Raw genomic sequence first — 57,671 nt, 5'->3', positions numbered from 1 at the left:
AACGCTGTATTGGCAAATTATTACACATTTGTAGTTTTTTTTACATATGTAATATAACTATTTCAAAACCTCTAAGTGTTTACCCTAACACCCCCAAGGAATCCACTAAATCATGTCAAAAGCTTGGCCTTCAATTTGAAAAAAAGAACGGGTTAAGTAGCTCACTTGACGGTAAATATGAATATTCGGATGGCTTTCAATCGCATCAAATAATTGTTCAATCCACGGCCTGATGTGGTCATTAAAAAATTGCTTTTGAGAGCTCAAGTTACAGATACCCAAATCTTCTCCAGCAATCAAATACCGCATGACTTCGCACAAACAAGCAATGTGATCCTCGGTTTCAACCACCAACTCTGAAGACTCTAGACCAAGAGCATTCAAATCTTTACGTAACTTGACTAAAGGACGCTCATGCAAAAATCCACTTAAATAATAGGAGCCATATAAGAATATTTCTTGTTTACCTACCCCAATGAAATTCGACTCATACTCATCTTCCCAAGCCTTTAAAGGGGTGTTTTTAGCTAGGACTGCCAAAGGATTCCAAACTTCTTCCAAAATGGTGAGTTCATTAGAATTGATTTGATCTTCAGAAAGTGAATTAGCGATCATTTCTAAGAGTGCTTGATCCGGAGCTTTATAAAAAAGTAAAGCTAATACCCCATATAAATCAGCACGCGCTAAATCTTCTTCGGATAAATCGGTTTCTAAGCGAATGGGTTCTTTAGGCTCTGTATTACTCATCATTTTCCTATTTAAAGTCTTGATGTTCCATCATGTCAATCACGCGACAATCAGAACACATTTTTAACCGCTTTTGCGCTGCCCCCTGGAAAGCTGGATGGCTACCAATCTTTAGCAACATCGCATCCATCATTTTTTCAGTCGTAAACGGTTTTGCGCACTTGGTACAGTGAAAGGGCTTCGCCTCATGAATAATTTTCTTTTGTTTTCGAAGATCCGTTGGAATTAACCTTGGGTTCAGTTGTAAGGCATTTTCAGGGCAAGTTGCTACACACAATCCACATTGAACACAATTTTTTTCAATGAAATTTAACTGAGGTGCTTGCAAGTGATCTAGCAAAGCACTTTCTGGACAAGCTCCAACGCAAGACATACAAAGCGTGCAACGGTCAGAGTCAATCGTTACTGCTCCAATTGGTGAGTAACTTGGCAAATCAATTTGTTGATCTTCATGCAGCGCCTTCGGAGCATGTCGCATGAGATGGTCGAGAGCGAATTCTAAATTTTGACGTTTATCTGAAGTAATTGCATAAGTAGCAATTGGCGTCAAAGCAGTTTTCTTTTGACTCTTGGCAAGATCGATATCAAATTGTTCGATGCTTGTGTAACGAATGAACTGCACTCTTGCCTCATAGCCAAGTTGACCTAATATCTGATTCGCTAACTCACTCTGCTCCTGAATCATCTGAATATAGCCGCTTGACTCCTCAGAACTAGCAAACAAAATGATTTCACTAATTCCCTGAGATAGAGCAGTTAACCAAAACTCGAGGCCAATTGAAGCAATATGATGCAAAGGGAGAGGTAGCACATGCGCTGGTATGCCATTAAATTTCTTAGATTGTGTTCTACTGCTCTGCCCTAATTGATCGATAATTTTTTCACCGCCAGCACTACCAGAATGAAACAGGATGCTAGGGGCAAAAGAATCTTCTTTCGATACCGTCTGAAATGCTTTAACAATCGTGGAAATTTGACGACCCAAATAGTCTACGGTTGGATTTGCGTAAGTCATCGCGCCTGAGGGGCAGGCTGTAGCGCATGCGCCGCACCCCATACACAAATGAGGATTTACCTGAACCTTGCCTTTGCCGGCTTCAAAAACAGATGAAATTGCTTGAGTAGAACAAATATCGATACAAGCTGAACAGCCAGTTTGACCATTACGACCATGGGCACACAACTTTTCTTGATATTTAAAAAATTTTGGTTTTTCAAATTCACCAACCGACTGCTGCAATTTCTGAATGGCTTTCTGCACTGCGACCTGATCCTGACCCGGTGCGAAGTAGCCTTGAGGTAACTCAGGCACCTTGAAAAAAGGCTTTTGATGTAAATCCAATACTAAATCAAATTCTTCTTCAACCACCTCACCTAATTGATGGAATTGAATTGCGCCAATCTCGCCACAGGCACTTACACAGCTACGGTGGGATTGGCATTTACTCAGTTGAACCTGAAACTTCTGATCTATAGCGCCCTCAGGACATGCTTCAATACAGGCGCCACATCCTGTACACAAATCTAATTGAATAGGATTGTTGATTTTCCAACTTGCTTTGAAATCACCTAAATAACCTTGAATTTTGTGAATCTGACCACTGACCCAAACGAATGATTTTTGAAGAGGAAGTTCAGTGGCCTGATTGAGTAACACCGTCACGTTAAAGTCAGCACTTAAACTTTGGGCAATCTCTAAAGCGTTTTCATTGCCACCAATAATTAAAACGCGTCCACGAGAACTATCATAAGTAACCGTTGGTAAAGGTTCCGGAGCTGGCAATTGAGAGAGCGCTAGAAGAGCATTGATTTTGGCCGCAGATTGGTTGCCCTGCTTGCCCCAACCAGCCGTTTCGCGAATATTGACAAAACGAATGGGAGCGATCAAAGGTTTATTCGCTTGATGAGCAATCTCTTGAAAGAGTGCTCGCTCTTGCGTACAAGCCACAATGATTTCATCAGTACCATCTAAAGTACGCATAAAGTTACCAATTTCATGACGACATAAGCCTTCATGAATTTCAACTTCTTCTCCTAAAACCTTTGCAAGATTTTTTGAATCAAGGGGAATCGTTTTGTTGCAATTACAAACGAGTGTGGTCATCTTTATTCTTTACCTCAGTATTAATTAAATCTGTTGCTTTTTGCGCAACTAACTCTGTTGGCTCGATGGAATTATCCATCGTAAATTCAAACGATTCTTGATGAGATATCAAGGGGGTGGTTGTCGAACTACTGTCAGAGGTGATGCCCTCACTGTCAGCAGTATCTGTTGATAAATTGCTCGATGAGTCATCCGTTGGTGGCGACTCACTGGAATTTGCTTCAGGTGTTTCAACCAGAGGCTTAAATAATCCTAAAGCATTGGATTGATACATTTTTTCTAGCATGCCGACTGGCAATGGATCCTCAATAGAATAATCATCAATATAAATATCTAGGCCATCCATCATATTAAAATGCGGGTCTGTGAATAACTTTTTCATGGCCGCGTGATGAACTTCTCCAGCAACATCTTTATTCATAAATACTGAAAAATCAGACTCAGTAGTTAATTTTTCAACGTCCACCAATTGTGGTCCAGTTGTCGGTGTCGTTGAAGTATCTGCCAGCTTTGGCAAACTCGCATCGCTTTGCGTTGAAGCACCTTCTAATGGGGTTGGTATCGTATTTGGGTTTGCCCCTGGAGGGATTAACTCCTCTATGACTGGTGCTTTTTGAACTGCACTTTCAGTTTTTAAAGTAGACCATCTTTTAAAAAAACCACTCATTTTGAATCACCCGAAAGTTTCTCCTTGGGTCGGTAAGCTCCCTCAAATGAAGCCGGCCGAATTCTTCTCTTTGGCTCTGGTCGATAGTACTCTGCTACATAATCTTCGATTGACTTTAAGATTTCTCCGGAAAGGACAAAGCGGTCCACTTGCTCACCGCCGTCAAGCAACCTGCCAGCTTCGTTATAACTCAACATCACACGATATGGAATTGCTATTTCATGGCTAGGATGAAACTCAGACTCTTCAATACGCCACATTACAAACCAACTAGGTTCAGGCGAACTCACATTCAGATAATACCCTTCCGCCTCGTCCACAAACAGGTCAATATGAAAGCCTCGATAGACCCATTCGTCCGCACTCGTCTGATCAAGTTGATGCGCCGTAATCATTTCACGACCAATTGGCACTTCAAATTTTTTGGGCTGATCATATTGCCCAAGATCAGCTTCCACACTCTTCAATACCCATCTATGCGATTGCCAAGGATTATCCAAGGCCTCGCAACGCATAGAGATAGCTAAGGAAAGTCCCATTAGGTATTCTGGATCACAATGTTCGGAAATTTACTAGACATGTCTTTGGACATCACTGCAATCTGGATCGCGATTTTTCTAGCAATCGCTTTATACATCTCGCTAATCGCACTATCTGGCTCGGCCACTAAAGTTGGCGTACCAGAGTCTGCTTGCTCGCGAATCGACAAATTAAGAGGCAGACTACCCAAGAATGACACGTCGTAATCATCACACATTTTTTGACCGCCGCCAGAACCAAAAATATGTTCTGAGTGACCACAAGATGGGCATACATAAACGCTCATGTTCTCAACAATACCCAAAATTGGAATACCTACTTTTTCAAACATTTTTAGACCTTTTCTAGCATCTAACAAGGCGATGTCTTGAGGCGTGGTAACGATTACGGCACCAGTAACTGGTACTTTTTGTGAAAGAGTGAGTTGAATGTCACCGGTACCTGGTGGCATATCAACAATTAAATAATCGAGGCCTTGCCAATTCGTTTGACGCAATAACTGCTCAAGAGCGGAGGTAACCATTGGTCCGCGCCACACCATTGGGCTATCGGCTTCAATCAAAAAGCCAATCGAACTAGCTTGCAAACCATGACCATGCATTGGCTCAATCGAGTTTTCCGCATAGGAATCAGGTCGACCAGTAATACCTAACATGGTTGGTAGGCTGGGGCCGTATATATCCGCATCTAAAATCCCAACGTTAGCTCCTTCAGCTGCTAAAGCGAGTGCCAAATTTACTGCTGTCGTAGATTTTCCAACTCCGCCCTTACCGCTGGCAATAGCAATCACATTTTTCACTTCAGAGATTAGTTTTACACCACGTTGCACGGCGTGAGCCGCAATCTCCATGCGAACTGTTACGCTCACATTTGCCACACCGGGAATTTGCCTCACGGCAGCAATACAAGCTTTTCTAATTAAATCAAACTGACTTTTTGACGGATAGCCTAGAACCACCTCAAAAAGTACTTCATCTGAATCAATTTTTAAGTTTTTAATGGATTTTGCAGTGACTAAATCGACCCCTGTGTTTGGATCAATCACTGTTTTTAACTGATTAACTACCTGACTTTCTGATAATTGCAAAATTTTCTCCCTAAAAACCTAAATCAAAATAATGTATAACTTTACTGTGAATAGAGAGTTTTTGCTTTAAATAGAAGTATTTTTAAGCTACTTTGCTAAAATCTACTTATGAAACCACTCTCAAATCAAATTTTAGTTACTTCCGCGCTACCTTATGCCAACGGCCAAATTCACATTGGTCATTTAGTTGAATACATTCAAACAGATATTTGGGTCAGATTTCTGAGAATGCAACACAAAGAAATCTACTATATCGGTGCTGATGATACACACGGCACGCCAATTATGCTCAGAGCGCAAGCAGAAAACATTACACCAAAAGAATTAATTGATCGCGTTTGGTTAGAGCACAAGAGAGATTTTGATGACTTTCATATTTCCTTTGATCACTATGGCTCAACCGACAGTCCTGAAAACAAAGAGCTCGCTTCACAAATTTATTTAGCATTACAAAACAATGATTTAATTGAAAAAAAAGCCATTGAACAGGCCTATGACCCAGTCAAGGAAATGTTTTTACCGGACCGCTTTATTAAAGGCGAGTGTCCAAAGTGTCATGCTAAGGATCAATATGGTGACTCTTGTGAGAAATGCGGTGCAACCTATAGTCCTACCGATTTACTGAATCCGTACTCTGCAGTAAGCGGTGCCACCCCTATTCGAAAAGTATCGGAACATTATTTTTTCAAATTATCCGATCCGAGGTGTGAAGCATTTTTACGAGATTGGACACAAGTTAGTACCCCACTACAAACTGAAGCAAAAAACAAGATGAAGGAATGGGTTGGGGAACCTGGAGAGTCAAAACTTGGCGACTGGGATATCTCTAGGGATGCTCCTTACTTTGGCTTTGAAATACCAGGCGCTCCAGGTAAATATTTTTACGTTTGGTTAGACGCACCTGTAGGTTATTTTGGAAGTTTCAAAGCGTTTTGTGAAAAAAATAATTTAAATTTCCAGGAATGGATTGGGCCCAACACCACCACGGATATGTATCATTTTATTGGTAAAGATATCCTGTATTTCCACACCCTCTTTTGGCCAGCAATGTTGAAGTTTGCCGACCTCCGAACGCCTACAAATGTCTTCGCACATGGTTTTTTAACAGTCGATGGCGAAAAAATGAGTAAATCGAGAGGTACCTTCATCACTGCACATAGTTTTATTGAGTCGGGCTTATCTCCAGAGTGGCTACGTTATTACTTTGCAGCCAAACTAAATAACTCCCTAGAAGATTTAGATTTGAATTTGAACGATTTCATTGCTAGGGTGAATAGTGATTTACTCGGTAAATACATCAATATTGCGAGTCGAAGCGCTGGCTTTTTAGTAAAAAACTTCGGTGGCAAGGTTCTAGCGAGTGCATTGAACAATCCATTACTAGTCAATTTACGTGAACGAAGTAAAGAAGTGGCGGCACTTTATGAGCAAAGGGAATTTGCAAAAACTATTCGCCTTATTATGGAAATGGCAGACTCCGTCAACATTTTTGTGGATTCCAATAAACCTTGGGATATTGCCAAACAACTCAAAGCTTCAGACTCTAGCGAACTAAGACATGAACTTCAGTCAGTTTGCACAGTTACTTTAGAAGCCTTCCGTATACTCTCTATTTATTTAAAGCCTGTTTTACCAACTTTAGCCAAAGGGGTAGAAGCGTTTTTAAATATTCCAGAAATGCACTGGGAGAGCGTACATGTCCCACTCTCCGAAGATCGTCCAATCAACCCATATAAGCACCTGATGTCAAGGGTTGAAACCGAGATGATTGATCGATTGCTTGAGGCTAATAAGTCTAGTATGTAGACCGTTTTCAACTACAATTAGGAAACTTCCACGTATCAATGGCATTATTGCTTAATTTTTTGATATTTAACTCTTTGAATTGAATTTATGGCTCACTATCAATCACAAATTACACAGTTTTTGAATGACCTAAAAAAAAGTAACCCAGAAATAGAGAAGGGCCAATCTTTAGGTCGTGCCCTCCTTTGGGATAAGTCACCAATTCGATTGGATGAACAAAAGCGGATTAAGCTTGCAAAAGTAGCGCAAAAACCTTACGTATATTCGAATGACTGACTCTACTCCATCTTTAATGGATGGAATGTCTGAATCTTTTGCCAAATTGTATGGCGAACCGCTGTTTTCTTTACCGAATGATTTATATATTCCTCCCGATGCACTAGAAATTTTTCTAGAAGCCTTTGAAGGTCCTTTGGATCTTCTGCTCTACCTCATTCGTAAACAAAACTTCAATGTGCTTGATATTCCGATGGCACAAGTTACTCATCAATATTTAACTTATGTCGATCAAATTCGACATCACAACTTAGAGTTAGCGGCAGACTATTTACTAATGGCTGCGATGTTAATTGAAATTAAATCTCGCATGTTGTTGCCGATGAAAAAAGCGGATAGTGATGAGATTGTTGAAGATCCACGCGCAGAACTCGTTAGAAGATTGTTGGAATACGAAAAAATGAAGTTAGCCGCCCAGGAACTAGATCAAATTCCTCAGATGGGCCGTGACTTTCTGAAAGCCAATGCATTTATTGATCGCACAGTGAATGTTGTGCCACCAACCGTCGAATTAGTAGATTTACAACAGGCTTGGCGCGACCTAGTTTCACGTGCAAAGCTAACGCAACATCACACAATCACGCGCGAGACATTATCCGTTCGTGACTTTATGACAAAAATTTTACGTCGCTTACAAAATCATAAATTCGTCGAATTTTATGATTTATTTGCCGATGCTATCGAATCTGGCGAAGGCATTTCGTTACTGGTAGTCAACTTTATTGCACTCCTAGAGCTTTCTAGAGAATCGCTAGTTGAGATTACCCAAGCAGAGCCTTTTGCACCTATTTATGTTCGTTTAACTTATACACCTTCCGAATGAAAATCATTAGTGATATCCACGAATTACGAAACCATTTAAGAGGGCAAAACCGCGCCTCATTTGTACCAACGATGGGAAACTTACATGAGGGTCATCTATCCTTGATGCGCCAAGCTCGCCTACATGGTGATCCTGTAGTTGCTAGTATTTTCGTGAATCGATTACAGTTTGGCCCCAATGAAGATTTCGAAGCATACCCCCGAACGTTTGAAGCGGATATCGAAAAATTAGAAAAAGAAGGTGTTTATATCTTATTCGCTCCAACTGAGAAAGATTTATATCCCGAACCTCAGGACTATCAAATTGATCCGCCAAAAGATTTAGGAAATATGCTAGAGGGTGAGTTTAGACCAGGATTTTTTAAAGGCGTTTGTACTGTTGTACTTAAATTATTTTCTTGTGTTCAACCCAGTGCGGCCATTTTTGGAAAAAAAGACTATCAGCAGTTGATGATTATTCGCCGTATGGCACATCAACTAGCACTCCCTGTAACGATTGTTCCAGCTGAAACGATACGTGCTGAAGATGGCTTAGCCCTATCATCTAGAAACGGTTACTTAAATACGGAAGAACGCGCTGAGGCGCCATATTTGTATCAACTGTTAGGCCAAATTCAGAAGCAAATTCACAACACGCAAGATCTTTCTCAAGCAACCGTAATGGCCTTTGAGCAACAAGCGATGGCAGCCCTCAAGCAACGTGGCTGGATGCCGGATTACACCGCTATTAGATTACAAAACAATCTTCAGGTACCGACCCAAGAGAACCTCCTCAACAGAGATCCCTTGGTCATGTTGGCAGCAGCAAAACTTGGTAAAACTCGCTTAATTGATAATTTAGAAATTTAGCTAGGTAGGTATCTTAAGGTTAAAAATGCGCCAAATTTTGGGGTGTTATACCCATATGCATTTTGATAATCACGATTCAATAGATTATCAATGCGCAGGCGTGCCGACCAATTTTTATCGAATTGATACCCCCCATAGAGATTCATCAGGGCATAACCTCCTGAAGTAATCTGATTTCCAGCATCATCTGGATAGGTTCTCGAACTCACAGCAATCCATTGACTACCAACTGTCCAGTGCTCAATTTTCCTACTGATATCAATCGAGCCAAAGTTTTTCGAACGTCCAATCAACTGAGTGCCATCATCATCGTTAGTCGGATTTTGCAGGGTTAAGCCAAGTTGTAGATAGTTCCCCATCCATTTAGACTTCAAAGACGCTTCCACGCCTTTACTGGAAGCCTGATTAACGTTCATATATTGATAGTTATTATTGGGATCCGTGGTAATTAACTCTTGATACTTCGTCTGAAATGCAACGACTTTAAATAAAGTCTCATCAACTAGATATTGCAGGCCCATTTCAATCGAATTAGCTCTTTCAGGTTTTAAATGAGGATTGCCATAATTGGAGCTATACAACTGATAAACCGTCGGAGCATTAAATGCGTTTGAAACAGAGCTCGTCCATTTCCAGGTGGATGAAAGATCGTAACTGACTCCGAGTAATCCTGTATTGGCGGATTGCTTCTGATCCTGATTACTTAACTCATCTCGACGCACATTCACTTGAACCCCAATTCGGTCATATTTTGCTGTGTAGCCACTAAAGATACTAAATAATTTCCGATCACCAATCGAGGTGTCATACAAAGATTGATAGTTATATTGAATCGTATTTAACTCCACCCCAGCAATTACTTGTTGAGTCTGACCTAAATGAAATTCATTTTTCCAGAGATAATCATTTTGTTCCGTTTGCCCTTTGAGGTAAGGATTTTGAAAAGGAGATACGCCATAATAATTCAGCGCAAAGTCATTGTCTTTTGCCAAATAATTGGTAGTCGAACTCATCTTCGAATTTGCAATCGAAAATTTTGAGAGCCAATAATTGGTAATTTCATTTTGACTGTAACCTAAAAGTGTTTGCGTTCGATTTTCCACACTGTACAAACCAGTATCTGGCCCACCAAAATTGACACTTACAGGGTTGTTGTACTGATAATTATTTTGAATATAAAAGATCTTCGCACCAACTTCATGTCCGGGAGTTAGTTGTTTAGCGATATTGGCTTGCAGACTATCAGCTTGATAATTATTTTTCTCAGCATTCGTTCCTGGATATTGATTCAAGTTCACCGACGAATAACCATCTCCTTGTTGATGACTCAAGAAAATACTGGTCTTCCAACCATCCGCACTCACTCCATAACCGGCTGAAGTACTCATCGAATTTCTACTACCATAACTGACTTCAGCACTAGGTCCGGTCAGCCCCTGCCCCCCTCTGGTAAAGACCTGGATAACGCCCCCAGATGCTTTAGAACCATACAATGCTGAAGCGTTGCCTCTTAAAATTTCAATATGATCTATTTGACTCATTGGAATATTTTCGATTCCTGAAATTCCAGTTCCCTCATCTCCCATTTTTACACCATCAACGAGGAGTAAAAATTGTGAACTGGCACTCCCGCGCATAAAAACAGAAATAGGAGAACCAATCGAACCATTACGAAAGACATCAAGTCCAGGTTCGCCTTGTAAAATTGACATCATATCTGGTGGATTTAGTCGCGCAATATCAGCTCTTGAAATAACACTCACCGATGGCATTACCTCGGACAAGGGTTGATCGGACGAATTGCCAGTCACCACGATGGGATTAATCTGCGTTACTTGCGCTTGAATGGGTGGTAGCGCGACTAAAAATGGCATTGCGGCGCAAAGGCGGAATGGCAACCGACGCGTTTGCAAGCGAGCTGCCAAGAGTTGACTCTTGTTAATAATTGATTTCATTGGTATTTCCAGGTAAAGCAATCTCTGACCTGTTCCCCCGCAGGCACTGGATTTTTCATGGCCAAGTTACTTACCCCGTAACTTCGTCATACTTCGCTAGGCCGGTATCCGGGCTGGCATTCACTCTATTTACCTTCCCAGTTTTCACCAGTGGTTTTTGAATAAAGTTGCCATTATAAAAATGGCGAATGTTGACCGTTGCGGGGGCAGCTCAGTTCGTTTTTATCCTGCGAATAACAAGTTATTGCTGATATCTACTCCTGATTCCCGTTTAACTACGAATGATTGGATCAATTCGTGAGCACCTTGCTCAAACAATTATATACAATATGTAATATGTCAGAAATTAATTCAAAACTTATCTCTCAAACTCCAGGGGAACTGATTGCCCGTATGGAGATATTGCAACGCAAACTTTCTCAGTTGAATGTGCAACTAGGTGGCTTAATGACTGAGCGCCGAACCATGGAAAATAAGATTGCTGATGCACAAACCCGAATTCAGAAAATTTTAAATAAGTTGCCGCAAACAACGGATACTCGACAATTGGATCTGCTAGATAACGGTACCGTGGAGACCTCCTTAGATGAGTAATGACTCTGTCAGAATTGAAGTAGAAATAGCCAGTCAAAGGATGATCTTAGCAACTACGCCCCAAGACGAGGCCAAGTTAAGATCTGCTAGTCAAATGGTCAATGAACAAATTGGTTTAATTACCTCTGGAGGTAATCGAAGTATTGAAAGAGCAGCCATCATGACAGCTTTAAAATTAGCTGGGCAGGTCCAAGAACTTCAAGAGCAACTTTCAAGGACAGTAGATCCAGAAATTGACTCTATCGTTTTACAACAATTAACCTCACAAATTAGTGCAATTGAACAAGAAGTGAATATTGCACTAGAATATCTATCTCTGCCTGGTTCGCCAAGGTCAATAGTTCCTTGAACCGATGCTAACGCATATGGTGCCAAGTATATCTAGTGGGCGTGCGCGCCTTGTTTCTATAGAGGTCACTTCGAGTGATTCTCTCCCTGGGAATATTGATGTGCCCAAAACTATGTTACCGCACCGCCTTGAACTCTCTGGGTTCAGGATGACGACCTAGCGGCCAAGGCGGAGACCCACCATTTGACATCCCACTCGTGACTACTCTTCAAATCATTTCTTTGCTGTTTTTAGGCATGGCGACAGGCGTCATTGCTGGTTTGCTTGGCATTGGTGGAGGCATGATTATGGTGCCTTTCTTAAGTTTTATTTTTACCCAGGCCAATTTTTCAGAAGAACATCTTTTTCATATGGCCATTGCTACTTCAATGACCACAATTACTTTTACGTCTCTTTCGAGCGTCCGTGCGCAAATGAAAAAGAAAATGATTCGTTGGGAAATTGTGAAGGTCTTAGTGCCAGGTATTTTGTTTGGTGGGATTATAGGCGGAAGTGAAATTTTTAATTTACTCAAGACCCCTTGGCTCACACTACTATTTGCAAGTTTTCAAATTTTTTCTGCCTATCAAATGCTACGCAATAAAAAGCCAAAACCCAGTAGAGAGTTACCTGGTTTTTTAGGTTTGTTTGGCGTTGGTTCCTTAATTGGCATGATGTCTAGTTTGGTTGGAGCTGGCGGAGCATTTATTTCTGTGCCGTTTATGCTGTGGTGTAACGTCACAATCCATAGTGCGCTGGCCACCTCATCGGCCCTTGGCTTTCCGATTGCTATTGCTAGCGCCATTGGCTATATCTACGGCGCCCACAACTTGCCAGGCTTACCAGAGTACTCTTTGGGATACATTTATCTCCCAGCATTAATTTGTATCTCGATGACGAGCGTTCTTTTTGCACCCATCGGTGTAAAGTTAGCTCATTCCATGAATACGATGCAACTCAGGAAAACTTTTGCTTTTCTCTTATTAGTCATCGCTAGTTTTATGATTTACAAAAGCTTACAACTGTTCGGCTACCTCTAAATAAAAAACCTTGAGATAGCTATTTAAAAAAGCCATCTCAAGGTTTGATTTCAAACGCACGGTTGAGTAAAAGTTTAGGCAGTTGTATATTCTTGACGTAAGATATTTTTTTGCACTTTCCCCATGGCATTGCGTGGTAGCTCACTCACGATAATGACCCGCTTCGGTACTTTAAAGTTCGCAATTTTACCTTTTAACTCAGCAATAATTCCTGCAGGATCAAGCTCAGCGCCCTTTTTAGGAACTACTACCGCCAACACCGCCTCCCCAAAATCAGGATGAGGAATACCAATCACTGCACTCTCTTCAACCCCTGTCATTTCATCAATGAAACTCTCAATTTCTTTAGGATAAATGTTATATCCTCCAGATATGATCAAATCCTTACTTCTGCCGACAATGCAGAGATACTCATCAGGCACTGGACCAGCTGTAGTGCTACCGCCCCACCTGCCTACGTCGCCAGTTTTAAACCAACCATCGGCTGTGAACTCTTCCTTGGTTTTTTCTGGCATCTGCCAATACCCTGAGAAAACGTTAGGGCCTTGCACCTGAACATTACCCACTTCATTAACCCCACAGAGCTTCGAATCATCACCCACGACTCTTACTTTTACACCAGGCAATGGCACACCAACTGCGCCTGCAACGCGTTTACCAGAATAAGAGTTAGAAGTTAACATGGCTGTTTCGCTCATACCGTATCGCTCTAAGATCGTATGGCCAGTTCGAGCAATAAAATCATTAAAAGTTTCAGTTAACAAAGGTGCAGAGCCAGCAATAAATAAACGCATGTTTGCGCATACTTTTGCATCAAATTTTGGTTCTGCTAACAGTCTGGTATAGAAAGTTGGAACGCCCATCATGACCGTACTTTGTGGCAAGTACTTGAGCAACTGTGCAATATCTAACTTAGGTAACCAAATCATTTTGCTACCGTTAATTAAAGCGCCATGAGATGCCACAAAAAGTCCATGCACATGGAAAATCGGTAAGGCATGCAGTAATACATCACCTTTTTGCCAATGCCAAAAATCTTTTAAAACCTTTGCATTGCTACTCAGGTTTTTATGGGACAACATAGCTCCCTTACTTCTGCCAGTCGTACCTGATGTATATAGAATCGCTGCAAGATCGTCATCCTGTCTTGCAACCGTCTTAAATTGATCGGAGTGGGCAGCTGCTCTTTCAAGCAAGGTGCCGTCACGTTGCTCACCAAGTGTAAATACAAACTCGGTATTGGCTTTAAAGGCTAATTGAGAAAACCATGCAAAGTTTTTTGGACTACAAATCACCGCCCCTGGTTTAGCATTATCTAAAAAATATTCAATTTCAGCGGACTGGTATGCAGTATTCAAAGGGAGATACACAAGCCCAGCTTTAATCGTAGCCAAATATAAAAACAAGGCCTCTGGCGATTTTTCAACTTGAACTGCAATCCGAGAACCTTTTGGTAGTTCTAATGAACTTAAAAGGTTCGCCAACTTTGAAGTAGCTTTTTCTAAGTCATCCCAAGAGTAATATTTTCCCTCTGGGGTTTCGATAGCGCATGCTGTTTTATCTTTAGGAAAGCCTGTTTCCAATACAGAATATAGGTTCATATTTATTTTTTAGTCTAATTTAGCACCAGATGCTTTTACTACTGATGCCCATCTTTTAATATCCTCAGACACAAATTTAGCGAAATTATCGCCAATTAAATTAGGAGTCTCTGAGCCGTTATTTAACCAAATTTCCTTTAACTCTGGAGAGTTAAGAGCCTTAGTTACTTCAGCTGTCATTTTATCAACTATTTCTTTTGGTGTATCTTTTGGTGCCCAAAGTCCGTACCAAGTACTCACGACATAACCTGGTACACCGGCTTCGGCAGCCGTAGGTAAATTAGGAAAGGCTGCAACTCGCTTCTCAGATGCAACCGCTAAAGCTTTAATCTTGCCACTCTTGATGTGCTGAGCGGAGGAACCTAAACCATCAAACATCAAATCAACTTGACCAGCCATTAAATCAGCTAGTGCAGGGCCTGCACCACGATAAGGAATATGGGTAATGAAAGTTTTGGTTTGCATCTTAAAGAGTTCACCAGCTAAATGGTGCGAACTACCATTACCAGCACTACCGTAATTCAGTTTTCCTGGGTTACTCTTCATATAGGTGATTAAACCCTTTAAGTCATTGACTGGCAATTTAGTAGTAACGACGATAACTTGAGGAGGAGCTGCAATCAGCATCATCGGAATAAAACTCTTCTCAATATCGTAATCCAACTTGGGATAAACCGATGGGGCAATAGCGTGATGAGCCGCACCAAGGAAAAAGTTATAACCATCCGGATTCGCTTTCGCGGCAATGCTAGCACCGAGTGTGCCACCAGCACCACCACGGTTATCAATCACAATTTGTTTACCAAGTTGTTTAGTCAATTGAGCAGAGAGAGGTCTTGCAAATGCATCGGTTCCACCACCAGCTGGAAATGGCACAATGACATTAATTGGTTTGGATGGCCATGGATCATTCGCCCAACAAGCTTGATTCAAAATGGTAAAGATACCGAATATAAATAAAGCGATAAATGGAATTTTATTCTTGTTTTTAATCATGATTTTCCTTTGAGTTTTTTGATTTACAGCAACTGACTGACTGGTTTAGAGTAAATGACTTCGCCGTGAGTAAAGCGCTCATGATACTCTTCGATTTTTTCCAAATCATAGAGATAGTTCACCATCAGGCTAGCCGATTGTTTCAATCCTTTTTTAGAAACATCGCCAGCCCAATTAATCCTATGCAGTTTAGCACCATTACCTAAGTGAAATTTAGCGACTGGGTTCCCCCCTTTTCGCACGGTAAAAGTTGTTAGATAATACGCGCACAATTGCATAAGGGCATTTTTTTCTTCTTCCGAGGCGGTCGTTGGATGCCAACCGGAAGAAATTCTTTCAGGCCACGATTTTTCCTTTAAATTAAGAATATTTAGCGCTTTATTGATTTTTTCGGTTGCTTGAGAAGAGATTGCCGGCTCCCCTAAGTTTGCACCGCCAATCACCCAATCCATAAACCCAGGCAAAGGTGACAGGGTAACAAAGGTTTTTAAACTGGGGAATTCTTCTTTTAAATAACTCGCAACCCGTTTAATTAAGAAATTTCCTAAGGAAACGCCTTTAAGTCCTGGCTCACAGTTACTAATCGAGTAAAAAACGGCCGTTTTAAATTGCGAAGGATTCACCGTCTCTGATTTTTTATCGACTAAAGGACCAATCGCACCAGAAATCTCTGGCACCAAGGCTACTTCCACAAAAATTAAAGGCTCGTCTTTTAATTGCGGATGAAAAAAAGCAAAACAACGGCGATCAGGTTGTAAACGTCTTCTTAAATCATCCCACCCATCAATTTCATGAACCGCTTCATGTTGGATAATTTTTTCAAGTATGTGGGCAGGAGACTCCCAATCCACCCGGTGCATTTTTAAAAACCCAGGATTAAACCATGACACAAATAAATGATGCATGTCAAAATCGAGCGGGTATAACTCAGGTTTTTTGGCTAACACTTTAATCAAGTGGCGTCGCATCGCGACAATTTCCTTGGTACCACCCTCAACACGATTGATTCGACGCAGCAACTCTTGCCGAGGGGGTTCAGTAACCTTTGTTAGCTGTATTAAATTTTTAGCATTTGGCTCGCGGGCATAGTCTTGGGCAACCTGGAGAACGAGGGCAGGATCTGGGTTGAACTTCGTTGCTAAAGCCTGATAAAAACTAAGTTTTTGCTCCTCATTGAGTAATTTATATTGACTTAGAATCTCATTCGCCATGCTGACAGAGTTCGCCTCACCTCTTTCGGTAAGTAATTTGGTTGCAGCGTTAATTGCCCTAGAAAGAGACCTTACTTGCGCTAATTTTTTCAAAATTGCCATATTATTTTTCTAAGTAAAGTTTTAATGGATAGTGGATTCATTTAATTACATAATTCCGCTTATCTTACCTAAAAATTTGATTAGACTACGATTTTTTTCTATTGCAGAGGTAAATCCCTAAAAGAATCATCGGAATTGACAACCACTGTCCCATCGATAATCCTAGTGAGAGTGTGCCTAAAAACCGATCTGGTTCTCGAGAATACTCGACTACGAAGCGAAAAATTCCATAACCTAAGGCAAAAACACCTGATGTCTGGCCAATTTCTCTAGGTTGTCTCGCATACAGCCACAAAATGATCCCGAGGAAAACACCTTCACCACCAAACTGATATAACTGAGACGGATGCCTTAACAATTGGTCGCCAGCTTGGGGGAATATCATTCCCCAGGTAGCATTGGTTGGACGCCCCCATAACTCCCCATTAATAAAATTACCAATCCTACCAAATGCCAAGCCAAAAGGTACTAAGGGCGCAATCAGATCTGCCACAGTAAAAAAATGCAAACCACGTTTTTTGGCAAACCAAGCAATTGCTACGACTACTCCCAAAAAACCACCATGGAATGCCATACCACCTTGCCATACTTTGAAAATATCCAGTGGATTGGCCAAATAATAACTTGGCATATAAAAAAAGCAATACCCTAAACGCCCGCCAAGAATTACGCCAAGCACCGCATAAAACAGAAGATCTTCAATATCTTGCCCAACAAAACCTTTTGCTCGCATCTGTGGCTGTTGAACTCGGAGGTGTCCAAGTGCTAAATATTGCATAAACGCCATCAAATACATAAGTCCATACCAATGAACTGCGAGTGGCCCTATTTGAATAGCAATAGGGTCAAATTGTGGGTGCATCATGAAGCACCTTTTTGGTCAAAGTTTTGTAACTCAAGGCCAAGTGTTCGGTATTTTTTGTATCGCTCACGACCAGCTAGTAAATCTGCGCTTTCCATTGAAACGACCTCAACAACGCGTTGATAGCGCTGCACCAACTCTTCGATATTGATCAATGCATCTTGACCCAAATGAATTAACACATCTTGATGAGATAGTGCATCTAGTCGATGTTGATTCCCTAATTCAACCAACAGAATTGGACACAACTCAAAAGCATCTTCATCAATAAAACAATGGGGTAAAAAATCATCTGAACTAAAAGTCCACAGTTTCTCATTCAATTCCGTCAAAACCTCTTGACTACCTAAGACTACAATCGTCTGAAAAGGATCCTCTTCTTTTGATAGCGAAATAATCTTACGAATTAAACGACAAGCATAGTGAACCTTGTCTTTTACCTGACTATGAAAATCAACCTTAGCCACAGTTGCTCTTAATGACGGAGTAAGTATTCAGTGAGCAAAGGCACTGGCCGACCAGTCGCCCCTTTATTCGCTCCCGACTTCCATGCTGTTCCAGCAATATCCAAGTGAGCCCAAGTGTAAGCGCCTGTAAACCTTGATAAGAAGCAGGCTGCCGTAACACTACCAGCAGGACGTCCCCCAATATTGGCCATATCAGCGAAATTAGATTTGAGTTGATCTTGGTAGGCATCATCGAGCGGCATTGGCCACACTGTATCTAAGGTGAGTTTGCCAACTTCAACTAAATCATGACTAACTTTTTCATCCTTTGTGAAAAGGCCAGAATGAACCGCCCCTAATGCAATCACACAAGCTCCAGTTAGGGTAGCGATATCAATCACTGTGCGTGGTTTAAATCTTTCGACGTAAGTTAGTGCATCACACAAGATCAAACGACCTTCGGCATCGGTATTTAAAATTTCTACGGTTTTACCAGACATCGTTTTGACAATATCCCCGGGTCTAGTAGCCATACCAGACGGCATATTTTCACAAGTTGGGATAACTCCAATCACATTCTTTTTAAGCTTCATCTCTGAAATAGCTAACATCGTGCCAAAGACAGAAGCGGCACCGCACATATCGTATTTCATTTCATCCATCCCCTCACCAGGCTTTAGGGAGATGCCACCCGTATCAAAAGTGATGCCTTTACCGACGAGGACGACAGGCGCTTCTTTCGCTATTCCGCCGAGATGTTGCATGATAATAAACTTTGGCGGTGTCACTGAGCCTTGGCTAACGGCTAGAAATGCCCCCATACCCAGTTTTTCTAGATCCTTTTTTTCCAATACTTGTACTTTTAAGGTCGAATCTTTCCCTAAATTCGTCGCAATATCCGCTAAATAAGTTGGATTACAAATATTTGGTGGTAAATTCCCCAAATCTTTTGTTAACCCCATACCTAAAGCAATCGCAGTACTCACTTTAATCGCTTCCTTGGTTTGCTTTTCATCTTTGCTGGAAGTCGCAAAAGTAACTGTTTTCAAAATTGGCGAATGACTATCCGGCTGATAGGATTTGAGATGGTCAAAACGCTGACTAAAGCGATAGTAGCCTTCCTCAAAGAGTAGGACTGAGTGGCGAATGAAATCTACGCTCGAACTTGGATAGGCAGCAGCAAAACCGCTATCTAATAACCATAAACAAGTTTGGCTTTGGGTAGTCTGTAAGGCTTTAATCGCAGCCCGCGTGGTTTTCACAAAGTCCTGCAATATTTTTGCTTCGGAAACTTCTGAGGATTCGGAAATGTCCCCAGCACCAACCAAGATAATTCTTGGCACTTTGATTCCTTCGGCAATCCATGACTGCTGTTGGTTCAAAATTAAAGTTTCACCTAACTTACCTGAAAAGTCCCTACGTTCCATTGCAAAAGAAATGGCGCCATCCAGAGACTCATCTAAATGTTTAAAATGGGGGCCTAGGTTATTGTTTTTTGTTAAATCAACTAATGCAAATGGAATTACAATGCAATCTGAAGTTGTTTGTAATTGCAAGTGCAAGCGATTGGGGCCATCTGCGAAAACCTTAGTATTGAATTTTGTTTGCATTCTCATTTGCCGTTCATTAAAAGTCATTTAATTAAAATTATATTATCTACTCTACAGCATCATGATTTATGAAAAAGCCTTAAGAAGAGAACTCTCCTACACGACTGGCGGAGTCTTCTTGGTTTTAATCACCATCATGATGACCACCCTAGTGATTCGCATCTTAGGTTACGCCGCAACTGGTTCGGTAAGTCCTAAAGATGTCATCATACTCATTATGTTAGCAATGATTGGTTATATTGCTGTAATTTTGTCAGTTTCAATTTTTATTGCTATTATTTTTGTTCTAATCCGGTGGCATAAAGATTCGGAAATGGTCGTTTGGTATGCCAGTGGTTTAAATTTAAAAATGCTGTACTACCCCGTTTTACGCTTTGCACTCCCTTGGTTAATTGTTATTTCCGCCATGTCGATCTTTATTTGGCCTTGGTCAAATGCAAAAACGACTGAAATTAGTCAAAAGTTTAAAGGTCGAGATGAGGCTTCGATGATTGTGCCAGGGCAGTTTTTTGAATCGGCCAATTCGGGGCGAGTATTTTTTGTTGAAAGAATCAATAGTATTTCCAATGAAATTCAGAATGTTTTTGTTACTGACTTTCGAAATCAACGTCTCACTGTGGCTATGTCCGAGTCTGGATACATTGAAAACCTACCGAATGGCACGAAAGTTGTAAAAATATTTAATGGGCGCCGGTATGAGGGAAAGCCCTCTGAAGGTGACTTTAAAATATTAGAATTCAAACAATACACCGTTGATATTGAAAAAAAAGCGCAATCTCCGATTCATTTAAGCTCTAAAGAATCCCCTACTTTAGAATTAATCGAAAATCCGTCACCTATCGCTAAAGGCGAGTTATTGTGGCGTATTGGCCTGCCTTTAATGGCGCTTGGACTGATGTTAATTGCCGTTCCGCTTGCTTATGTCAATCCAAGAAGAGGCAATTACATTGCCTTGCTTTATGCCGTATTTATTTATCTGATCTACAGTAATCTACTGAATATTTCTCAAACCTTAGTCTCTGATGCTAAGGAAAGTTTCACGAACTTGATTTGGCCGTTACATGTGCTCGCTTTCCTGGTTGCTATCGTTTTGGTGAATCATCGCCTCAATCCTTCGATTGTGTGGTGGAAGCGACAAATTCCAGGTGGGACCAAAATATAATGCTATCCCTCCTTTTTCCCAAAATTTACGAGCAGTATTTAGCGAAACAAATTTACCTTATTTTTGTTTTCATCCTTTTTGCGCTGATTTCATTGTTTGTATTCTTTGACTACTTGAATGAAATTAACACACTGACGGGTAATTACAATAACTATTTAGCTTTTATCCACATCGTTCTCAAAGCGCCGGGTAGGCTAGTCGAAATCATTCCGATTGCAGGCCTGATCGGTTCCATCTATGTTTTCGCACAAATGGCGAGTCAATCAGAATTTACTATTTTAAGAATGGCTGGCTTAAATATTCCAAAGGGCCTTTGGACCCTTTTTAAAATCGGTATTCCTATTGTTCTATTTACACTTCTTCTGAGCGAATGGTTCGGCCCTTATTGTGATTCAAAAGCGGAAGAAATTCGAGCAAATGCCGTAGGCTCAGCGACTGGAATAAGTTTTAAATCGGGTACTTGGGTCAAAGATAAATTACAAGATCCTGATGGACCAGGACCAAAACTGGCCGGTGTGCGATTTGTGAATGTCAATACGATTAAGAATCGTGCAGAAATTTGGGGTATTAGAATGTACGAATTTGATGAAAATCGCTATTTAATTGTGATTCGCGATGCAGCCTCAGGTAGTTATGATGAAAGAGGCTTTTGGAATCTAATTGATGTCACAGAAACAAGAGTCAGAGAGCAAGTCGGCATTACTGACCTTGATACAACCTATAAAGCCAGCTCAATTCATTTACCGTCTCAGCGTCTCAAGTCTGAAGTCACTCCAGAAATTCTCTCGGTCTTATCAATTAGTCCAGAACGTATGTCGATTGCCAGTTTAATCAAATTCACTAATCATTTAAAAGAAAATTTACAAGACAGTAAAAATTACAGTATTGCGCTTTGGAAAAAAATTATTTATCCCTTTACGATTTTGGTAATGCTCAGCCTTGCCCTACCCTTTGGCTACCTTCATGCCAGATCCGGTGGAATTAGTATTAAGGTTTTTGGGGGAATTATGCTTGGCATGAGTTTTCAACTATTTAACACTTTATTTTCACACTTAGGTTTATTAGCGGACTGGACAGCTCCAGTCACAGCGATCATTCCACCAGCAATTTACTTACTTTTAGGAATCGGCGGCTTAGTATGGGTATCACGACGTTAACAGGTGTCATTTATTTTGGCCATGGGGCGAGAGATATTAGATGGCGCGAACCATTTGATCGCTTAAAACAATTATGGCAATCCGCTCATCCAGAGATTCCCTGCGAGCTAGCCTTTTTGGAAATGATGACGCCGAGTCTCACGCATGCGATTCAACATTTAGTGGATCAAAATATCCAACAAATTAAAATTATTCCCGTCTTTTTTGGGCAAGGGGGCCATTTGCGGAAAGATTTTCCAATTTTGCTGGAAGAAGCTAGAGCACAATTCCCAAATGTAGCCTTAAGCGCCTCTTGTGCCGTCGGCGAGAGCGATTTGATTTTGCAATCCATCTTGGGATTCACCATCGAACAAATTCGTTGAATGGTTTCTTAAAGCTTCACCGATGACTAGAACTGCTGGCGCATTTTCGCTCAACCAAGGTAATGCAGCGTGATTGGCAAGCGCTACTAAAGTGGTTCTAAAAATACGCTCTTGAGGAGTGCTAATCGATTCAATAATTGCTGCAGGAGTATCAGCAGACTTACCAGCATCAATAAGACCTGAGGCGATTAAAGCAGTATCTTTTTTTCCCATGTAATACACCATCGTATCCGCCAAATTGATTGGCGCAGAATTGACTAAAGTTGCTGCTTCTTCAGTCTTAGCTTTGGCAAGAGTTACAAAGGCTACGCTACGAGAAACGCCTCTCAGCGTCAAAGACTGTTCTAGGCTAGCTGCCGCTGCTAGTGCAGAAGTAATGCCAGGAATAATCTCAAAAGGGACTGCATACTTTCTAAGAGCACTAATTTCTTCATCCGCACGACCAAAAATCATCGGGTCACCACCCTTAAGGCGCACAATGACTTTAAATTGTTCACTCGCATCAACTAGGCGTTTCGAGATAAAATTTTGCGCTGTCGATAGCTTGCCGCAACGCTTCCCAACGGGCACTAATTGTGCTTGCGGACAAAGCTCGAGCATGCTTGGGTCCACTAGAGCGTCATGAAACACAATATCCGCCTTCGCTAAGATTCTGGCTCCCCGAACCGTAATCAAATCTGCCGCACCAGGTCCGGCACCAATTAAGTACACTTTACCTAATGGCTGAACCTTTGAAGATGGAGATGACTTATCATCGACAGACATTAAACTAAAACCTTTCTAATCATGCCAGCTGCAACCGTGTGATTCGTACTTTCGTCTATCAAAACAAAAGCGCCAGTCAGGGGATTTTGTAAAAAAGTATCGGTCACAATCGGTTTTTGCAAGGTCAATTGAACTAGGCCAATGTCATTCATTTTCATCTGATTGGTTTGAGAACCATGTGACAATGTTTTGACATCTAGTACCGTATCAATTGATTTAATCTTTGTAAATACTTGATTTGTAGTATGGCGGAGGATATATTTGCGTGCAAGAGACAGTCCATCTTGATCTAACCAACAGAGATCAGCCATGATATTTTTAGCAAGTTGGGGCTGGAAAATTTCTTCTGAACTAGCATTCTCAGTGGCAACAATCATATCGCCTCTTGACACATCCACATCGCGATCTAAACAAATCGAAACCACCTGTCCAACCGTGGCAGTTAATGCCCCCGCTTCAGTAGAATGTTGTGTGTGATCGTTGCCAATATGTATTTCAGTGACTTTTGCAGCGTGTCCACTTGGCAATATCTGTACTGACTGTCCAAGTTGGATAGTGCCAGACTCAATCCGACCGAGATAACCTCTAAAATCTGCGTTGGCACTTCCGTCTTGCCGCGCAACATATTGAATGGGCAAGCGCAATCCTGTTTTATTAGAATCTCTGGAGATGTCTAAGTCTTCTAAATACTCGATGAAAGTAGGACCTTGGTACCAAGGCATTTGATCACTTTTACGAACCACATTGTCACCGAGTAAAGCAGACATTGGAATTAACTGAATTTCCCCAAGTGATAAAGTGTTCTTCAGATCCACTATTGCAGTTTCAATTTTCTGAAACACTGCTTGATCAAATCCCATCAAATCCATTTTGTTAATTGCAAATATTAGGTGTCTGATACCTAATAGCTTCACAATCGCACTATGTCTTTTCGTCTGATCGAGCAAAGTTGGAGGATTTGTCGTTAAATCAACCCGAGTTGCATCAATTAATATGACGGCTACGTCCGACTGGGAGGCACCCGTTACTAAATTTCTAGTGTATTGCTCATGACCAGGTGCATCGGCAACGATAAATTTTCTTTTCGATGTCGCAAAATAACGATAAGCCACATCAATCGTAATGCCTTGCTCTCGCTCAGCCTCAAGACCATCCGTTAATAAGGCTAAATCAATCGCAGCATCACTAGAAGTAACGCGCGCATATTTGGTTTTAGATACGGCCAATATTTGATCGGCTAACACAGCCTTCGAATCAAATAACATCCGACCAATCAGTGTACTTTTACCGTCATCTACACTGCCTGCTGTAATAAATCTGATTAACCCTTGACTCATTAGAAATATCCTTCTTTTTTACGACGCTCCATGGAAGCTTCACTTGTTTGATCATCCATCCGTGTTGCACCACGTTCCGTAATTTCAGATAAGGCAGTTTCAGCAATGATGTCCAAGGGATTGTCAGCGATACTCAACACTGGACAAGTACAACTGATATCACCAACGGTACGAAAACGAACTGATAACACTTCACTCTGATCATCCGCAGCTTTAGGAGTTAAGGGTGTCACTGGAACCAATAAGTCACCCTTACGAACTACTTCACGTTGATGCGTAAAGTAAATACTTGGTAACTCAAGGTTTTCCCGAGCAATATACTGCCAAACATCTAATTCCGTCCAGTTCGATATCGGGAAAACACGCATATTTTCGCCCTTTTGAATTCTGGCGTTATATAAATTCCATAATTCCGGACGTTGTGCTTTTGGATCCCATTGACCGAACTCATCCCGAAATGAAAAAATACGTTCCTTCGCTCGGGCTTTTTCTTCATCTCTTCTGGCGCCACCCATCAAAGCATCAAAGCCATATTCTTCAATCGCCTCTAGTAAGGTCGTGGCTTGCGCAGCATTTCTTGAATCAGTTTCTTTACGGAGCTTTACGGTACCTTTTTTAATGGAATCTTCCACATGAGCCACAATCAATTTGGCATTGGTTTTGGCAACAATTTGATCTCTGAACGCAATCACTTCAGGATAATTATGTCCCGTATCAACGTGTAACAAGGGGAAAGGAACTTGGATTGGACGCTTACCAAACTGAAAGGCTTTGCGAGCTAGGTGGTACATCACGATCGAATCTTTACCACCCGAAAAGAGGAGTGCAGGATTAGCGCATTGAGCAGCAACCTCGCGAATAATATAAATCGACTCGGCTTCAAGCCAGTCTAAGTGTTCATTTTGTAATTGTTGATTCGTCATTTTTTTCAAGTTCGTTTGTTACTTCTGCTACATGCAATCCACATTCTTTACTATCACCTTGCAACCACCACCAACGCCCCGCTCTAATATCTTCGCCCTCTTTAACAGGACGAGTACAAGGCTCACAACCAATACTTGGATATCCCTCAAAATGCAGAGGATGAATCGGTACGCCTCGAAGTGTTAAATAGGCCCAAACATCCTCTTCAGTAAAATCAAATAAAGGATTAAATTTCATGATCGCGCGATCAGTATCTTCTTCTTGAAACGCGAGTTCAGTCCTAGTTACAGCCTGCCCTCTGCGTTGACCAGATAACCAGGCATCTGCTCCATTTAATGCTTGATTCAAGGGAATGACCTTACGAGCTCCACAACAGGCTTTTTTAGCCGCTTCAGAATCATAAAATCCATTCATACCAAACCTTGCTACAAATGCATTAACCTCATTTTCATTCGGCTCAACAACTTGAATTGAAATACCATAATGCGTTTGCACTTGATCAATCATCGACACTGTAACCGCGTGCAAACGACCCGTATTTAAAGTAAAAAGTTGAATAGGTAATGCCAATTTTGCAATGGCATCAGTCAACACCATATCCTCAGCAGCAAGACTCGTCGCAAATTTCACACACTGATAGTTCTGAGCAATCAAATTGAGGCGCTCAGCTAACTTATCAAACAGCGCTTGAACTTCCAAATCTGTTTTATGAATCGTTGGAATTTTCCAAAATACTGGTTTCATGCAGCCACTATCTTTAATTGTGAACGGCTATTACGCCAATCATTTTGCATGGTGACATGATAGATAGCAAATTGGGCAAGGCCTACTTCAATGGATTGATCAGCACGCAATTCAAAACTATCAAAACCAACTCTAGCCATCTGAGTTAATTGATCCACTAACACATCACCAATCGCCCGTATTTCTTTATCCCAAGCAAAGCGTTTACGTAAAATAGCGGCAGTACTAAATCCTCTACCATCCCGGTAGATCGGGAAATCCACAGCAATCAGGGGCCAATGCGTTAAGGATTTTCGAATCACGTCTGCCTGCACTTGCACATCATCCTCAACTCCAAACCAAACGCCAATCTCGCCAGCGTGAATACGCTCTGCCCACTGCGGATTTTGATATTCAGTCAGCCACCATGTAAAAGGTACAATCACGCGCCCCTCTGGCAAGCCAGAAGTGACGGCTTCATTGTCTTTGCGAATCACTTGCCAATCATCCTCTTGAATGGCAGGAGTCGTATTCTTTAAATATGAAATAATTTTATGCATGAGTAGTTTCCTCATTAGCGATATTTTTGGCAGGGTAAACACGTTCTTTAAAAGGCGTAATACCGATTCTGCTCACGGTTTGAGCAAATGATTCGGCAGGTTCACGCTGCTCCACATAGACATTAATCACATCAGAAATCACCCGAGGCATTTGATCAGCACCAAATGAGGGGCCAATGACTCGGCCAATGCTCGTTTGATTACCTTGTGCGCCACCGAGGGTAACTTGGTACCACTCAGAACCGTCTTTATCCACGCCGAGAATCCCAATATTACCGATGTGGTGATGACCACAGGAGTTAATACATCCTGATATATTTAATGAGATTTCACCTAAATCAAATAAATAATCTAGGTCATCAAAACGCTCTTGAATCGCACTGGCAATTGGCAAGGACTTTGCATTCGCTAAGGAACAGAAGTCTCCACCAGGGCAAACAATCATATCGGTTAATAAACCAATATTAGGAATCACTAAATTTGCCTCTGAAGCCTTTTGATAGAGTTCAAAGAGTCTAGATTGCTCAACGTCAGAAAGAACGATATTTTGTTCATGCGTAACCCGCATTTCACCAAAACTAAAATGATCTGCTAAATCAGCAATTTGACGCATTTGTAAACTTGTCGCATCCCCCGCCGCCGCAGTGCCGTGGGGCTTTAAGGATAAAGTAACACTTACATAACCCGCTTGTTGATGCGCTTTCACGTTCCTTGTTAACCAACGTCCAAAGGATTTCTGCTCTGCTTCTGGAGCTAATGCAAGAATCGATGTATTTGGTAAATCAGCTATTTGCAAATAATTTGGCTTGGAGAAATATTTCGCAACACGCTCCCACTCGGTTGGCAAAAAGTCTTCGCTCGTGTCCTGCCAATCCTGCCATTGTGCTTCAACTTGACGCGCAAACTCCTCAGGCCCCAAAGCTTTGACGAGAATCTTGATACGGGCTTTATAAATATTATCTCGACGACCAAAGCGGTTATACACACGCAGGGTCGCTGATAAATAACTAGGCAACTTGGCCCATGGCAGATCCTGTTTAATCAAGGATCCTAAAATCGGTGTTCTACCCAAACCACCACCCACATATACGTCAACTACAATTTCACCCTGGGCATTTTTTTTCAATTGCAAACCAACATCATGCGCCAAAATAACAGCACGATCATGCTCAGCACCATTAATCGCAATTTTGAACTTCCTCGGTAAAAAGGCAAATTCAGGATGCAAAGTTGACCACTGACGTAACAATTCACAAATCGGTCTTGGATCAACGTGTTCATCTTTAGCAACACCAGCAAATGGGTCACTCGTAATATTACGCACAACGTTACCTGATGTTTGAATAGCATGCATTTGCACACTGGCTAATTCTGCCAAAATAGCTGGTGACTCTTCAAGGGTCACCCAATTGAACTGAATATTTTGGCGAGTAGTAAAGTGACCATAGCCACGATCATATCGATCACTAATGTCTGCTAATTTTCGTAATTGCTGACTACTTAACATCCCGTAAGGTATCGCTACCCGCAACATGTAAGCGTGCCGTTGCATATACAAGCCATTTTGTAATCGTAGGGGTTTAAAGTCATCCTCGGCGATTTCGTCTCTTATTCTTCTTTGCACCTGATCTTTGAACTGATTAACACGCTCGTTAACTAGTTGCTGATCAATCGCGTCATATTGATACATATTTATAAAATCCTAAATTCAATTAACTCACTAATTTAAAACCAACCAAAGTCAACACGATAGCTAAAGCGGTACGTGTGTATCTCTCTGGCAATTGTTTTGATAACCTGGCTCCCAACCAAATTGCAGGTATTGAACCAATCAGTAGACCACCAAGTAGCAGGAAATTCACATTCCCCAACCACCAGTGTCCTAGACCTGCTAAAGCAGTTAAAGGAACGGCATAGGCAATATCAGTACCAGCCACATCGGCGGGCTTTAGCTTTGGATATAACAGCAAAATGCCTGTTGCCCCAATTGCTCCGGCACCGATAGATGAAATTGTAACTAAAACTCCAATCACCGCACCCAATATGATGGTCGCTAAAGTTAAAGAATGCCCCTCAAGTTGGCATTTTGGATGACGATCCAACCAAACAAGCATTTTTTTTCTAAAAACGATGGAAATTGCTGTCAAAATCACCGAAATTCCAATTGAAATTTTGATAAAAGATTGCCAATGTTCATTCAGATTTCCGACTTGCTTTAAGACCAATAAAGAGATGAGAGCCGTTGTTAAACTGCCAATACATAACAACTTCACGATATGCCATCGAATATGTCCATGCATGCGATGCGCAATTGTGCCAAACCCTTTGGTAATGGCAGCAAAGGCTAAATCAGTTCCCACTGCCACAGAGGGAGAAATCCCGAAAATCAGGGTTAATAAAGGTGTCATTAAAGACCCACCACCAACGCCGGTGAGTCCAACTAATAGACCAACAAGACCTCCAGAGAGGATGTAAGGGATTGTTTGAATGAGCGAATTTTCCATAGACGCCATTCTGCCGACATTTAATTAGATTTACAAATAATATAAAATCGTTTTAATATAACGAAATCAATATAAAGAAAAGGTCTTTCTTATGAATCTTCATCAATTTCGGTTCGTCAGGGAGGCTGTGCGTCAAAACTTTAACTTGACTGACGCGGCTAAAGCCCTTTTTACTTCACAACCTGGTGTTTCTAAAGCGATCTTAGAGCTTGAGGACGAGCTCGGGGTCGAGATATTTCGACGACATGGTAAAAGAATCAGGAACTTGACTGAACCTGGCAAAAAAATTCTTTCGGCAATTGAACGTATTTTAGGAGATGTTGAGAACCTCAAAAAAATAGGTACTGAATATGCCTCCTCTGATCAGGGGAATTTTGTAATCGCAACAACACATACGCAAGCTCGGTATGCGTTACCGAAAGTCATCTCAGAATTTACCAAAAAGTTCCCGAAAGTTCGGGTCAGCATCCAGCAAGGTAGTCCCGAGCATCTTGCTGAGTTGATTTTGCATGATCAAGCGGATATTGCAATTGCCACTGAAGGCTTAAGCAAGGTACCTGGGATTATTGCCTTGCCTGCCTATCAATGGCAGCACATTGTGGTGGTGCCGCATGGCCACCCGTTACTACAAAAAAAACCACTGGCTCTCGAAGATTTAGTGCAATATCCCATCATTACCTATGATGTGGCTTTTGCTGGTAGAAAAAAGATCAATGAAGCCTTTGCCAGAAAAGGACTGACGCCAGATGTTGTACTAGAGGCGATTGATGCTGACGTGATTAAAACCTATGTTGAAACTGGTCTTGGGGTGGGGATTGTTGCTGGTGCTGCGTATGATGTGAACCGTGACAAAGACTTAGAGATGCTACCGGCGGGTCACCTATTTGGCACCAACACCACTAAGTTGGGCATTAAAAAGGATGCGTATCTGAGGGCCTATACCTATTTTTTCATTGAACTCTTTTCACCAACACTCAATAGAAAACTAGTTGATCAAGCGATTTCATCAATTGCTACTGTTGAGGATGACCCCAAAGAGTACAGTATCTAAAATACAATACTGATTAATCCTTAACAATTCTTTTCATTCTTCATTTAAAGGAATCTCGTGAACATCAAAAAACTTTTATTAGCGACCGGACTTTTTCTAGTCATTAGTGGTGTTGCTACTGCTCAAAGCTATCCCAATAAACCAATTACTCTCGTAGTACCAAATCCACCGGGTGGTTTAGTTGATACCTCTGCCAGAATTGTTGGCGATGCCTTAACAAGCATCCTGCCACAACCGATCGTGGTAGATAACAAACCCGGTGGTAGTGGAAACATTGCTTATCAAATTGTCGCGAGAAGTAATAAAGATGGATATACCGTCCTCGTGTCTTACTCTGGTTACCACGTTGCTAATCCAATTTTGATGGATAAGTTACCATGGGATTTACAGTCTCTCACTCCAATTGGTCTTATTACTACTTCGACCAATGTAATTGCAGTCCATCCGTCAATCCCAGTGAACAACCTCAAAGAATTTATTGCTTATGCCAAAGCAAATCCTTCAAAGCTCAACTATGCCTCTCAAGGTAATGGTTCTGTGTCACATATTGGCTCTGAAATTCTGAAACAAAAGCTTGGCATAGAAATGGTACACGTTCCTTATAAAGGTTCAGGAGCCGCAATGGCGGATGTATTGGCTGGTCAAGTCCAAGTATTTATGTCCACTCCCCCATCTGTAATGGGTGCGGTTCAAACAGGCAAACTGAAGGCTTTAGCAGTCACTAGTAAAACTAGGCACCCGATGCTTCCAAACGTCCCCACAGTGGCAGAGGCTGGTGGTGGAAATTTTGAATTAGAGTCTTGGGTGGCTCTCTACGTAGCAGCAGGAACGCCAGCAAACGTTATTCAATCACTCTCTGGTAGCGTAGAAAAAGCTTTAGCACTTCCTGAAACCAAGAAACGTGCAGAGCTAGCAGGTATTGAACTTCGTTATTTGCCACCTGCGAAGATGACAGAAATGCTCAATAAAGAGATTATTGAAACCAAAGCAGCGATTAAGGCTGCGAATATTACTTTAGACTGAATCGCCATTGGTGGTATCAATAAAAATCTATTGATGCCACCAACTTACATAACAATCCATAAATATTTGATAAATACCCATCTCCTAATTAAGGTGAAAAGCCAATATTTGACTACTCCACTTTTGGTCACTAGTCTTTAAATTAAACTTTGAAACTAAAGTCAGCTTTTCTGAGGGAGTAAACGTGACTGAATTTATTAAATCTTTTGCTGGAATTTTTTTAAACAGAAATTCAGGTTACAAGCCATTTAACATAAACCAATTCGAAAAATCAATTGATGAAATTGCTATTCATCAAACTGTAAATCAGTTTAATCAAGCTGCTAAAGAGGTTTGTATTGAGTATAAAAAATAAGCTACGCACGCCTACTGTATCGAATCGAATCGCATCTGCTCAAAAAAATCAGTATAGTTGTAACCATAAACATATTCGTTTACAACAAGTGCCGCACGTCCAGACAATTTTTGACCCAGAAATAGTTAGAAAATATGGGGAAATTGTTCCTGGGGCTCCAGAGAGAATTCTAGCGATTCTTGAAAAAATAATGCAACTGAACGCACCTTAAGAGATAAGCAGGCGGAGTCAGAAATAGAAGTTAATCGACTTCAAGCAAAGGATAATCAACGTAGAGACTGGATGGCATTCTTGCTTGTCAGCGCAGGATTAGTAATTAGTGCTTTCTTTGCATATTTGGAACTTATTTGGCTTACAGCATCAACTCTTGGAGCAATTGCTATTGCTGCTATCCAAGGATTTTTAAATTATAAAAGACCTCAAATTGGCGCCAAAGATATTAATTGAAATGAAGCTTCTTTTCACTATCTAAAGGCTCTTAGGATACTTTTTTGATCTTATTGGCAGAATAACTAGTAAACAGACACCTTAACTAAGTTAAAAACCAAACTAAAACAAAATGGATAAAAATTTAGAGGCCTAAATACCTTATTTAAAAGAATTGCATTTTATTTCTTAAAAACTACCCAATTTTTTGTGTATTTGAGGTGTGACCATACTAATTGGTACTATGGCGTTAATGATTTTGTGCTACGTTTGTGCAACGTGCTTTATTGGCTTATGTTAGTAAATGATCTTACTATAACCATTGTATTGCGTGGTGCCGCGGGACGGACTCGAACCGTCACACCTTTTGGGCGGGAGATTTTGAGTCTCCTGTGTCTACCAATTTCACCACCGCGGCATGAAAGAATGAAATTATGCCACGAAAGTGAAATTAATTAAAGATTTTTACTGTGTAAGTGAGGATTTTTCTCCTCACTTACTGCAACACATTACTTTTCAGTCTAATTAAGGAACCAAAATGATTGATCCCGTAGTTTTACGATCGGCCATATCTTTTTGCGCTTGGGAAGCTTTTTCTAAAGGATAGCGATCAGTAATTTCAATCTTGATTTGACCTGAAATCACTCTTTGGAAAAGATCTGCTGCACCCTGCTCGAGCAATTGACGGTTGAGAACGTAGGTCGTCAACGTTGGACGAGTTACTTTTAATGATCCCTTCGCTGCCAAAATGCCAACTTCTAAAGGAGGGACTGGGCCAGAAGCATTCCCAAATGTCACCATTAAACCTCTTGGTGATAAACAATCAAGGGACTTCATGAAAGTATCTTTACCGATGGAATCATAAACAACTGGAACACCTTTACCACCAGTAATTTCTTTTACCCTTGCGACAAAATCTTCTTCTCTATAAAGGATAGTATGGTCACAACCGTGTGCTTTCGCAATGGCTGCCTTTTCTGGGCTACCTACAGTACCAATAACGGTTGCACCAAGTGCTTTTAACCATTGGCAAGCAATTGTTCCAACGCCGCCAGCAATCGCGTGAAAGAGCACCGTGTCCCCTTTTTGGACTTTATATGTGTCATTCAATAGATACTGTGCTGTCAAACCTTGCAACATCATCGCTGCCCCTGTTTCAAAACTAATTGCCTCAGGCAGTTTTAAAACGATATCAGCTGGCATGATTCTGGCCTGTGCATAGGAGCCAGAAGGTCTACCTGCATAAGCAACACGATCACCAACCGCTAGGTGAGTCACACCAGGACCCACTTTTTCTACTACTCCGGCACCCTCTTGCCCCATTCCACTTGGCATTGGTTGAGGATATAATCCTTCTCTGAAGTAAATATCTAGATAATTGACTCCGATTGCATGGTGTTTAACTAAAATTTCGCCTGGTCCAGGCTCACCCAGTTCAACATCTACGTACTCTAAGACCTCTGGACCACCGGTCTTAAACATCTTGATTGCTTTAACTGTCATTGTTGACATGATTTATCTCCTTTATTGGGGGTTTATTATCGAAAGTGCCTAAAATTAGAATATTAACTATTCTAAATTGTTTTTATTGAAAGGAAGTTTTTATGGCCGGACATTCCAAATGGGCCAATATTCAACACCGTAAAGGTCGTCAGGACGAAAAACGCGGAAAAGTTTGGACGAAGTTAATTCGTGAAATTACCGTAGCCGCCAAAATGGGTGGTGGTGATATTGCCAATAATCCACGTCTAAGACTTGCCATCGACAAAGCAAAAGACTCCAATATGCCGAGCGATAACGTCAATCGTGCAATTCAAAAAGGTACTGGTTCCCTAGAGGGCGTTAGCTACGAAGAAATTCGTTATGAAGGCTATGGCCCGAGTGGTGTGGCTGTGATTGTAGATAGCCTTACTGATAATAAGATTAGAACTGTTGCTGAAGTTCGTCACGCCTTTTCTAAAAATGGTGGTAATTTAGGCACGGATGGCTGTGTAGGCTATTTATTTAAACATTGTGGGACGATGACTTTTGGCCCCAATGTGGATGAGAATCAGTTGATGGATGCGGCGCTTGAAGTGGGCGCTGATGACGTGATCGTCAATGACGATGGCTCCAAAGAGGTTCTTACTAGCCCTTGGGAATTGTCTAATATCAAAGATCAACTTCAAAAGATGGGTTTAGTCCCCGAGTTCTCAGAGGTAACGATGCGTGCTGAGACTGATGTGGAATTATCAGGTGATGTCGCAACTAGTATGCAGAAACTTCTCGACGCATTGGAGAATTTAGATGACGTACAAGATGTCTACTCGAATGCCATCTTAGAAGATTAATCAAATCAAAACCGCATATTGATGCATTAAGTTAGGTAATTTATGAAAATTTTAGTTGTTGGATCAGGTGGCAGAGAACACGCATTAGCATGGCATTTAGCTAAATCAGATAAAGTTCAATTAGTATATGTAGCCCCTGGCAATGGGGGTACCGCGCAAAACTCTAAGCTCCATGGCATCCAAAACTTGCCAATTACCGACTTAAATGCCTTGGCAGATTTTGTCGAAAAAGAGAATATTACGCTTACTGTAGTAGGTCCGGAAAAACCTCTATCTGAAGGAATTGTTGACTTATTTCGCGCAAGAGGCTTAAAAATATTTGGGCCAACCAAACAAGCGGCGCAGTTAGAGTCCTCGAAAGATTATGCAAAAGCCTTCATGAAACGTCATGGTATTCCTACGGCTGAATATGAAACTTTCTCAGATGTGGTTGCCGCACACCAATACATTGATGTTAAAGGTGCTCCGATTGTCATCAAGGCAGATGGGCTAGCAGCTGGTAAGGGTGTCGTAGTTGCGATGACTTTGGAAGAAGCACATCAAGCAGTAGATATGATGCTTTCTGATAACAAACTCGGCGATGCAGGGGCTAGAGTTGTGATTGAAGAGTTTTTAACGGGTGAAGAAGCGAGCTTTATCGTCATGGTGGACGGTAAAAATATTCTGCCATTGGCTACTAGCCAAGATCACAAGCGCTTAAAAGACCATGACCAAGGCCCCAATACTGGTGGCATGGGTGCATACTCACCGGCCCCAGTTGTTACTCCCACGTTATACGCCAAAACATTAAGAGAAATTATCAAGCCAACCGTTGCTGGCATGGCTAAGGATGGTATTCCTTACACTGGATTTTTATATGCTGGTCTTATGATTCATCCAGACGGATCTATTAAAACTTTAGAATTTAATTGCCGCATGGGAGACCCTGAGACGCAACCGATTATGGCTAGACTAAAGAGTAATTTACTAGAAGCTTTATTTCATGCCGTAGATGGCACTTTAGATCAAGTCGACTTAGATTGGGATTCAAGAGTAGCTTTGGGAGTTGTCATGGCATCTTATAACTACCCTGATACCCCAAGAGTTGGCGATGAAATCACCAATATTCCTGAAGAAGATGCGAGTCATGTCGTTTTTCACGCAGGTACTACGCTTGAAAATGGCGTTTTACGTACAAGTGGTGGTAGAGTTTTATGTGTAGTGGGTCTAGATGGAAATGTTAAGGCTGCTCAAGCAAGAGCGTATGAATATGTAAAGGAAATTCAATTCGACGGAGCTCAGTATCGAAGCGATATTGGGCACCTAGCAATTAAAACAAAATCATGACAATCGAAATTAGCGAATTAAAGAATTATTTTTGGGGGCTTCAAGAAAAAATCGCCTCTACGGTAGGTGAGTTTGATGGTAAACCATTTATCAGTGATGAGTGGGTCAAGCCCGCAGACAGTCCATTACAGGGCAATGGACGCTCGATGATCCTAGAAGGCGGTAACTTTTTAGAGCGTGGTGGAGTTGCCTTCTCCCATGTTAGTGGTAAGCAACTGCCCCCTTCGGCGACGGCTATCCGACCAGAAATTGCCGGTGGAAGCTTTGAAGCAATGGGTGTATCTCTCGTTTTTCATCCTAATAACCCAAAAGTACCGACCGTGCATATGAATGTGCGTGTCTTTTTAGCTAAAAAAGAGGGCGTCGCTCCAGTTTGGTGGTTTGGTGGTGGCATGGATTTAACCCCTTACTACGGGGATGAGGCTGACTGCCGCCATTTTCATCAGACTTGTAAAAATGCCCTAGATCCCTTTGATCCAAGTTACTATCCAAAATTTAAAGCCCATTGCGATAAATATTTCTATCTCCCCCACCGTGAAGAACCTAGGGGTATTGGTGGAGTATTTTTTGATGACTTCTCTGAACTTGGCTTCGAGAAAAGTTTTGAGATGACCCAGGCTGTTGGTAATGCGCTGCTCGATGCTTATTTACCAATCGCTAAAAAACATCATGCAGATCCTTTTACTCCTGCTGAAAAAGAGTTTCAAGAATATCGACGCGGACGCTATACTGAATTTAATTTAGTATTTGACCGAGGCACCCATTTTGGCTTGCAATCAGGTGGTCGGACTGAGTCAATTCTGATGTCCCTTCCCCCGATCGCTAGATGGCAATATCAACGCCCGATTCCACCGAACTCACCGGAAGATCGTTTAATGAATTACTTTTTAAAGCCTAGAGATTGGCTGGCATGATCGGAGTTCTCGGGGGAACTTTTGATCCACCTCATTGGGGGCACGTTCGACTGGCTAAGAATTTCATTGATTTGCTGGGCCTCACCCAATTAATTTGGCTGCCAGCGGGTGAGCCTTGGCAAAAAAGCAGTTTGATTACACCATCAAAAATTCGTTTTGAAATGACGCAAGCTGCAGCACTAGATTTAAAAGAGCTGTATCAGGACTCCCAATGTCCTGCAGAAATTTCCGTTAGCCGTATTGAATTAGATAGGGTTGGTCCTAGTTATACAATCGATACTGCTCGAGAGCTTCGACAAAGTTTTGGCCCTGATCAATCTTTAGTTTGGCTCATGGGAGCAGACTCCTACCAAAACTTGCCGTCATGGAATGATTGGCAAAAGTTACCTGACTTTCTTCATTTAGCCGTCGCTTGTCGACAAATCTCAATCAGTAAGAAGAACGTCCATCATGATCCCCAATATCCGGAAACTATCGATGAAATCATTGATATTTTTGATCGACGCATCACCCACAATGTTCAAGACCTCACAAAAAACCCTGCGGGAAAGATTATTTTTGATGAAACATTCCATGTTGATTTATCATCAACAGGACTAAGGGAACAACTTCATCTTGGCATCGCAAAGGAAAATTTAATGAGCGCCCTTTCCCCAAATGTCCTAGAATGCATCTTCTCACAAAATATTTACGCTAGATTTAACTAAAAAAGGATAAACCTTTAGTATGGAATTAAGAAAACTACAAAGAACCGTCATCGACGCACTAGAGGAAGTCAAAGCTTCAGATATTAGAGTATTTGATACTTCGAAGCTCACCAGTCTATTTGATCGCGTCGTAATAACTACGGGTAATAGTAATCGTCAAACTAGAGCTTTAGCGTTTTCGGTAAGTACTGCTGTGAAAGAAAAAGGCGGCGAAGTCATCTCGATTGAAGGCCTAGAAACTGGCGAGTGGGTATTAGTCGATTGTGGTGACGTGGTGGTGCATATTTTGCAACCGGCCATTAGAGCTTATTACCAATTAGAAGGTATGTGGGGTGGTAAACCCGTCCGTGTGAAGCTTGCTAAACAATCCGGTCCGACTAGCGGTCCTATGGATTTCGACGACGACGAGGAATAATTGAAGCTGCAGATTATTGCAGTTGGTCATAAGATGCCAAATTGGGTAGAAACTTCTGCCCAAGACTATATTAAAAGAATGCCAAAAGACTTCCCGATCGAAGTCAAAGAATTAAAACCCGATATTTCACCGGCGAAAGAAGGCCTCAAAATTCTTGAGGCAATGCCGAAAAATGCCACCATCATTGCGATGGATGAAAGGGGTCGTGATTTAACGACGATGCAACTCACCCAAATGATGCAGGACTGGCGTCAAACAGGAAAAGATGTCGTATTTCTGATCGGTGGAGCTGATGGTCTTTCTCCTGAAATTAAGCAAAAATCTGCCAGCCTTATTCGCTTATCAAGTATGACTTTGCCACATGCCATGGCTAGACTGATCTTAATTGAACAGTTATATCGCGCTTATACTATTTTGCAAGGACACCCTTATCATCGTGAGTAAACTTTACCTAGCTTCTCAAAGTCCCCGTCGAGCACAGATTCTGACCGATTTAGGAGTTCAGTTTGAAATTCTTCAGCCCGACCCGAATGAAGACACTGAGGCTTTAGAGGAAGAACAAATTGGTGAATTGGGCATCGACTATGTGAAAAGAGTCACTTTAGCCAAACTTGATGCGGCGGTCCGCCGACTATCCCAACGCGTCGAGTTTTCTTGGCAACCGATTTTATGTGCTGATACAACCGTATGCATGCGCGACCAACAAACCTCTTGGCTGAATATCAGAGACTTAATTCTTGGTAAGCCTAGAGATGAGCACCATGCTTTAGAAATGCTGACACTCTTAAATGGCAAATTTCACTGGGTCCATACCGCCATCGCGCTACAAAAAGATCCACAAAGTGATCCTATCGTAAAAATCTGTTCTACCCAAGTACATTTTGCGAACAACTCCCCAGAACGCTTAGCAGCCTATGTAAAGACAAAAGAGCCGATGGGCAAAGCTGGCGGCTATGGAATTCAGGGACTAGGCAGTGCCTTAATTGATCGAATTGAGGGCAGTTATAGTGGCGTAATGGGTTTGCCTATCCATGAAACGACACAATTACTTGACTACGCCAAAATTCCATTTATTCTTTAGTTATGAGCGAAGAAATATTAATTAACTTTACCCCACAAGAAACCAGAGTTGCTCTGATTAGTCAGGGGGAAGTTCAAGAACTGTTAATCGAAAGAGCCCAAAATAGAGGCTATGTCGGTAACATTTACTTGGGTAAAGTTGTGCGTGTGTTACCAGGAATGCAATCTGCTTTCATTGATATTGGCTTGGATAAATCTGCGTTTATTCATATTGCAGACATTTATGGGGCAAATGAACACCCCATCGAAAAAGTTGTGTTTGATGGTCAAACAATCCTTGTTCAAGTTCTAAAAGATCCTCTAGGAACGAAAGGTGCTCGTTTAACCACCAATATTAGTATTGCCGGTAGGAATTTAGTCTATTTACCTAATGATGAAAAAGATGGCCAAATTGGTATTTCACAAAAAATCACGAATGAAGAAGACCGTGAGAGGATCAAAGTACGCGTCAAAGAAATCATGCCTCCCAATTTCAAGGGTAGCATTATCGTTCGAACCAGCGCAGAAGAAGCAAGTAATGAGGATTTAAGTGAAGACCTCAACTATTTAGTCCGAAGTTGGGAAAAAATCCATGACAATACCCTGCGTTTACCAACAACTTCGTTGGTTTATCAAGAGTTAACCCTCATCGAACGCGTCATGCGCGATATCGCTGAAGAAAAAACGACACAAATTCGAATTGATTCAGCTGAAAATTTTAAAAAATTACAGCAATTTACCAATACCTTTATCCCCAATCTCGTTGGTAAGATCAACCTGTACCGGGGAGAGCGTCCCTTATTTGATTTATTCGATGTCGAAAATGAAATTAACTTAGCGCTCAATCGCAGAGTCAATCTCAAATCAGGTGGTTATTTGATGATTGATCAGACAGAATCAATGACCACAATTGATGTGAATACGGGCAGCTATATCGGTGCAAAAACTTTTGTAGATACGATTTATAAAACCAATTTAGAAGCGGCAAAAGCCATTGCCCGCCAATTAAGGCTTCGAAATTTAGGTGGCATTATCATCGTTGATTTTATCGACATGCATATTGCAGAACACCAAACTGCCGTTCTCAATGAGTTAAAGAAAAGTTTGGAGCTAGACCGTGTTAAAACTTCAGTCAGTTCTTTTTCTGCACTTGGTTTAGTCGAGATGACGCGCAAACGCACACGAGAGTCGTTAGCTCATCAACTCTGCCAACCTTGTCCAGTCTGCAGTGGCAAAGGGGAGATTAAAACTCCTCAAACAATTTGTTATGAAATTTTACGAGAGATTATTCGTGAGCATCGCCAATTTAACCCAAAAGAATTTCGCATCGTGGCCTGTCCGGATGTGATTGATACGTTTCTAGAAGAACAAAGCCAGTATTTAGCAGAGCTTTGTGAGTTTGTCGGAAAGCCAATTTTATTATCCGCTGAAGGAAGTTTTTCACAAGAAAAATACGACATTGTGTTGAGCTAGTCCAAACTCCTTGATCAGGGCGTTTGGACAGGACGGTTAGCCTTACTTCTGGCTCAGAATACTGCCCAAAAAATGATAGATTTTTAATCTCTAGCTGAAAACTGCAATCGGTGCAAGCTAGAATACAGACCGTTCAAGGCAATCAGCTCTGCGTGAGTTCCCAGTTCAACAATCCTGCCATGTTCCAAAACAACGATCCGATCTGCATTCTCAATCGTCGAAAGTCGATGCGCAATCACTAAAGTTGTTCGACCATGCATGAGCGACTCCAAGGCTTCTTGAACTTGTCGTTCTGATTCGGAATCAAGGGCTGAAGTGGCTTCATCTAAGATGAGAATAGGCGCATTTTTATAAACCGCTCTAGCAATGGCCATCCTTTGACGTTGACCTCCCGATAAACGGTTGCCATTATCCCCAATTAAGGTATCGATACCATCAGGTAAATCTCTAATCATCTCAGTTAAATTGGCAGCAGCAATCGCCTCAGCTACTTTTACACGGTCGATTTCATGCGCTTGCACCACTCCGTAAGCGACGTTCGCAGCAATCGTATCGTTAAACAAAATCACATCCTGGCTCACAAAACCAATTTGTTTGCGTAAATCACTTAATCGATAATGTGAGATTAATTCACCATCAAGATAAATACCACCTTTGGTAGGCTCAAAAAAACGAGGTACTAAATTGACCAAGGTCGTTTTGCCACTCCCTGATGGACCAACGAAGGCAATCACCTCACCTGGTTGAATACTTAATTGAATGTCTCGAAGAACTTCTCTAGACTCTGTTTCAATTGCATCCGACAGATTTTTTGCATAAGAGAAAGCGATATCCTTAAATTCAATTTGACCTTTTGCGATGGTCAGTGGGATAGTGCTTTCTGCCAGTCGTTCGGTCTCTGCCGGCTGATCAATCAAGCCAAATATCATTTCAGCAGCAATCAACCCTCTTTGTAGCGGTTGATTGATATCAGCCAAATGTTTTAAAGGAGAAATAATAAGCAGCATAGCAGTCACAAATGCCGCAAACTCTCCGACTGTAGTCCCCATAGAACTGGACTGGATGATTGCTATCAGCAATACAGCAGATAGTGCAATCGAGGCAATTAATTGCGTCAGAGGTTGATTCAACCCCCCTGCTACAGAAGCTTTAATCGCAAAGACTCTTAACTCCTCCGCCATCGTCTTAAAGCGCTGCATTTCATAATCTTGACCGTTATTGAGTTTAACTACCTTATGACCTGCTGCTGCCTCTTCTACCACATAGGCCAAGCGACTTGTGTAGTCCTGCTGTTTACGATTGATTAAGCGCAAACGACGATTAATGTGGCTCATAATAAAACCAATGATAGGGAATATCACAAACACCACTAAAGTAAGCTTCCAGTTCAGATAAAACAAATACGCTAGCAGCCCGATGACTTGCAAAGAATCGCGTACTAAATTGATGGCTACGCTACTCAAAATACTTAACACATTGTTGACTTCAAAAACGACCGTATTAATTAAATTAGCTGCGGTACTTTTCAAGAAGAAATCTGTAGACGCCTGTAATAACTTACGAAACATTTGTTCCCGAAGGACCAACAACACATTATTGATCACTCGATTGAGCCAATAGTTTGACAGAAACTGGGCAGCGCCACGAATAAAGGCAATTCCTACTAAAAATACGGGAACTTGCCACAATTTTTCATTAAAGCCCCCTGTAAAACCACGATCTAATAGAGGTTTCATTAAGGCGGGTATGGAAGTTTCAGTCGCTGCGACCACTGCCATTGCCAATAAAGCCATAATAATCATTGCCTTAAATGGCTTTAAATAGCTGATGACTCGAACGAATACTTGTTGATTTTCTAATTTCATAATGCATATTATCGCAAGATAATGAATTAAACTCTAAATAATGAAAACATCTTTGACAGCAAAAATCGAGAATACGCAATTCAAAAAGATTTTAATTATTGCGACCAGGCAAATTGGGGACACCCTGATTACCACGCCGCTCATCAAGCGTACCCATGAAATTTGGCCGGAAGCGCAAATTGACTTTTTGGGATTTAAAAGTGCTGTGGGAATTTTAGATGGGAATCCCTATCTTCATCACATCATCGGTTCGAGTCCTAAGCCAACATTTAAAGAGTATTTATCCTTGTTGAAAAAGGTTTTTTTTCAATATGATTTGGCGATTATTACTCAGCCTAGTGACCGGTCTTATCTGTATGGCTTATTTGCGGCCCCCAATCGAGTGGGCGTAATGCATGCTGGACGAGAAGATCGGGGCTGGAAAAAATGGATCACACAATATCAGGTACCCATTAATTATTTTGAACAACATGTCGTCACTGAAAAACTTAGCTTAGTAAATCCCTTTACCAAGGGTAAACAGGTGTCTCAAGACATTTCTATCGACACCCCTCAAGCAGTAACTATTCCTACCTTAGTAGCTGAAATTGCACCTGATAGTGTATTGATTCACCCAAGTCCCCTCAATGCCTATAAAAAATGGCCATTAGCCCATTGGGTCTCTGTTATTGAGTTTCTCACGCATCACAAGATTCCAGTATTAATTAGTGGCGGACCAGTGGCCGTGGATATTGCATTAGCCCAAGAAATCATCGACAGTTTATCCCCGAAAGCACAGAGTCAAGTGCTGAACTTAACTGGCCAGGTCAGCTTCAGCGAGCTGGCCACCCTGCTTCGTCAAGTGAAAGCATTTGTCGGTGTTGACACTTCGGTAACCCACCTAGCTGCTGCGTGCAATACACCAACAATTGCTCTTTTTGGAGCAACGCCTCCGACCAACTTTGGTCCATGGCCGAATGGATTTAAGGGCAAACAACCATATCAAATGAGGGCCCTTTCGCAAACGATGGCGAATGTCACCATCTTACAAGGCCCTAACGCGTGCGTACCCTGCCGAAAAGCAGGCTGTGATGATCATGCGAATAGTCGCAGCCTATGCCTAGAGGAATTGGCGGCTCATCGAGTGATTGAATCTTTAAAAACCATTCTTGGACTCAACTAAATTGGTTTTGCTAGCGAAGGCTATTTCAAGGATTAGAGTAGACAATTTTTAGTCCAGAACGCACTCCCACTTGATGCAACAAATTATTAAAAATCTGAATATTTGTATCATCAGGATATAGTCGCCAATGTTGCGGGAACTCCAGCTCACAAATACTGCTCAATGAAGTCAGTTCGGCAGTCATGCGTAAACCTTCATTGGGTTTTTTTGCCCCCATTTGCTTAGCACTTTGGACCTGTTTAAAAAAACTTTCTGATTTATCATTCAACTGCCGAATGTTTACTTGGTTCGTCATCGCAAAGTGAATCGATTGAGCATAGCGTAATCTTGCCATTGCAATATTCATCGCTGCCTGGACGATATGCCTAGTACTACCAGAAAAATTTTCATTTGCTGGTTGAACTTTTGTTTGTATTTTTGCGATGAGTAACTCATCCTCTTTAAAACAATCGCTATAGCTTTCAAATACATCCTCAAACACAGTGAGCTCAATTTGATCTGTACCGTCATCAATCATAAGAGAGTACATCACACCACTTCTGGTTTTATTGGTTCGTTGGGAAACAATAATTCCGGCGACTAACTTCTCACCAGAGGAAAGACTGAGTTTATTTAAAGGTACCCTTGCAACTTTTCGTACTTCTTCAGCATAGGCATCAAATAAGTGACCTGAGATACAAAAACCAAGCGCTAACTTTTCCTCCTGTAAGCGTTTTTTATCACTCCACTCAGCAGTTTGAACGTATTCTGGTTCACTACCTTCTTCGCCGGGCATATCAAATAAGTTCACCTGATTCGCTGAAGCCAATGCTTGCTCAGCAGCAGTCATCGCATTAGGTAGGGATTCTAATAAAACTGCACGTCCCTGAACGCCATGCGGAGCAATTTCATCAAAAGCACCCGCCCGAATTAAGGCTTCAATCGAACGACGATTCACCACCCTGCGATCTACTCGTGAGCAAAAATCAAATAAATGCTCAAAGGGCTTTTCTTGACGCGCTCGTACGATTTCTAAAATGGCATTTTCACCCGTTCCTCGAACAGCCCCTAAACCATATTTAATGTGCGTCACTTTTTCAGAAAGATTATTCGGATCAAGGCGTATTGGCACAAAACGATATTCGCCACGGTTAATATCCGGCGGCAATATGTTGACGTGATTTGACTTGGCATCTTCAAACAATACCCGTACTTTATCGGTATCATCCATGGCGAGCGATAAGTTAGCCGCCATAAATTCAGCGACATAATGCGCTTTCAGCCAGGCCGTATGATAAGCAAGTAAGGCATAAGCTGCGGCATGAGATTTATTAAAACCATAGCCGGCAAAAGCTTCCATGAGTTTAAAAATCTCATCTGCTTTTTCTTGAGTTAAGCCATTTTCAATAGCACCCTTCGCAAAAATCTTACTTTGCTCGGCCATCTCTTCAGGTTTTTTCTTACCCATCGCGCGGCGTAATAGATCGGCCCCACCTAATGAATAACCACCAATAACCTGCGCCATTTGCATGACCTGTTCTTGATAAACCATGATGCCATAAGTTTCTTCAAGCACGGGTATCACACGTGGGTCTGCATATTCAACTTCTTGCCGTAAATGCTTTCTGGCAATGTAAGATGGTATCAAATCCATCGGACCTGGACGATATAAAGCAACCAGGGCAATAATATCTTCAAACCGATCTGGCTTGGCATCTTTTAACATGCCTTGCATACCGCGACTTTCTAACTGAAAGATAGCGACAGTATTGGCTGACTTGAGCACGTCAAAGGCACGCGGATCATCTAAACGAACATTACCAACTCGCCAAGCCTTTAATTCAGGATATAGTTGATGAATATATTTTTCAGCTAAGTCTAAAATCGTTAGAGTAGTTAAACCCAAGAAGTCGAACTTTACTAAACCAACCGCTTCAACATCATCCTTATCAAATTGACTGATGACACCGGCGCCTTCATCATTGCCGGATTGAACGTACAAGGGACAAAAATCTGTTAGTTTGCCAGGAGAAATTAAAACTCCTCCAGCATGCATACCGACATTTCGGGTAATACCCTCTAACTGCTGTGCAAGCTCGATTAATTGCCGAGCTTCTTCATTTTGTGTATAAAGTTCTTCTAATTCCGGCTTTGCTTTAATCGCTTCAGCAATCGTAATTTGTTGACCGGGTTTTGCCTCAATTAATTTCGAGATTGCATCCACAAATGAATACGGCTGTTCAATCGCTCGACCTACGTCTTTAATAGCCCCTCGGGCTGCCATCGTACCAAAGGTAGCAATTTGGCTTACTGATTCATGGCCATATTTATCTTTAACATACTGAATCACCCGATCTCGTCCTAATTGACAAAAATCGATGTCAAAATCGGGCATTGAAACCCGTTCAGGGTTGAGAAAACGCTCAAACAGTAAGTTGTATTCCAGAGGATCTAAATCGGTAATACCCAATGAATACGCAACTAGAGATCCCGCGCCCGAACCACGACCAGGACCGACCGGAACACCATTATTTTTCGCCCAAGCAATAAAGTCAGCAACGATTAAGAAGTACCCCGGGAACCCCATTTGTACAATCGTATTAATTTCAAAGTCTAAGCGATCAGAATATTTGGGGTAAACGGAAGCTCGTTTTTCCTCATCAGGATATAAAACGAGCATCCTTTGTGCGAGACCATCCCTTGCCAAAGAACCCAGATATTCCGCTAAAGTCATGTTGTTAGGCGTTGGGAAATCAGGTAATTTTGGTTTACCCAATTGCAAAGATAAATTACAACGTTTTGCAATTTCAATCGTATTTTCAATCGCACTTGGAAGATCTTCGAACAGTTCCAGCATCTGAGCGGGACTTTTGAAGAATTGTTGGGCAGTAAACCGAACATTCCGCTTTGGATTACCTAACTTATCACCATCTGCAATACAGACCCTAGTTTCGTGCGCCCTGAAGTCCTCTTCAAACATAAACTCAATGGGATGAGTAGCGACTATCGGGAGATCCAAGCGACTGGCCAAGTCAGCAACGTGATGAATATATTTTTCCTCTTTAGCCTGGCCAGTTCTTTGAACTTCCAAATAAAAATTATTCGGGAAAATTGCACTCCAAGCTAAAGCACATTGATCGGCCAATTCAATTTGATCATTGAGTAAAGCGATTCCGATATCACCATCAACTCCACCCGATAGACAAATAAGCCCCTCTGAGAGTAACACTTGACCGGACTCTTGAAATGAGGAAGTACTATGCTGCGCAAACCAATCAGGATGGACTTCTGGCCTGCCTAAAACTTGATTTTCGAGACTCGCTTTACTGAGAATTTCACATAAATTCAAATATCCCAAATGGTTTTTAACTAACAGTAACGCTCTAGAAGGCTTGGTCGGATCGGTCGGGTTACTAACCCAAACATCAGCACCAGCAATCGGTTTTACTCCCTCTTTGCGCGCTAATGAGTAAAATTTAATGAGCCCAAATAAATTACTTAAATCGGTTAAGGCCAAAGCCCCCATTTGATAATTAACAGCTTGTTTGATTGCGTCATCTAAACGAACGATTCCATCAACAATTGAATATTCGGAATGAAGGCGTAAATGTATAAATTTTGGATCGGACATCGTTCAATTTTAATATGCTTTTGACTAATTACCGTGGCAGATTTGCCCCTTCCCCTACGGGTCTTTTACACACTGGATCCCTAGCAACTGCTCTTGCTAGTTGGTTAGATGCAAAAGCCTTCAACGGGGTTTGGTTAGTCCGGATCGAAGACGTTGACACCACTCGGGCCCAACCTGACGCGAGCGAGGGGATTTTGCAACAACTGGCACTTTTTGGACTATTGAGTGATGAACCCGTCATTTTTCAATCGAATCGCTATGAAATATATGCAGATTATTTAACTAAACTAATCAAAGAGGGGTTGATTTACTCCTGTACCTGCTCCAGAAAAAAAATTCAAGATCACTATGAAATACTTGGAAAAAATATTTCAACTCATGAGGAATTGGTCTATCCAGGATTCTGTCGATCACAACCGATACAGTTTGACGCCAAGCAAGCATTACGAATAAAGACTCCAGAAAATGCCTATGTAGGCGAACAATTATTAAATAAAGAAGTGGGAGATTTTGTTATTCGTAGGGCAGATGGGATTTTTACTTATCAAATCGCTGTAGTTATCGATGATCATCTTCAAGGCATTAACCACGTGGTAAGAGGTGCTGATTTAGCGAGCAATACACCAAGGCAAATATGGCTTCAGCAAATTTTGGGCTTCAAAACTCCCCAATATATGCACATCCCTTTAATACTTGATCAGCACGGGAATAAATTATCAAAACAAAATAAAGCGAAGCCACTATGGCCAAAATCTAACCAAGAAATCTTGAGTTGTTTAACGCTTGTGGCACATCATCTAGGTTTAGACTTGCCAGATACTCAACCAATTCACCTGTCTGAATGGCTTCATTTTGCCGTATGCGCCTGGCGTGATCAAAAAAATACTAGGGACGCACAACTAATAGCTTAGCTCTTTTTTTTACTTCCTAATAGTGCGCCAACAGCTCTGACCGTCGAAGTGGTTTTAGCGCTTGTTGCAGGAGTGGTTGGATTGACACTAGTGGGTGTTGCACCTTGGTAAGGCAAATAAAAAATAGGATCGGCAGATAAATCACCAGAAACATCGGGGGCTGGGATTTGAATCAGTGGTTTCTTCGTTAATTTTTCAATTTCTTGCAAAAGCTTCATCTCAGAGGGATCCACTAAGGCAATTGCATCACCCTTCGCTCCAGCTCTACCGGTTCTGCCAATACGGTGCACATAATCTTCAGCACTGTAAGGTAATTCGTAGTTAATCACACAAGGCATACTCGATATATCTAGGCCTCGAGCAGCCACATCAGTAGCTACTAGGGCATCAATGTCGCCCTTTTTGAAACCATCTAGAATACTCATTCTTTCTAACTGGCTTTTATCCCCGTGAATTGCAGCTGCCTTAATACCAGCATTCTCCAAAGACTTTGCCAACCTCGAACAGCCGATTTTGCTATTCGAAAAAATAATGCATTGATTGGGTAATCCCTGCCTTTTTCTGGCTAGCAGTACATTTTTTAAAACTTGTAATTTTTTTTCTGTACTGACTTTATGAACTACTTGAGTGACGGTATCAGCGGTTGCATTCTGACGGGATACTTCAATGGTGATAGGGTCAATTAAATAACTTTGAGCTAACTTCTTGATTTCTGGTGAGAATGTCGCTGAAAACAACAATGTTTGACGACTTTTTGGGATTAGAGAAAGAATTTTCTGCAAATCTGGTAAAAAACCCATATCCAACATACGATCAGCTTCGTCCAAGATTAGAAATTGAACTTGGCTTAAATTGGCTGTTTTTTGGCTAATGTGGTCTAAAAGTCTGCCAGGGGTTGCAATCAAGAGTTCTACACCATTCCTCAGGAGTTGAGTTTGGGGTGTAATATCCACACCACCAAAGACTACAGCGGTCCTGATAGGAGTGTATTTAGAGTACTTAATGGCATTATCAGCGACCTGATCGCTCAATTCTCTAGTCGGGGTTAATACAAGTGCCCTTAGAGGATGGCGTGCAGGAGAAGAACTGGTATTTGCTAGTGGCAAAAGCTTTTCAAGAATCGGTAAAACAAACGCAGCCGTTTTACCGGTTCCAGTTTGGGCGGCACCCATCAGATCACGTCCGGCTAATACATGTGGAATAGCTTGGGCTTGAATGGGCGTTGGAATTGTGTAACCTTGCTCTTCAACTGCCTTCAAGATTAATTCTGACTTGAGGAAGGAAGAAAAGGTCACTCCAGAATCTGCGATTAAATCGCTTTCTGGAGCTTTCATTTCAGTTGTATTTTGGGGGGTATTTTCTATCACAGTCCTCTATTATGAGGGCAAATGCTTTTTTCAACCTAAAGTTGCAATTCCAGCCTTCGCAATCAAGGCGTCATCAGAAGATTTAACACCTGAAACACCAACCGCACCGATAGTAATACCATCAATCACAATATTGACGCCACCTTCCAAAACACCATGTAAAACTGGCGTTGCTCCTAAAAATGCTGTACGACCTTGATTAATGATGTCCTCGTAAATTTTTGACTCTCTTCTACCAAGTGCAGCAGCTTTTGCTTTTTCTTGAGAAATATAAGTCGTAACTGGAGCAGCTCCATCAAGACGAGTTAATCCTAATAAATGACCACCATCATCGACCACTGAAATTGTCACAGGCCAATTATTATCTTTTGCAAACTGTTGTGAAGCTTGAAGGATTTTTGAAACGTCGTCTTGAGTTAGGTAAACACGATTTGCTGGCATAAGAACACTCCTGTTAAATATTCATAAAATTTATATTATCTTTAATGATTATATTTTAGCTTTTATTAATGCCCTATAAATTTTGCCAAAATGAATATGCCCTAAAAAGGATAGGAAAATCACAAATCCAAATATTACATGCAATACATGAGTCATATCCCTCGTTTCTAAATTACCGTAGTAAAGAAAAAATACTGTCAAAAAGTTCATTAACAACGCGACAAAGAAAATAAATCCCCACTTTAATGTTTTTACATTTTTTAAATAGTGAAGGGCATGTCCATTTAGACATATTCCAAAAATAATAAAAAATATTTGGCCGCTTATTCCATGAATAATTGATAATTTTCGATACTCAGTTGGAAACAACTGAAAAATATCCTGATAGATAAAAACGCCTATCCCGCTGAAGAAACAACATCCACTGATGAAATAAGTAGATATTTTTTGATTTTTTTTCATCAATTTATGAAAAATTCACTAAATCTGACTGAGTAAGGTCGTCAATCTGATTTACATATGCCGTTGCCCCAAGGGCGGAAAAATATTTTGCTTTTGGATTTTTATCTACCGCTAATGCTTTCGTTAAAGCATCTGCCAACATACAACTGCCTGCAGTCACTGTGAATAATTCTTTGCCAATAATTGGTTCTTTTTGAAAAGGATTCATCAGATGTTGAGATTGCATGATTTCAGAATGATCTCGAATGAGGCTTGAAGAAGTGGCTATCGCAATATCTGTGAATTTCCCAAATTCAATAAACTCAGTTTTCTCACCTAGATATCTAAGTAATACTTTTTTGGGGACGCTTCCCATGACTCTCAAATCACCGCCTGCATTCACTACAGCCTTTTCTATGCCGTAACTCTTCAGTTTATTCATGGCGCGATCAACTGCATACCCTTTAGCAATTCCACCTAAATCAAGTAATACTGGATGATGAACTCGCACCGAATGATTTTTTTGAAGTTCGATATTTGCAATTGAGTAATTACTGAGCATGTGATTAAACTCTTTCATCTGTGACCGAAGTCCCCAAGTGTTCAACACATGTCCAACCCCACAGTCAAAAGCACCCTTTGTCATTTTATGCAGAAGTTTTGCTGTTTTAAGTACCTCATAAGTCCAAGGATGGATTTCCAAAGAGGGTTGATTCGAGGAGCTGACAGTTTGATTAATAATAGAAATATCGCTGCGATTCTCAAAGATTGACATTAAATACTCTACCCGTTCAATTTCTCTAAAGGCAGCAGCTATAAAGTGCTCATGATCACAACTTTTACCCATTTTCGTTGAATCAAATTCAATTTGGATTTCGATAAAGGTTCCCATTAAGGGTTTACACCGCATCATGAGATTTTAATTTTCTTAATAGTAGTGAATGAAGAGCCATTAATCGTCTTATTCCATCAGTGACATGTTTACAAGAAAGAGTTGCCCCAGAAATATTGGCAATATCATGGTTGAGCCGAATTTGATGCCTTGAATCTTTCTCAATAAATTGATTGCGCCAACTCACCTCTCGAATTTGATGACCATAGGTTTCGTTATATTCAAGTATTTGAACTTCTGTAATTTTTCCTAAATGATTGATACCTACAGCATAGGTAATCATTTCATGTTTTCCGACAACTTCATCAACGATGAACCAAGTACCATCATTGGCTAGCCAAAACTGACTCTTGCTTAAAGGATGATGAATGCCAGAAATTTTTTTTAACTCCCGGCGGATCTCTTCGGAGATGTCAAATTTCACTCTTGAAAAATATTTCCCAGGAAAAATAACTTGTTTCGCCTCTTCAACGGACAAGTAGGTTTTTGCTATGACACAAGGGTTCACTCCCCCCATCAGGGTGAGTGAAAGTGTCATAGGGATTAACGAATTTCTCATTTTTTATGCGAAATTAAAATGGCACACCAACTTTTAACATGTACTCATTTCTCCCGTGACTATCCCAAACCATTCCGTCTGAGCATTCTGCATCTCCTGGAGCCCAACAGTCGCCACCAAGTTGAGTTCTCATCGCCAACGTTACCCAAAATTTTTCATTAGCAAAATGTACATTTGGACCTAAAAAGTGGGCTCTTTGAGTTTGTGACGCGAAACTAAATCCGTCATAGTCGTTATGAAACCGATATTCCAGTCCTAAACTCCAGTTCGGAGCCAAACGATAAGAAACACCACCCACAAAATCTAAGACAATTTCCTCAATAGGCTCTTCATCAAACTTGAGTTTCTCAGCTTCAAATACAAGATTTCCAACAAGTTGTAAACGATCATCTAAGAAATTCGATTGCAAAATCAGCCTAGTTTCAATGGCGTCTTTGAGATGCCCAAAGGTTGGTTCAAAGTACAAACCAACACCGACGGGTGAAGTGAGAGGGTTAGTGATTCGCCAAATTGCTTCTAAGGAGACTCCATCAATTCCTTTAGCGCTGTAAGTTGGATCTGCGGAGTGTATACCCGAAACACCATAACCACCAGTACAAGAGCCCACTGAGTCTCCACAAGCATCCGGATTTGTATAGTTTTTTGCAGAATGGATGGAATACGTATTTAAATATCCCGCTAATTGAATATTGTCAGTGAGGCCGTATTCAACCTCTGAGCGACCTTGCCAATAATCATAGGTTCCACTGGCATGTCCTCTGGTTAATTGAATACGTTGTTCAATCTCCCATTTTCCTTTTGGTTGTAGATCTAAACCATATACCCAACCAAAATTACTTTCGCCAGCTTGTACTCCCAATCCAATCATCGCACTACTTAAAATAATGGATTTGATCCATTTTGACCTTTGCATTTTCACCCCTCTCATTAATAAAATACTATATTAATGAGAATGATTCTCATCATCACTTTATTAAACGCAGGTTTAAAAGGCCTTTTAAAACTAGGGTTTTTAGAAAAAATCCTTGATAAAGTCGTATAGCATAATCAGCACACTGCCAACGACCAGTGCTGGTACTAGCCTACCCTTTTTACTCAGCATAACGAACAGACAGACTGCTGAGACAAAGATACGGTAATACATGGGAATCTGGCTTAGCAAACCCACCGGCAACAAAATCAATTTAAGCGTCAAGGACCCCAAGATGGCGTAAGTAACAGCGGACAACCATTTGAATATTTCACCATCTTTATTAATTCTGCCGGATGCTAACACCCCCAATCCACGCCAAAAATAAGTGGCGAGAATAACAAAAATTAATGCGGCCCATAATTCGTATTTCGTAAAAAGGGCTTCCATTACGCTTTACTCCTTAAGCTCTTTCGGATACAAAGGTCTATCAAGTAAACACAAGACCCAATACCGACTCCACTGAATAAGAGTGCATTAGAAGGATACTTTTGAAAAAAATAAATCCCGGATAATCCCCCACACAAGATGGCTAATTGATTCCTTCGCAAAGGAACTTCTGTAAAAGACATCAGGAAAAAAAGCGGATTTACAAATAGCAGTGCATAGGTAACCCAAACTGGCACGGTATCAGACAACCAATAACCAATTAAGGTAGCTGGCACACACAACAACCAGCAAATAGTGCCAATACCAACGAAGTATCCATATCTTAGCTCTGGCTTCAACTTAGGAAACTCTTGCATACAATAGGTCCAGGCACTCATTGCCACAAGATGCACAGTGACTAGACGCGGTGGCTCTTTTAGCTCTTTAGGTATTTGAGGAAATAAGGTCAATGTCATCGTTAGAAAACGTGCTGAGGTAATTGCCACAGCAAAAGCAATGGCACTAGCAGAGGCTCCAACTGATACCATTTCTACGAACACTACCTGTCCTGGCAGGGCAAAAACAGATATTGAAAGAAATGCCGAAAAAAATGGGCTTAAGCCAACTCCGTGACTCATTGCTCCGAAGCCCAACATACCAGCAACAAGAACCGGTGCCGGACCCACTAAACCGTTTTTAATGCCTAACCAAAATGCTTGTTTAAAGGATTCTTTTGATGAGTCTAATTTTGTATTGTTTAAAGTAGTCATTGCGCTATTTTATCGATTTTTCAAAATTCAGAGCCCAGGTAATATGCTCATCGACTAATTCAGAAATCTGACCAATTCTTTTTGATAACAATTCCGCAATGTTTAACTTTTGGATTGAATCAATTGCATCGCTTCTTAAATAGTTACCTAGAGCAACAGCAATATTTCTCATCCAACGCTCATAGCCAATACGGTAGATGGCACTTCCTTGCATCTTCTTTTCAAAATCTGCTTTTTCCCAGCCAAACAAATCTTCAAGAGTTGATCTATCCAGTTGATTCCTCACATCAAAATCAGATAAGTTGGATTTTTTAGCAAACTTATTCCAGTGACACACTAGTTGGCAATCGTCACATCCATAAACATGGTTCCCCATTAAAGTTCGAAGCTCTAACGGAATAGCCCCCGGGTGTTCAATCGTTAAATAGGAAATACACCTATTTGCATCAATTTGGAAAGGCGCAAGGATAGCTTTCGTAGGGCATAAATCAATACAGTCTTGGCAAGTACCGCAATGGTTAGAAATCGGCTGATCGATCGGCAACGGAATATCGACAAATATTTCACCTAAAAAATACATCGATCCTGCTTGACGATTTAAGCTCAGAGTATGTTTCCCTCGCCAACCAATACCGGATTTAGTAGCCAGTGCGACCTCAAGAACAGGTGCTGAATCGACTAAAACGCGGTAATTTAAATGTGCCAATTTTTCTTCTAATAATTTCGCAATCGTTAGTAAATTTTTTCTAAGCACTTTATGGTAATCCCGTCCTCTCGCATAGACAGAGATCGTTGCGTGGGATGGATCCTGTAGTTGCTCTAATTCTTTTTTTCTAAAATTTTCTGCAGTTGGATTTTGAATCTGTTCTCTTGGCAAATAATCCATTCGGAAACAAATCGATCGAACGACCCCAGGCAATAACTCTTCAGGATTAGCTCGCAAATTTGCATGCCGGCTCATATAATGCATTTGGCCATGACGCCCTTTTTTCAACCAGTCTTGAAAGAAAGGAAGTTCTTGACTAAGATCAAGGTCGGATATTCTTACATCACTAAAACCCAATTCTTTTGCTTGAGTTCTAAGCCAGTGTAAGATTTCAGTGTAATTTTCATTTTCGGATGTCATTAATGCCTATTTTAAGTAATTCCATTCCAATCCATTGGAATACAGAGCTTGATTGTGAAAATTTAGCGTCCACATTAGGGACAGGCCTTCGCACACACCTTCAAACTTGTCCCATCATCCATATTTGGCTTGTGGGCGATTTAGGCACAGGTAAAACGACTTTTGTACGTTATTTACTAAGATCACTCGGCTTTTTGGGTAAAGTTAAAAGCCCTACTTACAATCTCTGTGAACCCTACCAACTCTCCATTGACAACCATTTGTACGACTTTCATCATTTTGATTTATATCGCATGAATAGTCCAACAGAGTGGGAGGAAGCTGGTTTTAAGGATATCTTAACTAATGCAGGAGTTTGCTTAATTGAGTGGCCTGAAATCGCACAAGGAACACTCCCCACACCAGATATTATCTTTACTCTTTCCTACGATAGCGAGTCATCACGAACTGTCACTATCTCAGCAGGATCTGATAGCGGGCAACTTCTCTTAAAAGGGATTACCAATCAGGAATAATGAATCAAGAGAAACGAAATTCGCTGTTTAAATTCATTAGTTACTCAGCATTTACTTCAACAAGTTTATTTCTAGGGCCGACAGATTTAGCCAAAGGTGCCAGTCTTCTTGGAATTCGAATTTGGCCAGCAGAGGAATATACCCGAGTCACCTTAGAGACCGATGAGATATTAGAGATTAAACATCAATTAATTCTTGATCCAAATCGTTTAGTCGTTGATATTAAGGGCCTCGAATTAAATTCCTCCATCAAAGAGATTGTGGCGAAGGTTCAAAAAAATGATCCTTATATAGCGAGTGTCCGAGTTGGACAGTATCAACCGAAAGTAGTACGCCTAGTCTTTGATTTAAAAGAAGAAATCACCCCACAATTATTTAGCCTAGATCCCGTAGGGGCCTACAAAAATCGTTTCGTGTTTGACCTGTACCCCAGAACTCCTCCTGATCCAATGGCAACTTTTTTAAGCAAAAACATGGGTAATACTGAAGAGGATGATGTAATCGCTCAAATCACAAAAAATAGATTAGGTCAAACCAATTCAAATCAGCTCCCTGAAACTTTTGTTGCCACACCTAAATCAACCAAGCGGCGATTTAGCCGCATGATTACCATTGCTATTGATCCTGGACATGGCGGTGAGGATCCTGGTGCTATAGGCTCAACAGGCGTCATGGAGAAAGATATTGTCTTATCCATCAGTAAGAAATTAAAAGATATTTTTGACGATGAAGCAGACTTTAGAACTCTATTAACGAGAGATGCTGATTATTTTGTGCCTCTCGGGGTCCGAGTTCAAAAAGCTCGTCAAGTAAAGGCCGACTTATTTATTTCTATTCACGCTGATGCTTACCTACTGCCACATGCTAAAGGTGCCTCCATCTTTGCCTTATCACAGCAAGGTGCTAGTACTACTGCAGCACGATGGATGGCTAACAAAGAAAATGCATCTGATTTAATTGGTGGTCTGAATATTAAGACGAAAGACGCGGAAGTTGCAAAACTTTTACTGGACTTATCGACTACCGCTCAGATTAAAGACTCTCTTAAATTAGGCAGTTCAATCATTCAAGAAATTAGCGGCTTTGCCAGTCTGCATAGTAAAAAAGTCGAGCAAGCTAGTTTTGCTGTTCTGAAAGCTCCAGATATACCATCTATTTTGGTGGAGACCGCTTTTATCAGTAACCCTGAAGAAGAGTTAAAGTTAATGAATGAGACGTTTCAATTTCAACTCTCTCAAGCAGTGTATAAGGGGGTAGGGAATTTTTTATTAAAAAATCCCCCAACCCAAAGGCAAGGTTAATGACCGCTACCTTTTGCTGAATGACCAATTTTCTCCATGATGGCAAACAATACACCAGTGACTACAAAGGTAATATGTAAACCAATCATCCATCCGAGATCCTCTTTATTAGAACCTTCAATTTCTAGAAAAGCCGACAGAAGATGTACTCCAGACAAAGCAACAATTGAGCCGATTAATTTCAACTTTAATCCAGCAAAGTCAATCTCACCCATCCACTTTGGACGATCCAAACTTTTTTCAGCAACACCAATTACTGACACAAAATTCTCATATCCAGAAAAGATTATCAAAATCAATAAATTGGCTAATAAGGTTTTATCGACGATGGATAAAACACCAGTCACAAATTCGGACTCGCCGATAAACCAAAACTCCATTACAAACTCGGCAAACTCTTTTACAAATTTAACCGCCACCAAGAGTAGAGTCAGTATAAGCATGAGGTAAAAGAGGCTGAGAATCCAGCGACTACTAAAGATAATTTTTTCAATCGACGTTTCAATAAAACTATCCTTAGATGATTCAGTTGGTTTGCTGTGAGCAACTTCATTATGGGAATCTTGCATTTTTGTCCTTTATATAAATTCTTAAGTTATTAATTTAGCACAACTATTTTGTCACAACTTGAATTAAAAATGAAACAAATGGAATTAATTTTCAAAAAATAGTGGGAAGTTTGTAAATTTATTGCTATAATCTTCTTTTACCCAAATTGGGGTCGGTAGCTCAGCCGGTAGAGCAGCGGACTTTTAATCCGTTGGTCGCGAGTTCGAATCTCGCCCGACCCACCAAGATGTACAAGGCTTTAAAAGCATGGCGCTTTTAAAGCCTTTTTTCTTTTAATCATTTAGGCATAGTGTGTTGATCAAAAGATTAAAAAGTACCCATTGACAACCTAATTAACAATCTAGAATAAGCCCTCAATCTCCAAGAACAACTCCTTCTCTTCTTGGATCCGCACCACCAAATAAGACCCAATTACTTGTATTTATATCGGTCCGAGCTTGATTAGAAATTTTTCCCTGACTGAGTATTGGCGATCGAATAACCCCATGTAAAGGCTCTTCACCATAATCGGGGGATGAGCATTTATTAAACACGATTAATTACTCCATTCCAACCGCATAAAGCCAAGACTCTCAGTCGGTAGTTT

General features: G+C 41.1%; 59 protein-coding genes, 2 tRNA genes, 1 other RNA gene, 1 pseudogene and 1 riboswitch. Of the genes and pseudogenes, 29 read left to right on the top strand and 34 right to left on the bottom strand.

All coding sequences use genetic code 11. The annotated features are described in order from the left end of the window. Positions 1 to 105: 105 nt before the first annotated feature. The 5 genes from B8983_RS06840 to apbC are packed head-to-tail and all read right to left on the bottom strand — an operon-like array spanning position 106 to position 5,145. Positions 106 to 747 carry a TorD/DmsD family molecular chaperone gene (locus B8983_RS06840; RefSeq protein ID WP_084283398.1) on the bottom strand — a complete coding sequence of 214 codons (642 nt, stop codon included), beginning with the start codon at positions 745 to 747 and terminating at the stop codon, positions 106 to 108. A 7-nt stretch (positions 748 to 754) separates the two neighbouring features. Further along, complete coding sequence (locus tag B8983_RS06835) at positions 755 to 2,851, bottom strand: 4Fe-4S dicluster domain-containing protein (RefSeq protein ID WP_084283397.1); 2,097 nt, start codon at positions 2,849 to 2,851, stop codon at positions 755 to 757. Continuing rightward, positions 2,832 to 3,518 (bottom strand): DUF3306 domain-containing protein, encoded by a 687-nt coding sequence (locus tag B8983_RS06830; RefSeq protein ID WP_084283396.1) that lies wholly within the window; start codon positions 3,516 to 3,518, stop codon positions 2,832 to 2,834. The genes B8983_RS06835 and B8983_RS06830 overlap by 20 nt, the downstream gene beginning before the upstream one ends. Beyond that, positions 3,515 to 4,057 (bottom strand): DUF3305 domain-containing protein, encoded by a 543-nt coding sequence (locus B8983_RS06825; RefSeq protein ID WP_084283395.1) that lies wholly within the window; start codon positions 4,055 to 4,057, stop codon positions 3,515 to 3,517. Before B8983_RS06825 ends, B8983_RS06830 begins: the two co-directional genes overlap by 4 nt. Then, complete coding sequence (gene apbC, locus B8983_RS06820) at positions 4,057 to 5,145, bottom strand: iron-sulfur cluster carrier protein ApbC (protein WP_084283394.1); 1,089 nt, start codon at positions 5,143 to 5,145, stop codon at positions 4,057 to 4,059. The genes B8983_RS06825 and apbC overlap by 1 nt, the downstream gene beginning before the upstream one ends. Before the next feature lie 108 nt (positions 5,146 to 5,253). On the opposite strand from apbC, the gene metG reads away from it, so the two are divergent. From metG to panC, 4 genes are all read left to right on the top strand, one after another. Next, on the top strand, positions 5,254 to 6,951 hold the full coding sequence (gene metG, locus B8983_RS06815; RefSeq protein ID WP_084283393.1) for a methionine--tRNA ligase: 1,698 nt from the start codon (positions 5,254 to 5,256) through the stop codon (positions 6,949 to 6,951). Positions 6,952 to 7,038: 87 nt separating this feature from the next. Further along, entirely contained in the window at positions 7,039 to 7,227 is a 189-nt protein-coding gene (locus B8983_RS06810) for a DUF3460 family protein (protein WP_084283392.1), read from the top strand. Then, positions 7,220 to 8,050 (top strand): segregation and condensation protein A, encoded by an 831-nt coding sequence (locus tag B8983_RS06805; protein WP_084283391.1) that lies wholly within the window; start codon positions 7,220 to 7,222, stop codon positions 8,048 to 8,050. Before B8983_RS06810 ends, B8983_RS06805 begins: the two co-directional genes overlap by 8 nt. Beyond that, a complete protein-coding gene (gene panC / locus B8983_RS06800) occupies positions 8,047 to 8,898 on the top strand; it encodes a pantoate--beta-alanine ligase (RefSeq protein ID WP_084283390.1) in 852 nt (283 codons plus the stop codon). The genes B8983_RS06805 and panC overlap by 4 nt, the downstream gene beginning before the upstream one ends. On the opposite strand, the gene B8983_RS06795 is transcribed toward panC, so the two are convergent. Continuing rightward, a complete protein-coding gene (locus tag B8983_RS06795) occupies positions 8,895 to 10,853 on the bottom strand; it encodes a TonB-dependent receptor plug domain-containing protein (protein ID WP_084283389.1) in 1,959 nt (652 codons plus the stop codon). The two genes, panC and B8983_RS06795, sit on opposite strands and share 4 nt — an antisense overlap. A gap of 82 nt (positions 10,854 to 10,935) precedes the next feature. Then, positions 10,936 to 11,177, bottom strand: a riboswitch (cobalamin riboswitch). A gap of 12 nt (positions 11,178 to 11,189) precedes the next feature. Here B8983_RS06795 and B8983_RS06790 point away from each other — a divergent pair. From B8983_RS06790 to B8983_RS06775, 4 genes and pseudogenes are all read left to right on the top strand, one after another. Beyond that, on the top strand, positions 11,190 to 11,447 hold the full coding sequence (locus tag B8983_RS06790; RefSeq protein WP_084283388.1) for a hypothetical protein: 258 nt from the start codon (positions 11,190 to 11,192) through the stop codon (positions 11,445 to 11,447). Further along, positions 11,440 to 11,721 (top strand): annotated as a pseudogene (locus B8983_RS14335) (cell division protein ZapA); the annotation flags it as partial. The gene B8983_RS06790 and the pseudogene B8983_RS14335, both read left to right, overlap by 8 nt. Positions 11,722 to 11,757: 36 nt before the next feature. Beyond that, positions 11,758 to 11,975, top strand: a non-coding RNA gene (gene ssrS, locus B8983_RS06780) — 6S RNA. 18 nt (positions 11,976 to 11,993) lie between these two features. After that, positions 11,994 to 12,815, top strand: coding sequence for a sulfite exporter TauE/SafE family protein (locus B8983_RS06775; RefSeq protein WP_369405846.1), 822 nt, complete (start codon positions 11,994 to 11,996; stop codon positions 12,813 to 12,815). A gap of 74 nt (positions 12,816 to 12,889) precedes the next feature. On the opposite strand, the gene B8983_RS06770 is transcribed toward B8983_RS06775, so the two are convergent. The 6 genes from B8983_RS06770 to B8983_RS06745 all read right to left on the bottom strand — a co-directional run bounded on the left by B8983_RS06770 (position 12,890) and on the right by B8983_RS06745 (position 19,649). Beyond that, positions 12,890 to 14,422, bottom strand: a complete 1,533-nt coding sequence (locus tag B8983_RS06770) for a malonate--CoA ligase (protein ID WP_084283387.1) — start codon at positions 14,420 to 14,422, stop codon at positions 12,890 to 12,892. A gap of 3 nt (positions 14,423 to 14,425) precedes the next feature. Continuing rightward, positions 14,426 to 15,412, bottom strand: a complete 987-nt coding sequence (locus B8983_RS06765; protein WP_084283386.1) for a Bug family tripartite tricarboxylate transporter substrate binding protein — start codon at positions 15,410 to 15,412, stop codon at positions 14,426 to 14,428. A 23-nt stretch (positions 15,413 to 15,435) separates the two neighbouring features. Next, on the bottom strand, positions 15,436 to 16,725 hold the full coding sequence (locus B8983_RS06760; RefSeq protein WP_234986932.1) for a malonyl-CoA decarboxylase: 1,290 nt from the start codon (positions 16,723 to 16,725) through the stop codon (positions 15,436 to 15,438). Positions 16,726 to 16,810: 85 nt separating this feature from the next. Further along, positions 16,811 to 17,590 (bottom strand): prolipoprotein diacylglyceryl transferase, encoded by a 780-nt coding sequence (lgt, locus tag B8983_RS06755; RefSeq protein ID WP_084283385.1) that lies wholly within the window; start codon positions 17,588 to 17,590, stop codon positions 16,811 to 16,813. Beyond that, positions 17,587 to 18,054 carry a DNA polymerase III subunit chi gene (locus tag B8983_RS06750; RefSeq protein WP_084283384.1) on the bottom strand — a complete coding sequence of 156 codons (468 nt, stop codon included), beginning with the start codon at positions 18,052 to 18,054 and terminating at the stop codon, positions 17,587 to 17,589. The genes lgt and B8983_RS06750 overlap by 4 nt, the downstream gene beginning before the upstream one ends. Positions 18,055 to 18,062: 8 nt before the next feature. Further along, entirely contained in the window at positions 18,063 to 19,649 is a 1,587-nt protein-coding gene (locus B8983_RS06745) for a leucyl aminopeptidase (RefSeq protein WP_234986930.1), read from the bottom strand. A 55-nt stretch (positions 19,650 to 19,704) separates the two neighbouring features. Between B8983_RS06745 and lptF the strand changes: the two genes are divergently transcribed. From lptF to B8983_RS06730, 3 genes are read left to right on the top strand one after another with little or no spacing between them, the layout of a single operon-like run. Then, positions 19,705 to 20,805, top strand: coding sequence for an LPS export ABC transporter permease LptF (gene lptF / locus B8983_RS06740; protein ID WP_084283383.1), 1,101 nt, complete (start codon positions 19,705 to 19,707; stop codon positions 20,803 to 20,805). Further along, the gene (lptG, locus tag B8983_RS06735; protein WP_084283382.1) at positions 20,805 to 21,962 is read left to right on the top strand and encodes an LPS export ABC transporter permease LptG; all 1,158 of its coding nucleotides are present in this window, start codon (positions 20,805 to 20,807) and stop codon (positions 21,960 to 21,962) included. The genes lptF and lptG overlap by 1 nt, the downstream gene beginning before the upstream one ends. Continuing rightward, entirely contained in the window at positions 21,944 to 22,324 is a 381-nt protein-coding gene (locus B8983_RS06730) for a sirohydrochlorin chelatase (protein WP_084283381.1), read from the top strand. The genes lptG and B8983_RS06730 overlap by 19 nt, the downstream gene beginning before the upstream one ends. Here the strand turns inward: B8983_RS06730 and cobA are convergent. From cobA to B8983_RS06695, 7 genes are read right to left on the bottom strand one after another with little or no spacing between them, the layout of a single operon-like run. Further along, a complete protein-coding gene (gene cobA, locus B8983_RS06725) occupies positions 22,244 to 23,089 on the bottom strand; it encodes a uroporphyrinogen-III C-methyltransferase (RefSeq protein ID WP_084283380.1) in 846 nt (281 codons plus the stop codon). The two genes, B8983_RS06730 and cobA, sit on opposite strands and share 81 nt — an antisense overlap. Continuing rightward, positions 23,089 to 24,426, bottom strand: coding sequence for a sulfate adenylyltransferase subunit 1 (locus B8983_RS06720; RefSeq protein WP_084283379.1), 1,338 nt, complete (start codon positions 24,424 to 24,426; stop codon positions 23,089 to 23,091). Before B8983_RS06720 ends, cobA begins: the two co-directional genes overlap by 1 nt. Continuing rightward, positions 24,426 to 25,349, bottom strand: coding sequence for a sulfate adenylyltransferase subunit CysD (gene cysD, locus B8983_RS06715; protein WP_084283378.1), 924 nt, complete (start codon positions 25,347 to 25,349; stop codon positions 24,426 to 24,428). Before cysD ends, B8983_RS06720 begins: the two co-directional genes overlap by 1 nt. Continuing rightward, positions 25,324 to 26,094 (bottom strand): phosphoadenylyl-sulfate reductase, encoded by a 771-nt coding sequence (locus tag B8983_RS06710; RefSeq protein WP_084283377.1) that lies wholly within the window; start codon positions 26,092 to 26,094, stop codon positions 25,324 to 25,326. The genes cysD and B8983_RS06710 overlap by 26 nt, the downstream gene beginning before the upstream one ends. Next, positions 26,091 to 26,633, bottom strand: a complete 543-nt coding sequence (locus tag B8983_RS06705; protein WP_143736122.1) for a DUF934 domain-containing protein — start codon at positions 26,631 to 26,633, stop codon at positions 26,091 to 26,093. The genes B8983_RS06710 and B8983_RS06705 overlap by 4 nt, the downstream gene beginning before the upstream one ends. Continuing rightward, a complete protein-coding gene (locus tag B8983_RS06700; RefSeq protein WP_084283375.1) occupies positions 26,626 to 28,323 on the bottom strand; it encodes a nitrite/sulfite reductase in 1,698 nt (565 codons plus the stop codon). Before B8983_RS06700 ends, B8983_RS06705 begins: the two co-directional genes overlap by 8 nt. Positions 28,324 to 28,345: 22 nt before the next feature. Further along, a complete protein-coding gene (locus tag B8983_RS06695; protein ID WP_084283374.1) occupies positions 28,346 to 29,137 on the bottom strand; it encodes a sulfite exporter TauE/SafE family protein in 792 nt (263 codons plus the stop codon). Positions 29,138 to 29,228: 91 nt separating this feature from the next. Here B8983_RS06695 and B8983_RS06690 point away from each other — a divergent pair, with 91 nt between their 5' ends. The 5 genes from B8983_RS06690 to B8983_RS14015 all read left to right on the top strand — a co-directional run bounded on the left by B8983_RS06690 (position 29,229) and on the right by B8983_RS14015 (position 32,013). After that, positions 29,229 to 30,188, top strand: coding sequence for a CysB family HTH-type transcriptional regulator (locus B8983_RS06690; protein WP_084283373.1), 960 nt, complete (start codon positions 29,229 to 29,231; stop codon positions 30,186 to 30,188). A gap of 57 nt (positions 30,189 to 30,245) precedes the next feature. After that, a complete protein-coding gene (locus tag B8983_RS06685) occupies positions 30,246 to 31,211 on the top strand; it encodes a Bug family tripartite tricarboxylate transporter substrate binding protein (protein ID WP_084283372.1) in 966 nt (321 codons plus the stop codon). 184 nt (positions 31,212 to 31,395) lie between these two features. Then, positions 31,396 to 31,566 carry a hypothetical protein gene (locus B8983_RS14020; RefSeq protein WP_159460839.1) on the top strand — a complete coding sequence of 57 codons (171 nt, stop codon included), beginning with the start codon at positions 31,396 to 31,398 and terminating at the stop codon, positions 31,564 to 31,566. Beyond that, complete coding sequence (locus B8983_RS06680) at positions 31,550 to 31,777, top strand: DUF2335 domain-containing protein (protein WP_084283371.1); 228 nt, start codon at positions 31,550 to 31,552, stop codon at positions 31,775 to 31,777. Before B8983_RS14020 ends, B8983_RS06680 begins: the two co-directional genes overlap by 17 nt. Before the next feature lie 71 nt (positions 31,778 to 31,848). Then, complete coding sequence (locus B8983_RS14015) at positions 31,849 to 32,013, top strand: hypothetical protein (protein WP_159460838.1); 165 nt, start codon at positions 31,849 to 31,851, stop codon at positions 32,011 to 32,013. A gap of 311 nt (positions 32,014 to 32,324) precedes the next feature. On the opposite strand, the gene B8983_RS06675 is transcribed toward B8983_RS14015, so the two are convergent. Beyond that, a tRNA-Leu gene (locus B8983_RS06675) sits at positions 32,325 to 32,410 on the bottom strand. Positions 32,411 to 32,517: 107 nt separating this feature from the next. Next, the gene (locus B8983_RS06670) at positions 32,518 to 33,495 is read right to left on the bottom strand and encodes a quinone oxidoreductase family protein (RefSeq protein WP_084283514.1); all 978 of its coding nucleotides are present in this window, start codon (positions 33,493 to 33,495) and stop codon (positions 32,518 to 32,520) included. Between the two features lie 101 nt (positions 33,496 to 33,596). On the opposite strand from B8983_RS06670, the gene B8983_RS06665 reads away from it, so the two are divergent. Genes B8983_RS06665 through rng form a run of 8 tightly spaced genes read left to right on the top strand, consistent with a single transcriptional unit; the run spans position 33,597 to position 40,216 of the window. After that, positions 33,597 to 34,322, top strand: a complete 726-nt coding sequence (locus tag B8983_RS06665) for a YebC/PmpR family DNA-binding transcriptional regulator (RefSeq protein ID WP_084283370.1) — start codon at positions 33,597 to 33,599, stop codon at positions 34,320 to 34,322. Positions 34,323 to 34,364: 42 nt separating this feature from the next. Then, positions 34,365 to 35,648 (top strand): phosphoribosylamine--glycine ligase, encoded by a 1,284-nt coding sequence (purD, locus tag B8983_RS06660; RefSeq protein ID WP_084283369.1) that lies wholly within the window; start codon positions 34,365 to 34,367, stop codon positions 35,646 to 35,648. Continuing rightward, entirely contained in the window at positions 35,645 to 36,562 is a 918-nt protein-coding gene (gene hemF / locus B8983_RS06655) for an oxygen-dependent coproporphyrinogen oxidase (RefSeq protein WP_084283368.1), read from the top strand. Before purD ends, hemF begins: the two co-directional genes overlap by 4 nt. Then, positions 36,559 to 37,269, top strand: a complete 711-nt coding sequence (locus tag B8983_RS06650; protein WP_084283367.1) for an adenylyltransferase/cytidyltransferase family protein — start codon at positions 36,559 to 36,561, stop codon at positions 37,267 to 37,269. Before hemF ends, B8983_RS06650 begins: the two co-directional genes overlap by 4 nt. Positions 37,270 to 37,288: 19 nt before the next feature. Then, positions 37,289 to 37,684 (top strand): ribosome silencing factor, encoded by a 396-nt coding sequence (rsfS, locus tag B8983_RS06645; RefSeq protein WP_084283366.1) that lies wholly within the window; start codon positions 37,289 to 37,291, stop codon positions 37,682 to 37,684. Next, positions 37,685 to 38,128 (top strand): 23S rRNA (pseudouridine(1915)-N(3))-methyltransferase RlmH, encoded by a 444-nt coding sequence (gene rlmH, locus B8983_RS06640; RefSeq protein WP_084283365.1) that lies wholly within the window; start codon positions 37,685 to 37,687, stop codon positions 38,126 to 38,128. After that, positions 38,121 to 38,765 (top strand): Maf family protein, encoded by a 645-nt coding sequence (locus B8983_RS06635; protein WP_369405845.1) that lies wholly within the window; start codon positions 38,121 to 38,123, stop codon positions 38,763 to 38,765. Before rlmH ends, B8983_RS06635 begins: the two co-directional genes overlap by 8 nt. Before the next feature lie 2 nt (positions 38,766 to 38,767). Next, a complete protein-coding gene (gene rng / locus B8983_RS06630) occupies positions 38,768 to 40,216 on the top strand; it encodes a ribonuclease G (protein WP_084283364.1) in 1,449 nt (482 codons plus the stop codon). 83 nt (positions 40,217 to 40,299) lie between these two features. On the opposite strand, the gene msbA is transcribed toward rng, so the two are convergent. After that, positions 40,300 to 42,081: a lipid A export permease/ATP-binding protein MsbA gene (gene msbA, locus B8983_RS06625; protein WP_084283363.1), complete on the bottom strand. Its 1,782-nt coding sequence runs from the start codon at positions 42,079 to 42,081 to the stop codon at positions 40,300 to 40,302. Between the two features lie 40 nt (positions 42,082 to 42,121). Between msbA and B8983_RS06620 the strand changes: the two genes are divergently transcribed. After that, positions 42,122 to 43,243 (top strand): glycosyltransferase family 9 protein, encoded by a 1,122-nt coding sequence (locus tag B8983_RS06620; protein WP_084283362.1) that lies wholly within the window; start codon positions 42,122 to 42,124, stop codon positions 43,241 to 43,243. 25 nt (positions 43,244 to 43,268) lie between these two features. Here B8983_RS06620 and dnaE read toward each other — a convergent pair whose 3' ends face one another. Beyond that, a complete protein-coding gene (gene dnaE / locus B8983_RS06615) occupies positions 43,269 to 46,853 on the bottom strand; it encodes a DNA polymerase III subunit alpha (RefSeq protein WP_084283361.1) in 3,585 nt (1,194 codons plus the stop codon). A 14-nt stretch (positions 46,854 to 46,867) separates the two neighbouring features. Here dnaE and gluQRS point away from each other — a divergent pair, with 14 nt between their 5' ends. Further along, on the top strand, positions 46,868 to 47,764 hold the full coding sequence (gluQRS, locus tag B8983_RS06610; RefSeq protein WP_084283360.1) for a tRNA glutamyl-Q(34) synthetase GluQRS: 897 nt from the start codon (positions 46,868 to 46,870) through the stop codon (positions 47,762 to 47,764). Here the strand turns inward: gluQRS and B8983_RS06605 are convergent. The 9 genes from B8983_RS06605 to queG form a co-directional block, all read right to left on the bottom strand. Continuing rightward, positions 47,761 to 49,098, bottom strand: a complete 1,338-nt coding sequence (locus tag B8983_RS06605) for a DEAD/DEAH box helicase (RefSeq protein ID WP_084283359.1) — start codon at positions 49,096 to 49,098, stop codon at positions 47,761 to 47,763. The two genes, gluQRS and B8983_RS06605, sit on opposite strands and share 4 nt — an antisense overlap. Before the next feature lie 63 nt (positions 49,099 to 49,161). Beyond that, positions 49,162 to 49,572: a GlcG/HbpS family heme-binding protein gene (locus tag B8983_RS06600; RefSeq protein ID WP_084283358.1), complete on the bottom strand. Its 411-nt coding sequence runs from the start codon at positions 49,570 to 49,572 to the stop codon at positions 49,162 to 49,164. A gap of 48 nt (positions 49,573 to 49,620) precedes the next feature. Beyond that, positions 49,621 to 50,034 carry a hypothetical protein gene (locus B8983_RS06595; protein ID WP_084283357.1) on the bottom strand — a complete coding sequence of 138 codons (414 nt, stop codon included), beginning with the start codon at positions 50,032 to 50,034 and terminating at the stop codon, positions 49,621 to 49,623. Positions 50,035 to 50,038: 4 nt separating this feature from the next. After that, the gene (locus B8983_RS06590; protein ID WP_084283356.1) at positions 50,039 to 50,926 is read right to left on the bottom strand and encodes an FAD:protein FMN transferase; all 888 of its coding nucleotides are present in this window, start codon (positions 50,924 to 50,926) and stop codon (positions 50,039 to 50,041) included. Continuing rightward, the gene (locus B8983_RS06585) at positions 50,913 to 51,443 is read right to left on the bottom strand and encodes an FMN-binding protein (protein WP_159460837.1); all 531 of its coding nucleotides are present in this window, start codon (positions 51,441 to 51,443) and stop codon (positions 50,913 to 50,915) included. The genes B8983_RS06590 and B8983_RS06585 overlap by 14 nt, the downstream gene beginning before the upstream one ends. A gap of 34 nt (positions 51,444 to 51,477) precedes the next feature. Beyond that, complete coding sequence (locus tag B8983_RS06580) at positions 51,478 to 52,377, bottom strand: DUF6662 family protein (protein ID WP_143736120.1); 900 nt, start codon at positions 52,375 to 52,377, stop codon at positions 51,478 to 51,480. A gap of 99 nt (positions 52,378 to 52,476) precedes the next feature. Further along, positions 52,477 to 52,824, bottom strand: coding sequence for an AzlD domain-containing protein (locus tag B8983_RS06575; RefSeq protein WP_084283354.1), 348 nt, complete (start codon positions 52,822 to 52,824; stop codon positions 52,477 to 52,479). Further along, on the bottom strand, positions 52,824 to 53,573 hold the full coding sequence (locus B8983_RS06570) for an AzlC family ABC transporter permease (RefSeq protein WP_084283353.1): 750 nt from the start codon (positions 53,571 to 53,573) through the stop codon (positions 52,824 to 52,826). The genes B8983_RS06575 and B8983_RS06570 overlap by 1 nt, the downstream gene beginning before the upstream one ends. A 4-nt stretch (positions 53,574 to 53,577) precedes the next feature. Beyond that, the gene (gene queG, locus B8983_RS06565) at positions 53,578 to 54,699 is read right to left on the bottom strand and encodes a tRNA epoxyqueuosine(34) reductase QueG (protein WP_084283352.1); all 1,122 of its coding nucleotides are present in this window, start codon (positions 54,697 to 54,699) and stop codon (positions 53,578 to 53,580) included. Between the two features lie 2 nt (positions 54,700 to 54,701). Between queG and tsaE the strand changes: the two genes are divergently transcribed. Together tsaE and B8983_RS06555 are read left to right on the top strand one after the other, a co-directional pair. Next, a complete protein-coding gene (tsaE, locus tag B8983_RS06560; protein ID WP_084283351.1) occupies positions 54,702 to 55,214 on the top strand; it encodes a tRNA (adenosine(37)-N6)-threonylcarbamoyltransferase complex ATPase subunit type 1 TsaE in 513 nt (170 codons plus the stop codon). Next, positions 55,214 to 56,515, top strand: coding sequence for an N-acetylmuramoyl-L-alanine amidase (locus tag B8983_RS06555; protein WP_084283350.1), 1,302 nt, complete (start codon positions 55,214 to 55,216; stop codon positions 56,513 to 56,515). The genes tsaE and B8983_RS06555 overlap by 1 nt, the downstream gene beginning before the upstream one ends. Here the strand turns inward: B8983_RS06555 and B8983_RS06550 are convergent. After that, a complete protein-coding gene (locus B8983_RS06550; RefSeq protein ID WP_084283349.1) occupies positions 56,512 to 57,084 on the bottom strand; it encodes a YqhA family protein in 573 nt (190 codons plus the stop codon). The genes B8983_RS06555 and B8983_RS06550 overlap by 4 nt on opposite strands. A gap of 149 nt (positions 57,085 to 57,233) precedes the next feature. On the opposite strand from B8983_RS06550, the gene B8983_RS06545 reads away from it, so the two are divergent. Continuing rightward, positions 57,234 to 57,309 (top strand) — tRNA-Lys (locus B8983_RS06545). Between the two features lie 129 nt (positions 57,310 to 57,438). Here the strand turns inward: B8983_RS06545 and B8983_RS06540 are convergent. After that, a complete protein-coding gene (locus B8983_RS06540) occupies positions 57,439 to 57,618 on the bottom strand; it encodes a hypothetical protein (RefSeq protein ID WP_084283348.1) in 180 nt (59 codons plus the stop codon). Positions 57,619 to 57,671 lie beyond the last annotated feature (53 nt).

Origin of the sequence: Polynucleobacter kasalickyi, assembly GCF_900176405.1 — a bacterium.
Classification (GTDB): domain Bacteria; phylum Pseudomonadota; class Gammaproteobacteria; order Burkholderiales; family Burkholderiaceae; genus Polynucleobacter; species Polynucleobacter kasalickyi.
Note: the sequence above shows the minus strand (reverse complement) of the source record. Positions and strands in the feature narration are given on the sequence as shown.

Coding starts and splice junctions, on each gene's coding strand:
- B8983_RS06810 (WP_084283392.1), top strand. CDS start 7,039: ATGGCTCACTATCAATCACAAATTACACAGTTTTTGAATGACCTAAAA.
- B8983_RS06745 (WP_234986930.1), bottom strand. CDS start 19,649: ATGAGAATGCAAACAAAATTCAATACTAAGGTTTTCGCAGATGGCCCC.
- B8983_RS06605 (WP_084283359.1), bottom strand. CDS start 49,098: ATGAAAGCTCCAGAAAGCGATTTAATCGCAGATTCTGGAGTGACCTTT.
- metG (WP_084283393.1), top strand. CDS start 5,254: ATGAAACCACTCTCAAATCAAATTTTAGTTACTTCCGCGCTACCTTAT.
- B8983_RS06620 (WP_084283362.1), top strand. CDS start 42,122: ATGAAAACATCTTTGACAGCAAAAATCGAGAATACGCAATTCAAAAAG.
- B8983_RS06760 (WP_234986932.1), bottom strand. CDS start 16,725: ATGGCAATTTTGAAAAAATTAGCGCAAGTAAGGTCTCTTTCTAGGGCA.
- B8983_RS06575 (WP_084283354.1), bottom strand. CDS start 52,824: ATGGAAGCCCTTTTTACGAAATACGAATTATGGGCCGCATTAATTTTT.
- tsaE (WP_084283351.1), top strand. CDS start 54,702: ATGCCTATTTTAAGTAATTCCATTCCAATCCATTGGAATACAGAGCTT.
- B8983_RS06595 (WP_084283357.1), bottom strand. CDS start 50,034: ATGAAAAAAAATCAAAAAATATCTACTTATTTCATCAGTGGATGTTGT.
- B8983_RS06730 (WP_084283381.1), top strand. CDS start 21,944: ATGGGTATCACGACGTTAACAGGTGTCATTTATTTTGGCCATGGGGCG.
- B8983_RS06835 (WP_084283397.1), bottom strand. CDS start 2,851: ATGACCACACTCGTTTGTAATTGCAACAAAACGATTCCCCTTGATTCA.
- B8983_RS06830 (WP_084283396.1), bottom strand. CDS start 3,518: ATGAGTGGTTTTTTTAAAAGATGGTCTACTTTAAAAACTGAAAGTGCA.
- rsfS (WP_084283366.1), top strand. CDS start 37,289: ATGGAATTAAGAAAACTACAAAGAACCGTCATCGACGCACTAGAGGAA.
- lptF (WP_084283383.1), top strand. CDS start 19,705: ATGATTTATGAAAAAGCCTTAAGAAGAGAACTCTCCTACACGACTGGC.
- B8983_RS06795 (WP_084283389.1), bottom strand. CDS start 10,853: ATGAAATCAATTATTAACAAGAGTCAACTCTTGGCAGCTCGCTTGCAA.
- B8983_RS14015 (WP_159460838.1), top strand. CDS start 31,849: ATGGCATTCTTGCTTGTCAGCGCAGGATTAGTAATTAGTGCTTTCTTT.
- B8983_RS06825 (WP_084283395.1), bottom strand. CDS start 4,057: ATGGGACTTTCCTTAGCTATCTCTATGCGTTGCGAGGCCTTGGATAAT.
- B8983_RS06700 (WP_084283375.1), bottom strand. CDS start 28,323: ATGTATCAATATGACGCGATTGATCAGCAACTAGTTAACGAGCGTGTT.
- B8983_RS06555 (WP_084283350.1), top strand. CDS start 55,214: ATGAATCAAGAGAAACGAAATTCGCTGTTTAAATTCATTAGTTACTCA.
- B8983_RS06570 (WP_084283353.1), bottom strand. CDS start 53,573: ATGACTACTTTAAACAATACAAAATTAGACTCATCAAAAGAATCCTTT.
- B8983_RS06550 (WP_084283349.1), bottom strand. CDS start 57,084: ATGCAAGATTCCCATAATGAAGTTGCTCACAGCAAACCAACTGAATCA.
- B8983_RS06600 (WP_084283358.1), bottom strand. CDS start 49,572: ATGCCAGCAAATCGTGTTTACCTAACTCAAGACGACGTTTCAAAAATC.
- B8983_RS06765 (WP_084283386.1), bottom strand. CDS start 15,412: ATGATTAAAAACAAGAATAAAATTCCATTTATCGCTTTATTTATATTC.
- cysD (WP_084283378.1), bottom strand. CDS start 25,349: ATGACGAATCAACAATTACAAAATGAACACTTAGACTGGCTTGAAGCC.
- dnaE (WP_084283361.1), bottom strand. CDS start 46,853: ATGTCCGATCCAAAATTTATACATTTACGCCTTCATTCCGAATATTCA.
- B8983_RS06840 (WP_084283398.1), bottom strand. CDS start 747: ATGAGTAATACAGAGCCTAAAGAACCCATTCGCTTAGAAACCGATTTA.
- panC (WP_084283390.1), top strand. CDS start 8,047: ATGAAAATCATTAGTGATATCCACGAATTACGAAACCATTTAAGAGGG.
- cobA (WP_084283380.1), bottom strand. CDS start 23,089: ATGTCTGTCGATGATAAGTCATCTCCATCTTCAAAGGTTCAGCCATTA.
- B8983_RS06670 (WP_084283514.1), bottom strand. CDS start 33,495: ATGACAGTTAAAGCAATCAAGATGTTTAAGACCGGTGGTCCAGAGGTC.
- gluQRS (WP_084283360.1), top strand. CDS start 46,868: ATGCTTTTGACTAATTACCGTGGCAGATTTGCCCCTTCCCCTACGGGT.
- lgt (WP_084283385.1), bottom strand. CDS start 17,590: ATGATGCACCCACAATTTGACCCTATTGCTATTCAAATAGGGCCACTC.
- B8983_RS06695 (WP_084283374.1), bottom strand. CDS start 29,137: ATGGAAAATTCGCTCATTCAAACAATCCCTTACATCCTCTCTGGAGGT.
- B8983_RS06650 (WP_084283367.1), top strand. CDS start 36,559: ATGATCGGAGTTCTCGGGGGAACTTTTGATCCACCTCATTGGGGGCAC.
- purD (WP_084283369.1), top strand. CDS start 34,365: ATGAAAATTTTAGTTGTTGGATCAGGTGGCAGAGAACACGCATTAGCA.
- B8983_RS06710 (WP_084283377.1), bottom strand. CDS start 26,094: ATGAAACCAGTATTTTGGAAAATTCCAACGATTCATAAAACAGATTTG.
- rng (WP_084283364.1), top strand. CDS start 38,768: ATGAGCGAAGAAATATTAATTAACTTTACCCCACAAGAAACCAGAGTT.
- B8983_RS06590 (WP_084283356.1), bottom strand. CDS start 50,926: ATGATGCGGTGTAAACCCTTAATGGGAACCTTTATCGAAATCCAAATT.
- B8983_RS06690 (WP_084283373.1), top strand. CDS start 29,229: ATGAATCTTCATCAATTTCGGTTCGTCAGGGAGGCTGTGCGTCAAAAC.
- lptG (WP_084283382.1), top strand. CDS start 20,805: ATGCTATCCCTCCTTTTTCCCAAAATTTACGAGCAGTATTTAGCGAAA.
- B8983_RS06705 (WP_143736122.1), bottom strand. CDS start 26,633: ATGCATAAAATTATTTCATATTTAAAGAATACGACTCCTGCCATTCAA.
- B8983_RS06790 (WP_084283388.1), top strand. CDS start 11,190: ATGTCAGAAATTAATTCAAAACTTATCTCTCAAACTCCAGGGGAACTG.
- msbA (WP_084283363.1), bottom strand. CDS start 42,081: ATGAAATTAGAAAATCAACAAGTATTCGTTCGAGTCATCAGCTATTTA.
- queG (WP_084283352.1), bottom strand. CDS start 54,699: ATGACATCCGAAAATGAAAATTACACTGAAATCTTACACTGGCTTAGA.
- B8983_RS06665 (WP_084283370.1), top strand. CDS start 33,597: ATGGCCGGACATTCCAAATGGGCCAATATTCAACACCGTAAAGGTCGT.
- B8983_RS06720 (WP_084283379.1), bottom strand. CDS start 24,426: ATGAGTCAAGGGTTAATCAGATTTATTACAGCAGGCAGTGTAGATGAC.
- hemF (WP_084283368.1), top strand. CDS start 35,645: ATGACAATCGAAATTAGCGAATTAAAGAATTATTTTTGGGGGCTTCAA.
- B8983_RS06580 (WP_143736120.1), bottom strand. CDS start 52,377: ATGCAAAGGTCAAAATGGATCAAATCCATTATTTTAAGTAGTGCGATG.
- B8983_RS06805 (WP_084283391.1), top strand. CDS start 7,220: ATGACTGACTCTACTCCATCTTTAATGGATGGAATGTCTGAATCTTTT.
- B8983_RS06585 (WP_159460837.1), bottom strand. CDS start 51,443: ATGACACTTTCACTCACCCTGATGGGGGGAGTGAACCCTTGTGTCATA.